53 protein-coding genes and 1 pseudogene are annotated in these 56,451 nt (G+C 75.9%); 34 read left to right on the top strand and 20 right to left on the bottom strand.

Annotated elements, in window-relative coordinates; translation table 11 throughout:
• Nucleotides 1–648: 648 nt before the first annotated feature.
• Together BD833_RS23390 and BD833_RS23385 are read right to left on the bottom strand one after the other, a co-directional pair.
• Nucleotides 649–1,188 carry an HNH endonuclease signature motif containing protein gene (locus BD833_RS23390; protein ID WP_341770587.1) on the bottom strand — a complete coding sequence of 180 codons (540 nt, stop codon included), beginning with the start codon at nucleotides 1,186–1,188 and terminating at the stop codon, nucleotides 649–651.
• Nucleotides 1,143–1,886 (bottom strand): annotated as a pseudogene (locus tag BD833_RS23385) (DUF222 domain-containing protein); the annotation flags it as partial. The pseudogene BD833_RS23385 and the gene BD833_RS23390, both read right to left, overlap by 46 nt.
• Nucleotides 1,887–2,080: 194 nt before the next feature.
• Between BD833_RS23385 and BD833_RS07390 the strand changes: the two are divergent.
• Nucleotides 2,081–2,464 (top strand): hypothetical protein, encoded by a 384-nt coding sequence (locus BD833_RS07390; RefSeq protein ID WP_166532499.1) that lies wholly within the window; start codon nucleotides 2,081–2,083, stop codon nucleotides 2,462–2,464.
• Between the two features lie 46 nt (nucleotides 2,465–2,510).
• Here the strand turns inward: BD833_RS07390 and BD833_RS07385 are convergent, their stop codons facing one another.
• Complete coding sequence (locus tag BD833_RS07385; protein ID WP_166532498.1) at nucleotides 2,511–3,326, bottom strand: lipase family alpha/beta hydrolase; 816 nt, start codon at nucleotides 3,324–3,326, stop codon at nucleotides 2,511–2,513.
• Nucleotides 3,327–3,370: 44 nt separating this feature from the next.
• Between BD833_RS07385 and BD833_RS07380 the strand changes: the two genes are divergently transcribed.
• Together BD833_RS07380 and BD833_RS07375 are read left to right on the top strand one after the other, a co-directional pair.
• Nucleotides 3,371–4,069, top strand: coding sequence for a CDP-alcohol phosphatidyltransferase family protein (locus BD833_RS07380; RefSeq protein ID WP_166532497.1), 699 nt, complete (start codon nucleotides 3,371–3,373; stop codon nucleotides 4,067–4,069).
• A 114-nt stretch (nucleotides 4,070–4,183) separates the two neighbouring features.
• A complete protein-coding gene (locus BD833_RS07375; protein ID WP_166532496.1) occupies nucleotides 4,184–5,161 on the top strand; it encodes a carbohydrate kinase family protein in 978 nt (325 codons plus the stop codon).
• Between the two features lie 112 nt (nucleotides 5,162–5,273).
• On the opposite strand, the gene BD833_RS07370 is transcribed toward BD833_RS07375, so the two are convergent.
• From BD833_RS07370 to BD833_RS07345, 6 genes are read right to left on the bottom strand one after another with little or no spacing between them, the layout of a single operon-like run.
• A complete protein-coding gene (locus BD833_RS07370; protein ID WP_243737512.1) occupies nucleotides 5,274–5,933 on the bottom strand; it encodes a flavin reductase family protein in 660 nt (219 codons plus the stop codon).
• A complete protein-coding gene (locus BD833_RS07365; protein WP_166532495.1) occupies nucleotides 5,930–7,072 on the bottom strand; it encodes a glycosyltransferase family 2 protein in 1,143 nt (380 codons plus the stop codon). The genes BD833_RS07370 and BD833_RS07365 overlap by 4 nt, the downstream gene beginning before the upstream one ends.
• A complete protein-coding gene (locus BD833_RS07360; RefSeq protein WP_166532494.1) occupies nucleotides 7,069–7,887 on the bottom strand; it encodes a carotenoid biosynthesis protein in 819 nt (272 codons plus the stop codon). Before BD833_RS07360 ends, BD833_RS07365 begins: the two co-directional genes overlap by 4 nt.
• Entirely contained in the window at nucleotides 7,884–9,551 is a 1,668-nt protein-coding gene (locus BD833_RS07355) for a phytoene desaturase family protein (RefSeq protein ID WP_208092411.1), read from the bottom strand. Before BD833_RS07355 ends, BD833_RS07360 begins: the two co-directional genes overlap by 4 nt.
• Nucleotides 9,548–10,156, bottom strand: coding sequence for a GNAT family N-acetyltransferase (locus BD833_RS07350; protein ID WP_208092410.1), 609 nt, complete (start codon nucleotides 10,154–10,156; stop codon nucleotides 9,548–9,550). The genes BD833_RS07355 and BD833_RS07350 overlap by 4 nt, the downstream gene beginning before the upstream one ends.
• The gene (locus BD833_RS07345) at nucleotides 10,153–10,662 is read right to left on the bottom strand and encodes a YbaK/EbsC family protein (RefSeq protein ID WP_166532493.1); all 510 of its coding nucleotides are present in this window, start codon (nucleotides 10,660–10,662) and stop codon (nucleotides 10,153–10,155) included. Before BD833_RS07345 ends, BD833_RS07350 begins: the two co-directional genes overlap by 4 nt.
• Before the next feature lie 240 nt (nucleotides 10,663–10,902).
• On the opposite strand from BD833_RS07345, the gene BD833_RS07340 reads away from it, so the two are divergent.
• From BD833_RS07340 to BD833_RS07330, 3 genes are read left to right on the top strand one after another with little or no spacing between them, the layout of a single operon-like run.
• The gene (locus tag BD833_RS07340) at nucleotides 10,903–11,226 is read left to right on the top strand and encodes a DUF6504 family protein (RefSeq protein WP_166532492.1); all 324 of its coding nucleotides are present in this window, start codon (nucleotides 10,903–10,905) and stop codon (nucleotides 11,224–11,226) included.
• The gene (locus BD833_RS07335; RefSeq protein WP_166532491.1) at nucleotides 11,226–11,726 is read left to right on the top strand and encodes an SAV_6107 family HEPN domain-containing protein; all 501 of its coding nucleotides are present in this window, start codon (nucleotides 11,226–11,228) and stop codon (nucleotides 11,724–11,726) included. The genes BD833_RS07340 and BD833_RS07335 overlap by 1 nt, the downstream gene beginning before the upstream one ends.
• Nucleotides 11,723–15,517 carry a DNA polymerase III subunit alpha gene (locus BD833_RS07330; protein ID WP_166532490.1) on the top strand — a complete coding sequence of 1,265 codons (3,795 nt, stop codon included), beginning with the start codon at nucleotides 11,723–11,725 and terminating at the stop codon, nucleotides 15,515–15,517. Before BD833_RS07335 ends, BD833_RS07330 begins: the two co-directional genes overlap by 4 nt.
• Before the next feature lie 62 nt (nucleotides 15,518–15,579).
• Here the strand turns inward: BD833_RS07330 and BD833_RS07325 are convergent, their stop codons facing one another.
• Nucleotides 15,580–15,765 (bottom strand): hypothetical protein, encoded by a 186-nt coding sequence (locus BD833_RS07325; protein WP_166532489.1) that lies wholly within the window; start codon nucleotides 15,763–15,765, stop codon nucleotides 15,580–15,582.
• A gap of 285 nt (nucleotides 15,766–16,050) precedes the next feature.
• Between BD833_RS07325 and BD833_RS07320 the strand changes: the two genes are divergently transcribed.
• From BD833_RS07320 to BD833_RS07310, 3 genes are all read left to right on the top strand, one after another.
• Complete coding sequence (locus BD833_RS07320) at nucleotides 16,051–16,530, top strand: VOC family protein (RefSeq protein WP_166532488.1); 480 nt, start codon at nucleotides 16,051–16,053, stop codon at nucleotides 16,528–16,530.
• A 91-nt stretch (nucleotides 16,531–16,621) separates the two neighbouring features.
• Complete coding sequence (locus BD833_RS07315) at nucleotides 16,622–17,356, top strand: methyltransferase domain-containing protein (RefSeq protein WP_166532487.1); 735 nt, start codon at nucleotides 16,622–16,624, stop codon at nucleotides 17,354–17,356.
• Entirely contained in the window at nucleotides 17,353–18,543 is a 1,191-nt protein-coding gene (locus tag BD833_RS07310; protein ID WP_166532486.1) for an alkaline phosphatase family protein, read from the top strand. The genes BD833_RS07315 and BD833_RS07310 overlap by 4 nt, the downstream gene beginning before the upstream one ends.
• Nucleotides 18,544–18,561: 18 nt before the next feature.
• Here BD833_RS07310 and BD833_RS07305 read toward each other — a convergent pair whose 3' ends face one another.
• Nucleotides 18,562–19,518: a helix-turn-helix domain-containing protein gene (locus tag BD833_RS07305; protein ID WP_166532485.1), complete on the bottom strand. Its 957-nt coding sequence runs from the start codon at nucleotides 19,516–19,518 to the stop codon at nucleotides 18,562–18,564.
• A gap of 219 nt (nucleotides 19,519–19,737) precedes the next feature.
• Here BD833_RS07305 and BD833_RS22650 point away from each other — a divergent pair, with 219 nt between their 5' ends.
• The 4 genes from BD833_RS22650 to BD833_RS07285 are packed head-to-tail and all read left to right on the top strand — an operon-like array spanning nucleotide 19,738 to nucleotide 21,652.
• Nucleotides 19,738–19,878, top strand: a complete 141-nt coding sequence (locus BD833_RS22650) for a hypothetical protein (protein WP_208092409.1) — start codon at nucleotides 19,738–19,740, stop codon at nucleotides 19,876–19,878.
• Nucleotides 19,844–19,987: an alpha/beta fold hydrolase gene (locus BD833_RS07295; protein WP_208092408.1), complete on the top strand. Its 144-nt coding sequence runs from the start codon at nucleotides 19,844–19,846 to the stop codon at nucleotides 19,985–19,987. The genes BD833_RS22650 and BD833_RS07295 overlap by 35 nt, the downstream gene beginning before the upstream one ends.
• Nucleotides 19,988–19,997: 10 nt before the next feature.
• Nucleotides 19,998–20,864: an alpha/beta hydrolase gene (locus BD833_RS07290; protein ID WP_166532484.1), complete on the top strand. Its 867-nt coding sequence runs from the start codon at nucleotides 19,998–20,000 to the stop codon at nucleotides 20,862–20,864.
• Nucleotides 20,861–21,652 (top strand): MBL fold metallo-hydrolase, encoded by a 792-nt coding sequence (locus tag BD833_RS07285; RefSeq protein WP_166532483.1) that lies wholly within the window; start codon nucleotides 20,861–20,863, stop codon nucleotides 21,650–21,652. The genes BD833_RS07290 and BD833_RS07285 overlap by 4 nt, the downstream gene beginning before the upstream one ends.
• Before the next feature lie 47 nt (nucleotides 21,653–21,699).
• On the opposite strand, the gene BD833_RS23200 is transcribed toward BD833_RS07285, so the two are convergent.
• The 3 genes from BD833_RS23200 to BD833_RS07270 are packed head-to-tail and all read right to left on the bottom strand — an operon-like array spanning nucleotide 21,700 to nucleotide 24,258.
• Nucleotides 21,700–22,680, bottom strand: a complete 981-nt coding sequence (locus BD833_RS23200) for a sucrase ferredoxin (RefSeq protein WP_279536004.1) — start codon at nucleotides 22,678–22,680, stop codon at nucleotides 21,700–21,702.
• A gap of 4 nt (nucleotides 22,681–22,684) precedes the next feature.
• The gene (locus tag BD833_RS07275; protein WP_166532482.1) at nucleotides 22,685–23,959 is read right to left on the bottom strand and encodes a cupin domain-containing protein; all 1,275 of its coding nucleotides are present in this window, start codon (nucleotides 23,957–23,959) and stop codon (nucleotides 22,685–22,687) included.
• 2 nt (nucleotides 23,960–23,961) lie between these two features.
• Nucleotides 23,962–24,258 carry a BatC protein gene (locus tag BD833_RS07270; RefSeq protein WP_166532481.1) on the bottom strand — a complete coding sequence of 99 codons (297 nt, stop codon included), beginning with the start codon at nucleotides 24,256–24,258 and terminating at the stop codon, nucleotides 23,962–23,964.
• A 253-nt stretch (nucleotides 24,259–24,511) separates the two neighbouring features.
• On the opposite strand from BD833_RS07270, the gene BD833_RS07265 reads away from it, so the two are divergent.
• The 3 genes from BD833_RS07265 to BD833_RS07255 all read left to right on the top strand — a co-directional run bounded on the left by BD833_RS07265 (nucleotide 24,512) and on the right by BD833_RS07255 (nucleotide 27,119).
• Entirely contained in the window at nucleotides 24,512–25,243 is a 732-nt protein-coding gene (locus BD833_RS07265; protein ID WP_166532480.1) for a permease, read from the top strand.
• Between the two features lie 97 nt (nucleotides 25,244–25,340).
• Nucleotides 25,341–26,543: a DNA polymerase IV gene (dinB, locus tag BD833_RS07260; RefSeq protein ID WP_243737510.1), complete on the top strand. Its 1,203-nt coding sequence runs from the start codon at nucleotides 25,341–25,343 to the stop codon at nucleotides 26,541–26,543.
• Between the two features lie 165 nt (nucleotides 26,544–26,708).
• Nucleotides 26,709–27,119: a DUF3040 domain-containing protein gene (locus BD833_RS07255; protein ID WP_166532479.1), complete on the top strand. Its 411-nt coding sequence runs from the start codon at nucleotides 26,709–26,711 to the stop codon at nucleotides 27,117–27,119.
• A 365-nt stretch (nucleotides 27,120–27,484) separates the two neighbouring features.
• Here BD833_RS07255 and BD833_RS07250 read toward each other — a convergent pair whose 3' ends face one another.
• Genes BD833_RS07250 through BD833_RS07240 form a run of 3 tightly spaced genes read right to left on the bottom strand, consistent with a single transcriptional unit; the run spans nucleotide 27,485 to nucleotide 32,154 of the window.
• Nucleotides 27,485–29,824 carry a transglutaminase TgpA family protein gene (locus BD833_RS07250; protein WP_166532478.1) on the bottom strand — a complete coding sequence of 780 codons (2,340 nt, stop codon included), beginning with the start codon at nucleotides 29,822–29,824 and terminating at the stop codon, nucleotides 27,485–27,487.
• Entirely contained in the window at nucleotides 29,821–31,167 is a 1,347-nt protein-coding gene (locus tag BD833_RS07245; RefSeq protein WP_166532477.1) for a DUF58 domain-containing protein, read from the bottom strand. The genes BD833_RS07250 and BD833_RS07245 overlap by 4 nt, the downstream gene beginning before the upstream one ends.
• A 3-nt stretch (nucleotides 31,168–31,170) precedes the next feature.
• Complete coding sequence (locus BD833_RS07240; RefSeq protein ID WP_166532476.1) at nucleotides 31,171–32,154, bottom strand: AAA family ATPase; 984 nt, start codon at nucleotides 32,152–32,154, stop codon at nucleotides 31,171–31,173.
• 227 nt (nucleotides 32,155–32,381) lie between these two features.
• Between BD833_RS07240 and mraZ the strand changes: the two genes are divergently transcribed.
• The 18 genes from mraZ (at nucleotide 32,382) to wag31 (ending at nucleotide 52,446) form a co-directional block, all read left to right on the top strand.
• Nucleotides 32,382–32,816 carry a division/cell wall cluster transcriptional repressor MraZ gene (gene mraZ / locus BD833_RS07235; protein WP_166532475.1) on the top strand — a complete coding sequence of 145 codons (435 nt, stop codon included), beginning with the start codon at nucleotides 32,382–32,384 and terminating at the stop codon, nucleotides 32,814–32,816.
• A gap of 455 nt (nucleotides 32,817–33,271) precedes the next feature.
• Complete coding sequence (rsmH, locus tag BD833_RS07230) at nucleotides 33,272–34,261, top strand: 16S rRNA (cytosine(1402)-N(4))-methyltransferase RsmH (protein WP_166532474.1); 990 nt, start codon at nucleotides 33,272–33,274, stop codon at nucleotides 34,259–34,261.
• Entirely contained in the window at nucleotides 34,258–34,881 is a 624-nt protein-coding gene (gene ftsL / locus BD833_RS07225) for a cell division protein FtsL (protein WP_166532473.1), read from the top strand. The genes rsmH and ftsL overlap by 4 nt, the downstream gene beginning before the upstream one ends.
• An 87-nt stretch (nucleotides 34,882–34,968) precedes the next feature.
• Nucleotides 34,969–36,738 (top strand): peptidoglycan D,D-transpeptidase FtsI family protein, encoded by a 1,770-nt coding sequence (locus BD833_RS07220; protein WP_243737509.1) that lies wholly within the window; start codon nucleotides 34,969–34,971, stop codon nucleotides 36,736–36,738.
• Between the two features lie 103 nt (nucleotides 36,739–36,841).
• The gene (locus BD833_RS07215) at nucleotides 36,842–38,392 is read left to right on the top strand and encodes a UDP-N-acetylmuramoyl-L-alanyl-D-glutamate--2,6-diaminopimelate ligase (protein WP_166532471.1); all 1,551 of its coding nucleotides are present in this window, start codon (nucleotides 36,842–36,844) and stop codon (nucleotides 38,390–38,392) included.
• Nucleotides 38,389–39,792, top strand: a complete 1,404-nt coding sequence (locus tag BD833_RS07210) for a UDP-N-acetylmuramoyl-tripeptide--D-alanyl-D-alanine ligase (RefSeq protein ID WP_166532470.1) — start codon at nucleotides 38,389–38,391, stop codon at nucleotides 39,790–39,792. The genes BD833_RS07215 and BD833_RS07210 overlap by 4 nt, the downstream gene beginning before the upstream one ends.
• Nucleotides 39,789–40,865, top strand: a complete 1,077-nt coding sequence (gene mraY / locus BD833_RS07205; protein WP_166532469.1) for a phospho-N-acetylmuramoyl-pentapeptide-transferase — start codon at nucleotides 39,789–39,791, stop codon at nucleotides 40,863–40,865. Before BD833_RS07210 ends, mraY begins: the two co-directional genes overlap by 4 nt.
• Nucleotides 40,862–42,304: a UDP-N-acetylmuramoyl-L-alanine--D-glutamate ligase gene (gene murD / locus BD833_RS07200; protein ID WP_166532468.1), complete on the top strand. Its 1,443-nt coding sequence runs from the start codon at nucleotides 40,862–40,864 to the stop codon at nucleotides 42,302–42,304. The genes mraY and murD overlap by 4 nt, the downstream gene beginning before the upstream one ends.
• The gene (gene ftsW / locus BD833_RS07195) at nucleotides 42,301–43,827 is read left to right on the top strand and encodes a putative lipid II flippase FtsW (protein WP_243737508.1); all 1,527 of its coding nucleotides are present in this window, start codon (nucleotides 42,301–42,303) and stop codon (nucleotides 43,825–43,827) included. The genes murD and ftsW overlap by 4 nt, the downstream gene beginning before the upstream one ends.
• Nucleotides 43,824–44,921 carry an undecaprenyldiphospho-muramoylpentapeptide beta-N-acetylglucosaminyltransferase gene (gene murG, locus BD833_RS07190; protein ID WP_166532467.1) on the top strand — a complete coding sequence of 366 codons (1,098 nt, stop codon included), beginning with the start codon at nucleotides 43,824–43,826 and terminating at the stop codon, nucleotides 44,919–44,921. Before ftsW ends, murG begins: the two co-directional genes overlap by 4 nt.
• A gap of 10 nt (nucleotides 44,922–44,931) precedes the next feature.
• Entirely contained in the window at nucleotides 44,932–46,416 is a 1,485-nt protein-coding gene (gene murC / locus BD833_RS07185; protein WP_166532466.1) for a UDP-N-acetylmuramate--L-alanine ligase, read from the top strand.
• Entirely contained in the window at nucleotides 46,413–47,216 is an 804-nt protein-coding gene (locus BD833_RS07180; RefSeq protein ID WP_166532465.1) for a cell division protein FtsQ/DivIB, read from the top strand. Before murC ends, BD833_RS07180 begins: the two co-directional genes overlap by 4 nt.
• 413 nt (nucleotides 47,217–47,629) lie before the next feature.
• Nucleotides 47,630–48,934 (top strand): cell division protein FtsZ, encoded by a 1,305-nt coding sequence (gene ftsZ / locus BD833_RS07175; RefSeq protein ID WP_166532464.1) that lies wholly within the window; start codon nucleotides 47,630–47,632, stop codon nucleotides 48,932–48,934.
• A gap of 25 nt (nucleotides 48,935–48,959) precedes the next feature.
• On the top strand, nucleotides 48,960–49,703 hold the full coding sequence (gene pgeF, locus BD833_RS07170) for a peptidoglycan editing factor PgeF (protein ID WP_208092407.1): 744 nt from the start codon (nucleotides 48,960–48,962) through the stop codon (nucleotides 49,701–49,703).
• 40 nt (nucleotides 49,704–49,743) lie between these two features.
• Nucleotides 49,744–50,478, top strand: a complete 735-nt coding sequence (locus BD833_RS07165) for a YggS family pyridoxal phosphate-dependent enzyme (RefSeq protein WP_166532463.1) — start codon at nucleotides 49,744–49,746, stop codon at nucleotides 50,476–50,478.
• 91 nt (nucleotides 50,479–50,569) lie between these two features.
• Complete coding sequence (locus tag BD833_RS23195) at nucleotides 50,570–51,283, top strand: cell division protein SepF (protein ID WP_166532462.1); 714 nt, start codon at nucleotides 50,570–50,572, stop codon at nucleotides 51,281–51,283.
• Between the two features lie 49 nt (nucleotides 51,284–51,332).
• A complete protein-coding gene (locus tag BD833_RS07155; RefSeq protein ID WP_166532461.1) occupies nucleotides 51,333–51,620 on the top strand; it encodes a YggT family protein in 288 nt (95 codons plus the stop codon).
• Nucleotides 51,621–51,720: 100 nt separating this feature from the next.
• Nucleotides 51,721–52,446: a DivIVA-like cell division protein Wag31 gene (gene wag31, locus BD833_RS07150; RefSeq protein ID WP_166532460.1), complete on the top strand. Its 726-nt coding sequence runs from the start codon at nucleotides 51,721–51,723 to the stop codon at nucleotides 52,444–52,446.
• Nucleotides 52,447–52,564: 118 nt separating this feature from the next.
• Here the strand turns inward: wag31 and BD833_RS07145 are convergent, their stop codons facing one another.
• From BD833_RS07145 to BD833_RS07135, 3 genes are all read right to left on the bottom strand, one after another.
• The gene (locus BD833_RS07145) at nucleotides 52,565–53,485 is read right to left on the bottom strand and encodes a carbohydrate ABC transporter permease (protein ID WP_166532459.1); all 921 of its coding nucleotides are present in this window, start codon (nucleotides 53,483–53,485) and stop codon (nucleotides 52,565–52,567) included.
• Entirely contained in the window at nucleotides 53,482–54,471 is a 990-nt protein-coding gene (locus BD833_RS07140; protein ID WP_166532458.1) for a carbohydrate ABC transporter permease, read from the bottom strand. The genes BD833_RS07145 and BD833_RS07140 overlap by 4 nt, the downstream gene beginning before the upstream one ends.
• Nucleotides 54,472–54,596: 125 nt before the next feature.
• Nucleotides 54,597–55,976 (bottom strand): ABC transporter substrate-binding protein, encoded by a 1,380-nt coding sequence (locus tag BD833_RS07135; protein ID WP_166532457.1) that lies wholly within the window; start codon nucleotides 55,974–55,976, stop codon nucleotides 54,597–54,599.
• Nucleotides 55,977–56,451 lie beyond the last annotated feature (475 nt).

The raw sequence follows: 56,451 nt of genomic DNA, 5'->3' as shown, positions 1-56,451 counted from the left end.
GGACGGGCGTCGAGGGCGTCGTCGATGCGGCTCAGCAGCCGGGCCGCCCGCCACAGGGTGCGGGCGGCGCCCTTGGCGCCCCGGCGCTCCTCGCGGGGGCCGAGCGCGCCCTGCACGTAGGTCCCCTTCTCGCGGGTCATCAGCGGCTCGACGGCGGCCGCGGGAAGATTCCGGTCGAGCAGCACCCGGGCGAGCAGGGACACCCGCTCGGCCGGCGCCTCCACGCCGTGCTCGCCGGCGACGCCGAGCACCACGAGCGACTGCGCCGCGGTGCCCACCGTGTTCTGCAGCGGCAGCAGGTCGGCGAGCTTGCCGGCGAGCCGGGGGACGGCCGACACCCCGGCCGCCACCCGGGAGACCTGCTCGGCCCACCACTCGTCGCGCTCGCGCCGCGGCAGTTCCGGTGGCCGGCCCAGGCGGGTGGCCAGCGGCGTGAGCAGCCGGTCGACCCGGCGCAGGACGTCGACCACGAGGGCGTCGCTCAGGGGAGGGGCCATGGGCGGGGCGTACCCGCCGTCGCGGTCGGGTCATGCGGAGATGCACGGACGAGGCATGCCGACCGACGCGCACGGGCAGTCCAGCCCGGCGACAGCAGGTCGACCGGCTCCTGTTGACATGACGGGTGCCGGCGCCGACGGCGCGGTCCGGTCAGCCCGCGTGGGAGCAGGCGGGCTGCTCGGCTATGCGTGGCAGGACGAGGATCTCGGTGCCGTCGGGCCGGTAGGTGTGCCACCGGCCGGCGGTATCTCGTTCGATGGTGAAGCCGTGGTGGACCTTGGTGTGGTGCCGTTCGCAGAGCAGGCCCGCGTTGTCCAGGGAGGTCTGGCCGCCGTCGGCCCAGTGCAGGACGTGGTGGACGTCGCACCAGTGGGTGGGGGCGTCACAACCCGCGAACACGCAGCCGCCGTCCCGTGCCTCGACGGCCCGCCGCAGGCGGGCGGGCACGACGCGGTGGGTGCGGCCGAGGTCCAGGGGCTGGCCGTCGGGGCCGATGACGATGCGGGTGACGTTGCCGTCACAGGCCAGCCAGCGGGCGCGGGCGGCGGAGATCGTCGCCCCGAACCCGAGGCGGGCGGCGCCGGGCCGGTGGCGGGGTCGACCAGGTCGTCGAGGTCGACGCGCACGACCACGTGCGGCTTCACCGTCCGCAGCGTCGGCAGGTTCCCGGCGGCGAGGGCGTTGTCGCACAGCTGCACCAGCGCATCCGCGGACTGCTGCGCCCGGGTGCGCATGTCCCCGGCGGGGCGGGAGGCCTGCACGATCGACTCCACCGCCGCCTGCAGCTTCTCCCCACCCACGGCGTCGAGCTCGCCGCGGAAGGACAGCGACCCGTCGGCGTGCCTGGCGAACGTCAGCGACCGGCCCTCGGTCGGGTCGGGCTCGGTGCCGTCGGGGTCGAGGCGGGCCAGGTAGTGCTCGACCACCTGCCGCAGCTCCGCGTGCGGCCGAGCCGCGGCGACCTCGGCCAGGGCGGCGTCCACCCCGGCCACATCCACGCCCTGCTCCTCGGCGGCGGCGAGGCTGGCCGGCGCCGCGACCGGCGCGATCGCCTCCGCGCTCAGCGCACCCGCTGCCGCCGCCGCCGGCAGCTCGGCCAGCGCCCGACCCGAGCGCACCACCCTCGCCGCCGCACCCGGTGAGAACCGGGCGTGCCCGCGCAGCCAGGAGGCCATCGTCTTCTGCCCGTCGTGCTCCGCGGCGCCGGTCACCTCGCACTCCCGCACCACCCGCGCGACCTCCGCGGACAGCCGGTTCGACGCCACCAGCAGCCCACCCAGCTGCTCCAGCAGCTCCGGCCCGAACTTCCCACTCAGGTCCTCGTCGGCCAGCTCGTCCAGCGCAGCCGACAAGCGGCTCACCGCCCCGCACCCACCAGTCGAACGCATGTACGAAGGATACCGCCGATCATCGACGGCCGCAGCACGAATCCCCAGGTCAGCACGCCGTCCACAGATCCATGGATGGTCGTGACCGCCCTCCACCGGTCGGGCCACCACGCCGCGGAGGGGCAGCTGTTCCGAGGTCCACGTCGCTGCGGCACGATCGTCACGAGCCCGGTGCCCGACCATAGGCTGCGCCGGTGATCACCCTGGCCGCCGTCCTGGCCTGCGTCCTGCTCGCCGCTCTCGGCATCCTGCAGCTGCTGCTGCTGACCGGCCGCCCGCTGGGGCGGTTCGCGTGGGGCGGCCAGCACGAGGTGCTGCCGCGGGGTCTGCGGGTCGGCAGCGCGGTCTCCGTCCTCCTGTACGCGTTCTTCGCCGTGGTGATCCTGCAGGCGGCCGAGGTGCTGTCCGGCCTGCCCGACGTCGTGGCCGGCGTGGGCATCTGGGTGCTCACCGGCTACTTCGCGCTCGGCGTCGTGATGAACGGGATCTCCCGTAGCCGCCCGGAGCGGCTGCTCATGACGCCGGTCGCGCTCGCGCTGGCGGGCTGCTGCCTGGTCGTCGCGCTGGGACAGGCGTAGCACCGGGACAGGCGTCGCGCCGGGACAGGCTCGCGCGAGCCGGACCTCAGCCGCCCAGCCGGGTGCAGTCGTCCGCGGTGAGCTCCACCGGCTCCCCGGCGCCGAGCTGGGCATCGACGATGCCCTGCACCACCGGGTCGCCGGGCAGCTCCTGGTGGCTGACCGCCCGCCCGGCGCACACCGACTGCACGGTCAGGTTGAGCGCGCCCTCCAGGCGGGCGGAGTCCGGCGGCGTCACGACGCGGTCCTGCGCCGACCACACCGACACCCAGTCGACCCCGTCGGGGGTCTCGTCGGCGTTGAGCCCGGTGAGCAGCTCGCTGTCCGGGAGCATCTGCCGGCAGCCATCCGGGCAGCGGTCGGGCGCGAGCCGGGCGCCCAGCTGGGCCAGGTCCGTGCCGTGGTGCGGGGCGCCCAGGGTGAGCACCCGGCGGGCGACGTCGGCGTGCCCGTCGGCGACCCAGAGCCGGGCGACCAGGCCGCCGGCGGAGTAGCCCACGACGTCGACGCTGCCGCCTCCGGTGCGGGCCAGCGCCGCCGACACCGCGGCGTCGAGCGCGGCGGCGGAGGCACGCAGGTCGCCGGTCCCGTTCCCCGGCAGCGCCACCACCGAGGCGTCCCGGCCGGTGCCTCGCAGGCGCTCCGCCAGCGGTTCCAGCAACGCCGTGTTGCCGCCGTAACCGGGGACCAGCAGCACCGGGCCGGGCGGCTCCACGGCAGCGGGAGGAGCCGCCGCCGGGCCGGCGACCGAGGCGGCCGGGCGGTCTCCGCCGACCAGCAGCCCGCCGGCCAGCGCCACCGCGCCGAGCAGCGCTCCCGCCAGCAGGATCAGCAGCACACGGCGGCGGACGGCGGTGGGCATGCACCTACTGTCCCTGGTGCTGCTGGACGTCGGGAGGAGGCGCGGTGCTCGATCGGGAGGAGTACCTGGCCGCCTGGTCGCGCTGGCACGGCGGCGCCGACACGCAGGCCCCGCTGGTCCGCGGCTGGCTGACGCTGGCGCACACCCTCGCCCGGCCGCTGGCCGTGCTGCCCCCGGTCGCCGCCACCGCCGCGGGCGTGCTGGTGGCGGCCGCCGCGGTGCCGCCGGCCGCCGCGGGGGGCGGGTGGCTGATCGTCGCCGGGCTGCTGGTGGGGCTCTCCGGCCTGCTGGACAGCCTCGACGGCGCCCTCGCCATCGGCACCGGGCGCGCCTCGCAGCGCGGCTTCGTGCTCGACTCCGTCGTCGACCGGCTGACCGAGGCGGCCTACGCCGCGGCGCTGTGGGCCGCCGGTGCGCCCGGCTGGCTGGCCGTCTCCTTCGGCGCGCTGTGCTGGCTGCCCGACTACCTGCGGGCCCGCGCCGGGCAGGCGGGCGTGCACCGCACCGGCCCGATCTCGCTGTGGGAACGGCCCACCCGGGTGGCGATGAGCGGCCTCACCCTCGGCGGGGCAGGGGTGGTCTCGGGCCTGGAGGTGGCCGGCTTCGCGGGCGGCCCCCTCGTGGTCACCGCCGGCGCGGCCGTCGGGGTCGCGCTGGGCGCCGTGGGCACCGTGCAGCTGGGGTGGTGGCTGCGCGGCGAGCTGTCCGGGCCGGGCCAGGGCACCGTTCCCGGCCCCGGCTGACCAGGCTCAGCGACGAGGTAGGGCCCTCGGGACGGCGGCATCCCGGGCCGGCCCCTAGGGTGTGCGTGCCCGATCCCCGCCGTTCCCCTCCGGTTCGTCCCCCAGGAGCCCTCCGTGCCCGTCGTCGTCACCGGCTCCATCGCCACCGACCACCTGATGACCTTCCCCGGCCGCTTCACCGAGCAGTTCGTCGACGGCCAGATGGAGAACGTCTCGCTGTCGTTCCTGGTCGACGACCTGGTGCAGCACCGCGGCGGCGCGGGAGCCAACATGGCGTACGGGCTGGGCCTGCTGGGCCTGGCGCCGGTGCTGGTGGGGTCGGTCGGCAGCGACTTCGCCGACTACGACGCCTGGCTGACCCGGCACGGGGTGGACACCCGCAGCGTGCGCTGGTCGGAGCTCAAGCACACCGCCCGCTTCGTGTGCACGACCGACCAGTCGAACAACCAGATCGCGTCGTTCTACTCGGGCGCCATGGCCGAGGCGTCGCAGATCGAGCTCGCGCCGGTCGTCGACCGGATCGGGGCGCCGGACCTGGTCGTCGTCGGCCCGAACGACCCCACGGCGATGGTGCGCCACACCCAGGAGTGCCGGGACCTCGGCTACCCCTTCGCCGCCGACCCCAGCCAGCAGCTGGCCTGGGCCGACGGCGAGATGATCCGCGACCTGGTCACCGGCGCGGAGCTGCTGTTCACCAACGAGTACGAGGCGGCGCTGCTGCTGCAGAAGACCGGCTGGACCGCCGACGAGGTGCTGGCGCGGGTCGGCACCTGGGTCACCACCCGCGCCGCCGAGGGGATCCTGGTGCGGCGGGCCGGCGAGGAGCCGCTGTCGGTGATCGCGGTACCCGAGACCAAGCCGGTCGAGCCCACCGGCGGCGGTGACGCCCTGCGGGCCGGGTTCATCGCCGGCCGCACCTGGGGTCTGGGGCTCGAGCGGTCGACGCAGCTGGGCTCGGCGGTCGCCACCGCCGCCGTCGAGGTGATCGGCACCCAGGAGTACGACCTGCCGCGGGCCAGCTTCCTGGAGCGCTTCGCCGAGGCCTTCGGCGCGGACGCGGCCGACGAGGTCGCCGCGCACCTGCCGGGCTAGAACACCGTCGTCCTCGCCGACGACACCGCGGCCAGGTGCCGGCCCCCTGCAGCGCTGAGCCGTTCCGTCCTCGCTGCGCGGACCCGTGCGGGGCCCGCTCGCGACGGCCCGTCTAACTGCCTCTGATCCGCTCGCCGATCGAGGGGTCGGCCGCCCACCGGTCGTAGGGGATCCGGGCGATCTCGCGCACCTCGCCGATCGTCGTCCACTCGTTCCCGCCGAGCCGGGCCAGCGGGCGCAGCTCCTCGATCCGCGGCCGGCCGTCCCGCACCGCCGCGCTCCAGGCGCTGACGTGCACGACCCGGCCGAGGACCACCGTGCTGTCGCCCAGGCGCAGCGTCGAGTGCAGCTCGCACTCGATGCTCACCGGAGACTCCGCCACCCGGAGCGCCGACACCTTCTCCGCCGGCTCCAGCCGCACCCCGGCGTGCTCGGCCTCGCTGGTGTCCGGCGGGAACTCGGTCGCGGTGGCGTTGACCTGCTCGAACAGCGCCTCCGGGGTGAGGTTCACGGTGAACTCGCCGGTCGCCTCCACGTTGCGCAGCGAGTCCTTCCGGCCCACCGAGGTGAACTGCACGATCGGCGGGTCGACGCAGGCGACCGTGTAGAAGGAGTGCGGCGCCAGGTTGTGCACCCCCTCGGCCGAGCGGCTGCACACCCACGCGATCGGTCGGGGCACGACGACGGAGTTCAGCACGCGGTAGAACGCCGCGGCGGACATCCCGGCCGGGTCGAACGAGGTGCGGGGGCGCTGCTGCTCGGCGGAGGTCACCCGGTCATCGTCGCCGATGCGTGCGCGGACCTCGCCTCGACGGGGCGGCCCCGCCACCGCAGCGAGCCGCGCCGGTGGCCCCGGACCGAGTGCAGCACGAGGGCATCCAGGGCGAGCACCGACACCGGGTGCGCCAGCGCGTCGGGCCAGGTGCGGCTGCCGCTCACCACGCCGGCCGCGACCCGCCCCGCCACCCCCGCCGCGTAGCCGACCAGCCCGGCCCGCGAGCCGGCGACCGCCGCCACCGCGGGGACGACGTAGACGGCGGTGAGCGCGGCGGCCGCGACCACGGCGCCGGCCGGCCGGCCGCCGACGGAGGCCCAGAGCGACTTGGCGTAGCCCTCGCGGACCTCGGGCCAGCCCGCGTACATCCGGCAGGCGGCGAGCCGGGCGCCCTCGATCGGCGCCCCGCGGCCGCCCGCTCGCTTGACCGACCGCAGCAGCGCGATGTCCTCGAGCACCTCACCGCGGACCGAGCCGTGCCCGCCGGCGCGCTCGTACGCCCCGCGGCGCACCACCAGGAACTGGCCGTTGGCGGCGGCGAGCGAGGGGTGGCGGGAGCGCTCGGCCAGCCGCAGCGGCAGCGTCGTCGTCCAGAGCCAGGGGGCCAGCGGCTGCACCAGCCGCTCGGCCGGGCCCTCGGCGAGCGGCCGGGGCCAGGGGGAGACCAGGTCCAGCCCGTGCGCGTCGAGCACGGCGACGGCGCCGGCGATCGCGTCGGGGAACAGCCGCACGTCGGCATCGACGAAGACCAGCACGTCATCGGCGCCGGCCGCGGCGGTCGCGGCCCCCTCGGCGCAGGCGTGCGGCTTGCCGAGCCAGCCCGGCGGGGGAGCGGGGGCGCTCACCAGCCGGACCCGCCGGTCGTGCACCGCCCGGACGACGTCGGCGGTGCCGTCGGTGGAGCCGTCGTCGACCACCACGATCCGCAGCCGGTCGACCCCCCGCTGGTCGAGCAGCGCGGCCAGGCAGCCGGCCACCTGGTCGGCCTCGTCGCGCACCGGCACCACGACGGTGACCGGGCGGCGGACCGGTGGCGGGTCCGCCGGGGGACGGCGCAGCAGCACGGCGTTGACCGCCGCGTGCGCGGCGCCGGCGACCGAGAGACCGGCCAGCGCGCGGAGCAGGCGCCCGCTCACCGGCGGCCCGCGCGCCGGTGCTGCACGGCGAGCACGAGCAGCACGGCCGCGCCCAGCCCGGCGCCCCAGGCCGCCGACCCCGGCAGGCCCAGCCAGCCGGCGTGCGCGAGCGCGCCACCGAGGGTCATCCACGCCAGCGCGAACAGCGGCGCGGCGGGGCCCACCCGCGGGGAGCCGACGGCCCGGGTGCGCGCCACCAGCAGGTCGAGCAGGGTCATGAGCACCAGCCCGGCCAGCAGCCAGCCGGCGAGGTTGGTCAGCGGCACGGTGTCGATGCCGGGCAGGCCCGGGCTCGGGTCGGCCCACGTCCAGTAGCCCGCCTGCACCAGCTGCGGGTCGAGGACGACGTCCCACGCCGCGAACACCGCCGCCGCCCACGCGATGCGCGCCGGCCGCCGGAGGCCGGCGCGGACCGGCCGGGCCAGCAGCCCGCCGAGCAGCCAGCTGGGCCAGGCCATCATCAGCCAGGCCAGGGGGACGAGGAACGGGACCCCGAGCAGCGTCGGCCCGAGCACGTCGCTGTAGGTGTAGCTGCCGTACGGGAAGCCGGTCGCCACCCCGACGGACTCGAACGCGATCGCGACCAGCGCGACCAGGAGGAGCACGCCCGCCCCGGTCCGGGCGCCCCGGCTGAGCCCGGCGTGGACCACCGACAGCGCCGAGCCCAGCAGCACGATCGTCCAGGAGACGACGTCGCGGCCGGACCCGGAGCTCAGCGGGTAGGCGATGGCCGCGGCCACCAGGGCGCCGGCCAGCGCGACGGGAACCGCCCGCCGCCCGGTCGGCAGCGTCAGCGACGGAGCTGCGGCGGTCATGCGCCCGCTCCCCGCCGGCGGCGGCGCAGGGCGCGGCCGGCCGCCGCCCGGAGGCGCGGCAGCGCGCGCCGGTCGGCGAGGAGGGTGCGCGCCGCGGACCGCCCGGAGTTGCCCGACACCCCGCCGCCGGGGTGGGTGGAGGCGCCGGCGAGGTAGAGGCCTGGCAGCCCCGGCACCCGGTAGCCCGACAGCCCCGGCGCCGGGCGGAAGGCGAACATGCTGGCCAGGCCCATCTCCACGTGCATGACGTTGCCACGGGGCAGGGACAGCTCCCGCTCGAGCGCCAGCGGCGTCTGCACGTACGTCTCCCGCACCGAGTCGGCGAACCCGGGGGCGTAGCGGTCGACCGCGGCCACCAGGCGGCGGGCCTCGGCGTCGGCGAGGTCGTCCCAGTTCCCGCCGTCGGCCAGGGCGTAGGGATACCACTGGCCCCAGATGGTGACCACGTGCTGCCCGGGCGGCGCGAGCGTGTCGTCGCTCGCCGAGAAGGACATGGCCAGCGGCACCGGCTCGCGGGGCACCCGGCCCGCGCCCCAGTCGCCGTGCGCGGCGGCCAGCTGGGCGCGGTCGGTGCAGAGCAGCTGCAGCCCCTGCAGGGCGTCGGCGGGCGAGACGCCGGGGTAGGACGGCGGCGCGTCGGTGAGCGCGCGCACGACCAGGCCGAAGCCGTTGCCGATCGGCGGTGCGGCGTCGGCGAGGACGGGCGGCGCGGCGTCCCCGGCGAGCGCGCGGGTGACCCCGATGTGGCAGGCGGCCACGACCGCCGGCGCCCGGACCGTCCGGCCCGACCGGGTCTCGACGCCGACGACCCGGCCCTCCTCGACTAGCAGCCGCGCGGCACCGTCGCCGAGCACCACCCGGCCGCCGTCGGCCTCCAGCCGCCGGCGCAGCGCCTGGGTCAGGCCGCCGGAGCCGCCGACCGGGTGCCCCGGGGGGACGTCGTGCAGCAGCGCGACCCAGCCGACCATGGCGGCCGTGCCCGGTTCGGACATCGGTGGCCCGGACTGGGCGCCGAACCAGGCCAGCGCCGCCTTGAGCCGCTCGCTGGTGAACCAGCGGTCCAGCAGCGCGTCGCCCGAGCCGAGGAAGTCGACGGCCAGCTCGCCGCCTGGGGTGCGGGGGCGGCCCTCGGCGGGCGCGCCGAGCGGCCAGAACGACCGGACCAGGCCACCGGCGGACGGCGCCCGGCCGAACGACGCGACGACCGCCCGGCTGCGCGGCGCCCACACCCCGACGAACCGGCGGTAGGCCGCGGCGTCCCCGGCTCCGCACGCCGCCTCGATCGAGGCGCAGGTGGCGTCCAGGTCGACGGAGAAGACCAGCGGCCGGCCGTCGGGGCCCGGGTCGCCGGGGCGCGGGGCGGGGGCGAAGCCCCAGGGGTCGCAGTCGATGTAGCGCAGGCCGGAGGCGGCCAGGTCGAGCTCCTCGACGATGCCGCTGTGGCGGACGATCACGTGCGCGCTCGAGCCGCGGTCCACCCGGACCCCGGGCCAGCGCTCGACGGTGGAGACCGCGCCGCCGAGCACCTCGTCGGACTCGACCACCTCCACCCTCAGCCCTTCCCGGGCGAGGTAGCAGGCGGCGACGAGGCCGTTGTGGCCGGAGCCGACGACGACCACGTCGACCACGTCGACCGGTCCGGGCGGGGCGGCGGGTGCGGTCACGCCCGGGAGTTCGTCGGCGAGGCGGCCGGTGGATGCAGCGGCAGCTGGGCACCGAGGATGGCGAAGGGCCGGGAGTCGCCGGGGAAGTGGTAGCCGCGGGCCAGGTCGACGAACCCGTCGGCCCGGTACAGCCGGAAGGCCTTGGTGTCGGCGTCGGGCGTGGACAGCAGGGCCACCGGGTGCGGCAGCCCCTCGACGAGCGCGTGCAGCAGCTGCCGGCCGAGGCCCTGGCTCTGCGCGTCGGGGTGGACGTGCAGCTCGCAGACCTCGAAGGCGCCGGGGAGCCACTTCTTCGCCGTCCGCCGGTCCAGCGCCGCGCGCACCTGGTCGTGCCACCACTGCCCGGGGGCGACGAGGTAGCCGTAGCCGAAGCCGACCAGGCGCTCAGCTGTCTCGCCCCCGCCCACCCCGGTCTGCGCGAAGGCGCCCACCGCGCGGAAGCCGGGCCGCTCGGTGTGCTGGATGGCGTAGCCGTAGCGGCCGGCGACGATGCCGGAGTCGTAGCCCATCGCCAGGCCGTAGACGGTGAGCACCTCGTGCATGTGCTCGCGCATCCACGGCGGCGGCAGCTCGAGGATCCGGGTGGTGGAGCGGGTGCCCGTCATCGGCCGACCGCCGTCCCGGGACCGGTCTCGGCCGCGACCTCGGCCGGGGTGCCCTCGGTGAGCCGGAGCAGCTCGTCGTAGCTGGTGGGGAAGACCGTGTGCGGGTGCCCGGCGGCCGCCCACACCTCGTCGTAGCGGGCCAGCTCGACGTCGACCAGGGTGCCGATCGGCTCCGGGTGGCCGATCGGAGCGACCCCGCCGATGGGCTGACCGGTGTGCCGCCGCACGAAGTCGGCGTCGGCCCGGGTGAGCGCCGGGACGCCGAGCAGCTCGGCGACCCGGACCTCGTCGACCCGGTGGCCGCCGCTGGTCAGGACCAGCAGCGGCGCGCCGCCGACGTCGAACACCAGGCTGTTGGCGATGGCGCCGACCGGGACGCCGAGCTGGTCGGCGGCCGCCGGGGCGGTGCGCGCGCTGTCGGGCAGGTGGCGCACCTCGCCGGCAGCACCGGCCGCGCGGAGCAGCCGCGCGACCTCGGTGACCCGGGGGTGGTCGGGCGAGGGCATGGGTCGATCCTCCCATCGCCCGGGGGCCGGCGCGCCCGGCGTGTGCCCGGACCCGGGTCGAGGTGGTGCGGGGGCCGCGCGACACGGGTCCGGAGCGGCTTGACGGGGCCGGCCGGCTCCGGTCTACTGGACGCCGTTCGAACAGGCGTTCGAACCGCGTCCGTCCCGCTCTCCCGGCTCTTCCCCGCCGGTGGGTGACGGGACGGGCGTGCGCGTGGGGCGAGGCGTGGGGAGCGTGTCATGAGCCGGGTGCTGGGTGAGGTCGTCGGTCGGGCCGGCGAAGAGGTGCAGGTCGAGCGCGGCCCGCTGGGGCCCGTGCAGTTCTGGCGCGGCCAGTCCCGGTACGTGGTGGGGGAGCTGCTCGACTCCTGGATCGAGACCACGCCGTGGTGGCTGCGCGACGCCGACGGGGGAGGTGCCTCGGCCGACCTGGTGGCGCCGCGGGAGGTCTGGCGGGTCGAGGCGGTCCGGGCCGGGCGGTCCCGGATGAGCTTCGCCGGGGTCTACGACCTGTCGTGGGACGCGTCCGGCAACCACTGGTGGCTCGTGCGGGTGCACGACTGATGGGCGCCGCACGAGCCGTGCCGGCCGACCAGCTGCCGCTGCCCCCGGCGCTGCCCGCGGCCGCCGCGACGCTGCTGGGTCAGGCGCACCGCGGGCTGGCCGCGGCCGCCGCTGTTGCCGATCACCGCGAGCGGTACGCCACCGCCCACCTCGCCGCCCTGCGCGCCGCCGCCGCGGTCCTGGCCGCCCGCACCCGGCCGGAGGGTGGTCGTCGCCGGCCGCGCAGCGCCTGGGTGCTGCTCGGGCAGGTCGCACCCGAGCTGGGCGAGTGGGCGACCTTCTTCGCCGCGGGCGCGGGCAAGCGCGCCGCCGCCGAGGCCGGGCTGTCCCGCGCGGTCACCGAACGGGAGGCCGACGACCTCGTCCGCGACGTCCGCGCCTTCCTGGGCGTGGTCGAGACCGTGCTCGGCAGCACGCCGCTGCCCGAGTCGCCCCGGTACCCGAGGCCGCACGTGGTGGGTGGGCCGGCACGATCCCGGTCCGCCGGGTCCCGGACGTGAGTGACCCCTTCGTCCACCTGCACGTCGCCTCCGGCTACTCCATGCGGTACGGGGCCAACCACCCCGCCGACCTGGTGGCCCGCGCCGCCGAGCACGGCATGCCGGCGCTGGCCCTGACCGACCGGGACGGGCTCTACGGCGCGGTGAAGTTCGCGCTGGCCTGCCGAACGGCGGGGGTGCGGCCGATCTTCGGGGTCGACCTGGCGGTGGCCCCGTCGCTGGGCACCAGCGTGCCCCCGGCGCTCGCGCACGTGCTGGGGGAGGACCCCGCGGCGGCCCGGCCCCCGCGGTCGCGGGCCGCGGCGTCCCCTCGCCGGGCCCCGGCCCGCGGTGGGGCGAGCGTCGACCCCCGCCTGCCCCGGATCACCTTCCTGGCCCGGGACGGCGCCGGCTGGCGGTCGCTGTGCCGGCTCACCAGCGCCACCCACCTGCGCGGCACCCGCGGCGAGCCGGTGAGCTCGCTGGCCCTCGCCGCCGAGCACGCCCGCGGGCTGACCCCGCTGCTGGGGCCGGACTCCCCGGTGGGCCGCGCGCTGCTGGCCGGGCGGGCCGACCTGGCCGCCGACCAGCTGGACGCCTGGCGGGCGGTCTTCGGCCCGGGGCTGGCGCTGGAGGTCGTGCACCACCGCGGCCAGGGCGACCGCTCCCGGGCGCAGGCCGTGCTGCGGTTCGCCGCCGAGCAGCAGGTGCCGGTGGTGTTGAGCAACGCCGTCCGGTACGTCGACGCCCTGGACGCACCGACCGCCGACGTGCTCGACGCGGCCCGGCGGCTGGTCCCGCTCGGCGCCCGGCACGTCGACCGCACCACGGCCGAGGGCTACCTGAAGTCGGGCAAGGAGATGGCCGAGGTCGCCGAGGACCTGGTGGGTCCCGACCGGGACGCAGCAGCGCGGCTGCTTGAGCGCACCGCGCGGCTGGCCGAGCAGTGCGCCGTCGACCCCGCCGGCGACCTCGGGATCGGCAGCGTCCGCTACCCGGAGCTGGACGTCGTCACCACGCCGGCCGAGCGTGGGATGGGGCCGGCCCAGGTGCTGCGCGCCCGCTGCGAGGCCGGGCTGGGCCGGCGCGGCATGGCGCCCACGGCGCGGGTGCGCCAGCGGCTGGACGAGGAGCTGGCGGTGATCGACTCCCTCGGCTACCCCTCCTACTTCCTCACCGTCGCCGACGTGGTCGACCTCATCAAGAGCTTGAGGGTCCGCGCGGCGGCGCGGGGCTCGGGCGCCGGCAGCCTGGTCACCTACCTGCTCGGCATCTCCGACGTCGACCCGCTGCGCTACGGGTTGCTGATGGAGCGGTTCCTCTCGCCGCTGCGCCATCAGCTGCCCGACATCGACATCGACGTGGAGTCCGCGCGGCGGATGGAGGTCTACGACGCGGTCATCGACCGCTTCGGCGCCGACCGGGTCAGCTGCATCTCGATGATGGACACCTACCGGGTGCGGCACGCGATCCGCGACGTCGGCGCCGCGCTGGGCCTGCCGCAGGCGGAGGTCGACGCCGTCGCCAAGGCCTTTCCGCACATCCGGGCCAACCAGGTGCACGCCGCGCTGCGCGACCTGCCCGAGCTGCGGGCCAGCCGGCTGGGGTCGAAGCGGTCCGGTGGCTCGGGTGATCTGGACCTGTTGTTCGACCTCGTCTCCCGGCTCGACGGGCTGCCCCGGCACATCGCGCTGCACCCCTGCGGGGTGCTGCTGTCCGACGCCACGCTGCTGGACCGCACGCCGGTGGAGAGCAGCTACCTGGGCTACCCGATGAGCCAGTTCGACAAGGACGACGTCGAGGAGCTGGGCCTGCTCAAGCTCGACCTGCTCGGCATCCGGATGCAGTCGGCGATCGCGCACGCCCTCGACGAGATCGAGCGGGTCGACGAGGAGACGGTGGACATCGACGCCGTCCCGCGCGACGACCCGACGACCTTCGAGCTGATCCGCAGCACCCGGACCCTGGGGATGTTCCAGATCGAGTCACCGGGGCAGCGGGAACTGGTCGGCAAGTTCGGGCCGCAGACCTTCGAGGACATCGTCATCGACATCTCGCTGTTCCGGCCCGGCCCGGTGAAGAGCGACATGGTCACCCCGTTCCTCATGGCCCGGAACGGCTGGCGGGAGGCGCAGTACCCGCACCCCGACCTGGAGTTCGCGCTCGCCGAGACCGCCGGGGTCGTGGTCTTCCACGAGCAGGTGCTGCAGGTCGTGTCCCGGATGGCCGGCTGCACCCTGGCCGAGGCCGACGAGGTGCGCCGGGCGCTGGGGGAGAAGGACGCCCACCCCGAGGTGCGTGCCTGGTTCGTCCCGCGCGCGCTGCAGGCCGGCTACCCGGTGGAGGTCGCCGAGCAGGTGTGGGAGGTGCTCGTCGCCTTCGGGTCCTTCGGCTTCTGCAAGGCGCACGCGGCGGCGTTCGCGCTGCCGACGTACCAGTCGGCCTGGCTGAAGACCCACCACCCGGCGGCCTTCCTCGCCGGGGTGCTCACCCACGACCCGGGCATGTACCCGAAGCGGCTGATCCTCGACGACGCCCGCAACTTCGGGATCCGGGTGCTCGGGCTCGACGTCAACGCGTCGGTCGGGAGCTACCGCGTCGAGCGGCTGGACCGGGACGATGCGGCCGACCCTGAGGATGAGGTGGAGGGTGAGGGTCAGGAGCAGGGCGGGTGGCGGCGCCCGGAGTGGATGCCGGCGGCGATGCCGGACCCCACCCGGTACGGCATCCGGCTGTCCCTGGCCGACGTGAAGGGCATCTCCGACGACGAGGTGGCGCGGGTCGTCACCGGGCAGCCGTACCGGTCACTGACGGATTTCTGGTCCCGGGCGTCGGTGTCCCGGCCGGTGGTCGAGCGGCTGGTGCTGGCGGGCGGGTTCGACTCGCTCTACGGCTTCGGGATGCGGGACCGCGAGGCCGGCCGGCCGACGCGCCGCCGCCGCCAGGTGACCCGGCGGGACCTGCTGCTGCAGATCAGCGAGCTGGACCGGTGGAGCCGCAGCGGGGCGCGGGCCGCCTCGGACGGGCAGCTGAGCCTGGACCTCATGGGGCTGGGGCTACCCGAGGAGGAGCCCGGGGGCGATCCGGCGGAGCAGGACGGGGTGGCCGCGCCCAGCCCTGCTGCGAGCAGCGGGCTGCCCGAGTTCACCGACGCGGAACTGGTGCGCGCGGAGCTGGAGGTGCTGGGGCTGGACGCCAGCCGGCACGTCGTCGACTTCTACCGGCCGTTCCTGTCCGCGATCGGCGCGGTGCCGGCCGGGGAGCTGCTCGGCTGCCGCAGCGGCGCGGAGGTCCTGGTGGCCGGGGTGAAGGTGGCCACCCAGACCCCGCCGATCCGGTCCGGCCGCCGGGTGGTGTTCGTGACCCTGGACGACGGCACCGGGTGCACCGACTCGACGTTCTTCGAGGACGCCCAGGGCCCCTACGCCGCGACGGTCTTCCACTCGTGGCTGCTGGTGATCCGCGGGGTGCTGCGCCGCACCGGGCCGCGGGGGATGTCCCTGCGGGCCACCGGGGCCTGGGAGCTGCCGGCGCTGCACGAGGCGTGGGAGGCCGGGGGGCTGGAGGCGGTCGCCGAGCTGATGGCGGCACCGGGGGAGTACACCGAGCAGGCGATCACCGGGGCCGCGGCCTCGCGCGGGTCCCGGCCGGTGGTGGTCAAGCCGGTGCTGGTGCACCCCACCGGGTTCCGGATGTCGCCCTACGCCGACATCAAGCCGGCCGGGGACGACGCGTCGACCGCAGCCCGCCGCGCGGCGTCTGCGCCGCCGCGCAAGCTCTGGCACTCCAGCCCAGGCAGCTCGGGGCACTGAACGAGGGCCCCGCCGCCCCCACCACGTGCCGCGGGAGCACCGGCAGCGGGGGCGCGTGCGGCTCAGCCCTCGTTGTCGGTGGCGTCGTCGACCTCCTCCTCGAGGTCGGTGATGCCCTCCTCGACGTTCTGCTCGACGCCGTCGTCGACGACGTCGTCGCCGCAGGCCGCGGTGGTCACGGAGGCGGCGGCGATGGCGAACGCGGCAGCGGTGGTGCGGATCAGGCGGGGGCGGACGGAGCGGGCCATGGGATCTCCTCGATCGTCGCGGTGCTGGATCGTCGCGGTGCTGGATCGTCGCGGTGCTGGATCGTCGCGGTGCTGGATCGTCGCGGTGCTGGATCGTCGCGGTGCTGGATCGTCTCGGTGCTGGATCGTCTCGGTGCTGGATCGTCTCGGTGCTGGATCGTCACGGTGCTGGCACCGAGACCAGTGCCCGAGCCCGGCGGGCCGGTAAACGACCGATGAGTTCACCGGCCCGGGGCGGTCCACTCCTCGACACCGGCGCCCGGCCGGTGCGCGAAGGAGCCCGCGATGCCCCAGCAGATCCCGTGCCTCTGGTTCGACCGTCAGGCCGAGGAGGCCGCCGCCCACTACACCACGATCTTCCCGAACAGCTCCATCGGCCAGGTCACCCGCTACGGCCCCGGCCAGCCCATGCCGGAGGGAACCGCGATGACGGTGAGCTTCACCCTGGACGGCCAGGAGTACGTGGCGCTCAACGGCGGGCCGCAGTTCCCGCACAGCGAGGCCATCTCCTTCCAGATCATGTGCGCCGACCAGGAGGAGGCCGACCACTACTGGACCCGCCTCACCGAGGGCGGCGAGGAAAGCATGTGCGGCTGGCTCAAGGACCGGTTCGGCGTCTCATGGCAGGTCATCCCGGTGGAGCTCCCGGCCCTGCTGGGCGACCCCGATCCGGGCCGCGCCCAGCGCGCGGCCGAGGCGATGTTCCAGATGCGCCGCATCGACGTGGCGGCCGTCCGGCGCGCTGCCGACAGCGTTCCCGCCTGACGAACGGCCCTTCTGCGCCCCACCGCCCGCACGGTCCGGGCGGGACCCTGCAGGAGGGCCGCGGCCTGCGGCCGCCACTAGGCTCCGGGGGGTGCCGACCGAATCTGCCTCGCCGAGCGCGGAGCAGCTGCCCGCCCGGACCGCTGCCGTCTGGGCGGCCCTGGACCCCCTGGTGGACACCGGCGTGGCGCTGCGGGTGCTCGACGTGGGCGGCGGCAGCGGCATGTTCGCCGTTCCGCTGGCCCGCCTGGGGCACACCCTCACCGTGGTCGACCCGAGCGCCGACGCCCTGGCCACGCTGCACCGCCGGGCGCAGACGGCGGGGGTGGGCGAGCGGGTCCGCGGCGTCCAGGGCGACGGAGACCTGCTGCACGAGGTCCTCGCCGACGACGGCGGCTACGACCTCGCGCTCTGCCACTCCGTCCTCGAGGTCGTCGACGACCCGGCCGTCACCCTCCGGGAGATCGCCGGCGCCCTGCGCCCCGGCGGGCAGGTGAGCCTCGCCGTCGCCAACCGGGCGGGGGGCGTCCTCGCCCGCGCGCTGGCCGGGCAGCCCGCCGACGCGCTGGCCGTGCTCGGCGACCGGGGCCCGGCCCCAGGCCGGCCGGCCCGCCGCCGGTTCACGCCGGAGGCGCTGCTCGCCCTCGTCGAGGGCGCCGGGCTGACCCCCGGGGCCTGGCGCGGCGTCTCGGTCGTCGCCGACCTGCTGGAGACCGCCTCCGGCGCCGATCCGGCCGACGTCCGGCAGCTGGAGCTGGCGCTGGCCGAGGTCTCGCCCTACCGCGAGGTCGCCGCCGGCCTGCACCTGCTCGCCACCCGCCCGTGACATCGGCGGACGGCGCCGGCGGGCTCCCCGCCGACCTGCACCGCCCTGCCTACGGCACCGCGACCCTCGCCGACGTCCTGCCGGGGGTCGCGGCGGCGCTCGGCACCGCGGTGCCCCGCGGCGACCTGCCGGCCGACCCCCTCGATCTGACGGCCGCGCTGCACGGCGCCCGGCGGGTGGCCGTCCTCCTGGTCGACGGTCTGGGCGCGGACCTGGTCCGCGCGCACGCCGACCTCGCCCCCACCCTGGCCGCGATGACCAGCCCGGCCGGCGACCTCGCCGCCCCCTGCCCCAGCACGACGCCGGTCAGCCTCACCACGCTGGGCACCGGCCTCCCGCCGGGCAGCCACGGTGTCCTCGGCTTCGTCACTGAGGTGCCCGGGGAGGGTCGCACCCTCAACCACACGCAGTGGGCCGACGACCCCGATCCGGCCGCCTGGGTGGCGCAGCCGACCGTCTTCCAGCGGGCCGCCGCCGACGGGGTCGCGGTCACCGCGGTGGGCCCCTGGGCCTACGCCGGCTCGGGGCTGACCGTCGCCGCCTACCGGGGCGCGGAGTACACCGGGGCGGTCGGGCCCGGCGATCTCACCGCCCTCGTGCGGGCCGCGCTCGACGCCGGGCCCCGGGCGCTGGTCTACGGGTACATGGCCGAGCTCGACCTCACCGGGCACGTCCGCGGCGTCGACTCACCCAGCTGGCGCGCCCAGCTCGCCCTGGTCGACCGGGTCGTCGCCCAGCTGGTCGACGGCCTGCCCGACGACGCCGCGCTCCTGGTCACCGCCGACCACGGGATGCTCGACGTCCCGGCGCACACCCGCCTCGACCTCGACGACGAGCCCGATCTCGCCGACGGCGTCCGGCTGCTCGCCGGTGAGCCCCGCGCCCGGTACGTGCACACCGAGCCCGGCGCCGAGGCCGACGTCCTGGACCGCTGGCGCGGCGTGCTCGGCAACCGGGCGTGGGTGGTCGGCCGGGACGAGGCCGTCGCCAGCGGGATCTTCGGCCGGGTGGACGACGCCCTCGCGGCGCGGATCGGGGACGTCGTGGCACTGGCCCGAGGCAGCTGGGCGCTGATCACCCCCCGCCTGGAGCCGGGCCCCAGCCGGCTGGCCGCATACCACGGCTCGCTCACCGCGACCGAGCTGGCGATCCCGCTGCTGGCTGCCCGGGGGCGTGCCCTCACCTGACCGCCGCGCCCGGGCCCGTCACGGGGTCGGGCCGGACCGCTCCCGCCACTCCCGCGGCGTGAGCCCGTACTCCTGCCGGAAGCGGCGGCTGAAGTGGCTCGGGTCGGCGAAGCCACAGCTCCGGGCGACGGCGGCCACGGAGCGGTACCGCCCCGTCGGGGAGACGAGCCGGGCGCGCGCCAGCTCCAGGCGTTCGACGATGAGCCACTGCTCCAGGTGGAGCCCGGCCGCAGCGAAGACCTTGTACAGCTGCCGCACGGAGACGTTGTGCACCGCGGCCAGGCGCGGCGCCGTCAGGTCGGGCTCGGTCAGGTGGGCCCGGGCGTAGGCCAGCACCCGCGTCAGGAGGGTCTCCTCGCGGACGGCCGCGGCATGTCGGTCGTCGCCGGCCGCGGAGACGAGCAGCGCACGCACCAGCTCGATCGTCGCCGTCCCGAGCGAGGTCGCGCCCGGGTCCGCCGACAGTCGTCCGGCGTCCCGGGACAGCCGCACCAGGTGATCGCGGACCAGGTCGTGCAACGGGCTGCCGCGCAGCCGGGGAGCGGCTGCGCGCACGACGTCGGGCGGTAACGCCAACCGGTCGTAGGCGATCTGGAAGGCGCGGGAGCCGCCGGTGTCGGCCCACGAGAACTCGTAGGGCGCCGTCAGGTCGCTGAGCATCAGTTGCCCGGCCGGCACGAGCGACTGCGTCTCGAGCTGGCCGAACCGGCCGACGCCGCTGGCCTGCACCGCGAGCGCGACCACTTCTGGGCCGGCCATGCGCAGGTGCCGGGGCGTGCGCACGAGCCGGAAGCCGGAGGCGTCGGTGGTGAACAGGTTCGCGTCCCCGAAGTGCCACAGGTGCATGCGCGAGTGCACCCGGTCGGCCGGGGCGAGGTGCTCGATGCGGCAGGGAACCGACGCCTGGTCGAACGCCGCGCGGAACGCGTCCACCCGGTGCTCGGGGGCGACGGTGGCGGTGTCCAGCAGCTGCATCGTCGTCTCCCGGCGGACGGGTCGTGGACCGGCGGCGCCCCCGGCGTCGGGTGCGCCCAGCGTGGCAGAGCGGCAGGGCCACGGGAACCGTCCGGGGCGTGAACAGGTCGTGCAGCGACGAGCCAGAGGTGTGCACGGACAGCCGATGCGCCGGGCCGCAGCGGTGCCAGGTTCTGCGCATCGGGCGACCCAGCAACTGATCCAGCCCAAGGGGAGCGCATGGCCTCGATCACCACCACCGACGCCACCGACATCTTCGACGAGGACTGGGGCGCCGGTCAGCCGGTCGTCCTCAGCCACGGGCGCACGGAGGCGACGACCGGTCGTGCCGTTCGCGAACTCGGCACCGAAGACCGCTGAGCTGCTGAAGGACGCCGAGCTCACGGTCTACCCGGGCGCGCCGCACGGCCTCTTCGGAGCGCACGAACAGGAGTTCAACACCGACCTGCTCGCCTTCGCGCGGGCGTGAGAGGAACGACATGACCGAGATCCCCACCCCGCGACCGGCCGGCGGACCGGCTCCCGGCGGGCCGGACACCATCGTCCTGGTGCACGGCTTCTGGGTGACGCCCCGCAGCTGGGAGCACTGGAAGACCCACTACGAGGCCAAGGGCTACCGCGTTCTGGCACCGGGGTACCCAGGCTTCGAGGTCGAGGTGGAGGCGCTCAACGCCGACCCGACCGTCATCGCGGAGCTGACCCTCGAGACGATCACGACGCACCTGGAGGCCGTCGTCCGGGAGTTGGAGAAGCCGCCGATCCTCATCGGTCACTCCGCCGGGGGCGCCCTGGTGCAGCTGCTGCTGGACCGCGGCCACGGTGCGGTCGGCGTCGTGCTGAACTCTGCTCCCACCGAGGGCGTCCGCGTGCTGCCCCTGTCGCAGCTCCGGTCCACGTTCGTGGCGTTCAGGAACCCGGCGAACCGGCACCGCGCCGTGGGCCTGTCACCCGAGCAGTGGCACTACGCCTTCACCAACACGTTCAGCGACGAGGAGTCGCGGGCGCTGTACGAGCGGTACCACGTCCCGGCGTCCGGCCGGATTCTCTGGGACTCGGTGCTCGCCAACTTCATGCCGGGGCCCCAGGACGCCGCCGTGGACTACGAGAACCCGGACCGGCCACCGCTGCTGTTCATCTCCGGCAGCGAGGACCACATCATGCCGCCGAGCGTGCAGCGGTCCAACGCCAGGCACTACGACGCCGCGCTCGTCACCGAGGTCGAGGAGTACCCCGGCTACGCGCACCTGCTCCCGGCCCAGGAGGGCTGGCAGGCCATCGCCGACCACGCCCTGGAGTGGGCGGTGGCGCACACCCTGCCGCAGCCCCAGGCGGCCGGCCGGCAGTGAAGGGAGTCCGCCTCACCCACGTCGGCGGGCCGACCGTGCTCGTCGAGGTCGGGGGGTGGCGGCTGCTGGTCGACCCGACGTTCGACGCCCCCGGCCGGAGGTACGCCTTCGGCTGGGGGACGTCGTCCCGCAAGGTCGCCGGGCCGGCGCTCGCGGCCGCGGACGTGCTCCCGGTCGACGTCGTCCTGCTCAGCCACGACCACCACGCCGACAACCTCGACGACGCCGGCCGGGCGCTGCTGCCCTCGGCCGGCCTGGTGGTGACCACCGTGGCGGGCGCGCGGCGCCTCGGCGGGACCGTCCGCGGACTGCGGGCCTGGGACCGCACGGAACTCGTCGCACCGGGGCGGCCTCCCATCGAGGTGACCGCCACGCCGGCGCGGCACGGACCACCGCTGAGCCGGCCGGTCGCCGGCCACGTCGTCGGCTTCGCGCTGCGGTGGGCCGGTCAGGAGGCCGGCGTCCTCTGGATCTCCGGGGACACGGTGCTCTTCGACGGCGTCCGGCAGATGGCCGACCGGCTGGACGTGGACACCGCGCTCCTGCACCTGGGCGGCGTCCGGTTCCCGGTGACCGGCCCGGTGCGCTACTCGATGACCGCGCGCCAGGCGATCGAGCTGTGCCGCCTGACCGGTCTGCGGACGGCCGTCCCGGTGCACTACGAGGGCTGGTCGCACTTCCGGGAGGGGCGGGCCGCCGTCGAGGAGGAGCTCGCCCGGGCGCCGGCCGACGTGCGCGGCCGGTTCCGCTGGCTGCCCATCGGCGAGCGGGTCGAGCTGGCGGCCTGACCGGGAGCGGCTGCCGCTCCACCGGGCGCGCGGCACGGGCCGGTGGGTCAGCCGGGAACCGGTCCCGGCCGGGTGGTCAGCGCCAGGTGGTGCCAGGTGCGGACCCGGCCGGCCGTGGTGGCCTGGCAGGTCAGGTGCACGGTCTCCGGTGACGGGCGGCTCTCGACGGTCACGACGACGACCGCCCCCGCCGGCCCGGCGAGGGTCACCTCCCACCGCTCCGCCCCGGCGCTCTCCGACGGCAGCGGGGTCACCCCGAGCGGCGGGAGGTCGTCCACGCCGAGCAGGCCCAGGTCCTCCCGGGCGTAGTGCTGGGCCGCCTGGGCCGGCGCGGCGACCCCGGCCCGGCCGCGCAGCCAGGGCAGCGCGACCTGGCGGCGGTCGTGCGCGGCGACGACCAGCCCCCCGTCGCCGGGCACCTGCCCGTAGTAGAAGCCGTGCGGCAGCACGAGCAGGTTGGCGGCGAAGCGGTCGCCGCCGAGGTGGCTGCACTCCCAGACGTCGGCCGGCCCGGGGGAGGGGAGGGCGCGGGCCAGCGGCCGGCCGCGCAGCGCGCAGCAGGCGTCGTGCCCGCCGTGGGTGCAGACCAGGTAGGTCCACCCGGGTGCCGCCGTGCCGACCGACCCGTCCCACGGCGCGGTCAGCAGGTCGGCGTCGGCCGACCGCACCGACCACCACAGCCCCTCCCGCCCGGGCCGGCTGTCGGCGTAGGCCCAGCGGCGCCCGGAGTCGGCCAGCCGGTCCCCGGGCCGGCGGACCAGGAGTACCCGCACGCCCTCCCGCTGCGCCCGCTGGGCCAGCAGCGGCGCCACCTCCGCGTCGAACCGGGACTGCTGCAGTGCCTGGCGTCCCCACGGGCCCGGCTGCTCGATCAGCAACCACCGGGACAGCGGTGCGGCGGTGGCGACGCCGGAGTCGGCCCGTTCCCGGGCCTGCACCGAGCAGCGGGAGGCGTCGAGGCGGCCCGGCGGCCGGGCGGGGACGTCGGTGCGGCAGAAGTCGTCGGCCGGGGGGATGGCTGCGGTCACCCCTCTACCGGGGCGGGGTCGCGTCGGGGACCGTGGCCACGGACTCGGTGACCAGCCGGCGCGCGAGGGTGATCCGCTCGGCCGGCTCGAGCCCGGGGAGGTCCCCGACCTTGAGCTCGCCGACGGCCAGCAACTCCTCGAGCGCCATCGACTCGCCGGCCGGGAAGGACAGCGACCGCCGTCCGGCGATGAGCGTGACCGCGCCGTCCCCGGTGTTCCGCAGCGAGCAACGCAGTCGCCGCCGCAGCCGCAGCACCGTGTCCTCGCTCAACGCTGCCGCGGCCGCCGACTGGGCGAGCGGCGCCACCGGCTCCGGTCGCACCTGCGCCCAGGTGCGCGCGCGCAGGCGGTCGGCGACCTCGGTCGGGTCGACCCGGTCCAGCCACTCCTGCAGACCGGCGATCACGCCGGCGACGTCGTCACGGATCGAGTCGGGGCGGACCAGGTCCAGGCCGAGGGGCAGGGAGGCGCGCAGCTCGGGGTCCTCGGCAGCAAGTGTCCGGACCAGGTCGAGTGCCGACTCCGCGGCCGCCCAGCGGGTCACCGCCTGGATGCCGACGGTCAGGTGCGCGCTGATCTCCCCGAGCGCCTTCGCCGAGTGCAGGTAGCCGCGCGGGAGGTAGAGGGCGTCACCGGGGCGCAGCACCGCGTCGATGACCGGCTCGCCCTCCGCGGCGGCGGCCACCTCGTCCGCCCGGTCGGTCCAGACCTGGGTGCGCAGCGGGTCGCGAAGCACGGGCTCGTGGATCGTCCAGTGCTTCTCACCGGCCACCTGGAGCACGAAGACGTCGTGCACGTCGTAGTGCGGGCTGAAGCCCTGCGAGGACGGCGGGGTGATGTAGGCGTTGACCTGCGTGGGGTGCCCGAGGTCGGCGGCCAGCTGGTCGGCGAACTCGATCAGCGGCGGCCAGAGCCGGTGCAGCCCCTGGAGGACGACGGTGCTCCCGTCGGCGAACAGCCGCAGCACCGCGTCGGAGGAGACCTGGTCGGCGATCTCCGCGCCCGCCCCTCCGGAGGTGGTGAAGCGCTTCGGGTCGACGACGGCGCCGTCCTTGGCGATCCGCAGGAAGGGCGTGCGCAGCCCGCGACGGGAGAGCAGCTCGTCGACCGCGGGGAGATCCAGCAGGTCGGTGAAGGAGTTGCCGGTGTCCTCGGCCCGGGTCAGCAGCGGGCGCCGCGCCCAGTGCTCGGCGGCGAACACCTCCGGCGGCAGGGCGGTGCAGCGCCGCAGGGCCGGACGGAGCTGCTGCTCCGTCCGGCCCTCCGGGGTCCGGTCCACGGTCAGGCCGAGCCGTCCGCGCCGCCGTCGGCCCCACCGTCGGCACCCTTGTCGGCACCCTTGTCGGCACCGCCGTCCGCACCACCGTCGGCACCACCGTCCGCACCGCCGTCGCCCACGCCGGGCGTGCCACCGCCGGAGCCGGCGTCCATCGGGCCCTCCTGGCCGTTGTCGGCACCGGTCGCACCGCCGCCGACGCCACCGTCGGCGCCGCGGTCGGCGCCACCGTCGGCACCACCGTCAGCACCACCGTCCGCGCCGCCGTCACCCGCCCTGGTCATGTCCTCGTCGAGCGCCACTGGCTCCTCCGATCCGATCGACCGGGCCGCCGGCCGGCGACCCTGCGAGGGCTGCTGTACCTCGCCCGCTCCCGCGCCACACATGCCTGGTGACCTCGGGATTCAGCAGCCCGGCCCCGGTCGCCGGCGCCGGGCCGGCGCGGCACGGGTGTGTCTCGATCCTGTTACGGCTCGGCCGGGCCGTGGTGGACCCCGGACGGCGCGGGCACCCCTCAGCCGATCGGATGAGACGACGCACGTAAAGGAGATGGATGTGACCGAAGGTCGTGCACGTAGCGAAGGCGGATTCCGGGACGACGCGGTCCGCGACGAGTCGGTGACTACCCGGGTCGAACCGGCCGAAGGTGCCGGCCGCGTCGAGCCGGCCGAGGGGGCCACCCGGGTGGCGGCGGCCGCGCCGGTCTTCCGCAACGAGGAGCGCGTCGAGCGCCCGACGCAGGTGTCCGTCGCCCCGACGCGGCGGGACCGGGTGCGGTGGGGCCCGGTGTGGGCAGGTCTCGTGGTGGCGATGCCCACGTTCCTGCTGCTGCAGCTGGCCACCCTCGCGCTGGGCCTGTGGGACGTCGGCTCGGCGGACGGCAACAGCGCCGACCTGTGGAGCAGCATCAACGGGCTGATCGCGCTGTTCCTGGGTGGGCTGACCGCGGCCGCCACCGCGGTGTGGCGCGGGGTCAGCGACGGCCTGCTGCACGGCATCCTGGTGTGGGCGCTGACGATCGTGTCGCTGCTGATCCTCACGCTGTTCGGCGGTGGCGCCCTCCTCGGCTCGCTGGCCGGGGTGGTCACCGACGTGGCCGGCATCCAGCAGGCCGACCTGCCCGAGGTCGCCGCCGGGCAGATCGCCGACGTGACGCGTGACGCCGCCAGCTGGGCGGTGCTGGGCCTGGGGCTCTCCATCGCGGCTGCGGCCCTCGGTGGCGTCGTCGGCGCCAAGATGTGGCCGAGCAAGCACGACGCCGAGGCCGAGCGGGTCTCCGTCCGCTGAGCCCGGCGCGCCGGGCGGAGCGGATCGCTCCGCCCGGCGCAGACCCGCTATCGTCCTCTTCTGGTCGAACACGTGTTCGATCGGAGGAGGTGGCGGGGTGGGTCCGGCGGAGGGGTGCACCGTCCTGCACGTCGACATGGACGCCTTCTTCGCCAGCGTCGAGGTGCGCCGCCGCCCGGAGCTGGCCGGCACGCCGGTGATCGTCGGCGGTGCGGGCAACCGCGGGGTGGTCACCTCGGCCACCTACGAGGCGCGCCGCTACGGCGTGCACGCCGCCATGCCCACCGCGCGGGCCCTGCGGCTCTGCCCGACCGCCACCGTGCTGCCGGGGGACATGGCGCTCTACGGCGAGGTGTCCCGGTCGGTCATGGCGCTGTTCCGGTCGATCACCCCGCTGGTCGAGCCGTTGAGCCTGGACGAGGCGTTCCTCGACGTGGCCGGCGCCGGCCGCAGGCTGGGCGATGCCGTCGAGATCGGCGAGTACCTCCGGGCGCGGGTCTTCGACGAGCAGGGCATCACCTGCTCCGTCGGCGTGGCCGGCACCAAGTTCGTGGCGAAGCTGGCCTCCACCCGGGCCAAGCCCGACGGGCTGCTGGTGGTCCGGCCGCCGGAGGTCATGGGCTTCCTGCACCCGCTGCCGGTGGGGGCGGTGTGGGGCGTGGGCCCGAAGACCGAGGAGACCCTGCTGCGCCTGGGGCTGCGCACCGTCGGCGACCTCGCGCACGTGCCGGCCCGGACCCTGCAGCGCGCGCTGGGGGCGGCCGCGGGCTCCTCCCTGCACGAGCTCGCCTGGGGCCGCGACCCCCGCCGCGTCGTCCCCGACGAGCCGGAGCGCTCCACCGGCGCGGAGGAGACCTTCGCCAGCGACGTCGACGACCCCGCCGTGATCCACCGGGAGCTGCTGCGCCTGGCCGAGCGGACGGCCGGGCGGCTGCGCTCGATCGGCTGTCTGGCCCGCACGGTGACCATCAAGGTGCGGTTCGCCGACTTCGCGACGATCACCCGCAGCCGCACCCTCGGCGCGCCCACCGACGTGGGGCAGGAGCTCTACGACACCGCGCGGGCGCTCTACGACGCCCTGGGGCTCCAGCGGGCCCGCATCCGGCTGGTCGGGGTCCGCGCCGAGCGGCTCGTCCCGGCCGATGCGGCGCCCCGGCAGCTGGAGCTCGGCGCCCGCGAGCACGGCCGCCGGGAGGCCGAGCTCGCCGCCGACCGCGCCGCCCGCCGGTTCGGGGCCGGCGCCGTCCGTCCGGCGACGCTGCTGCACCGGTCGGGCGGGTCGCGGCAGGCGGGCCGCTGACCTGCCCCGACGGGCCGGGACGTCCACCCGCAGGAGTGATCGGAGGACTCGCCCGGCGGGTCGCCACGCCCTCGCCTTTCGCGGCTGGCGCGGGGCTCGTATTCTCGGGCGTACCGTCGGTGGGAGCCCCCCGTCGGAACTGGCTCCGCCCACCTGGAGGTCGACGTGCCGCTCTCCGAGCACGAGCAGCGTCTGCTGGAGCAGATCGAGCGCGCCCTCGTCGATGACGATCCCAAGTTCGCTTCCTCGGTCCGCACCGGCGATCGCCGTCAGAAGGCCCGCCGCAAGCTGCAGCTCGGTGGCCTGCTGGTCCTGGTCGGCCTCGCCGTCCTGGTCGGCGGCGCCGTCGCCGAGTCCGTGCCGCTCGGCGTGCTGGGATTCCTCGTCGCCTTCGGCGGCGCCGCGCTGGGTGTGCTGCACTACCGCAGCGCCACCGGCGCGGTGGTCGAGCCGGCCGGCGGCCCCACCGGATCCCGCGGTTCGTCCGCGGCCGGGCGCGGGAACCGCTCGCGGCAGGGTCGGCCGCCGATGAAGAACCGTCTCGAGGAGCGCTTCCGCCGCCGCTACGACCAGTAGCCCGGCGGCGCCGCCACCCGCCCGCCGCGGCAACAGCATCGCGCCGCGGCAACAGCATCGCGCTGCGGCACGGCATCGCGCTGCGGCACGGCATCGCGCTGCGGCACGGCATCGCGCTGCGGCACGGCATCGCGCCGTACATCTCCTGCACCGCTTCCCGGCCGTCGTCCGCATGGACGGCGGCCGGGAACGTGCTGCGGCGGGCCCTGCTGCCGGCCCGGCCCCCGGACCGGCGCCGCCGCTCGCGGTGGCGGGGGTAGCCGCCCACCGGGACCGCCGGCCCAGGGGAGCGGCCCAGGGGAGCGGCCCACAGGAGCCGGGCCGTCGAGCTCGGGCCATCGGAGTCGGACCCGGGCCCGTACCGCTCAGCCGGCCGTCGTCCGCCCAGGACGGCGGCCGCGGACGTGCTGCGGCAGGCGGGCCAGCGCCGGCCCGGCCTCCTGGACCAACGAGGCGGGCCACAGCAGCGCACGCAGCCGCACCGGCCACGGCCGGGCGGTGGTGAGCCCCCGCCGGGCGGTGCGCAGCGCTCTGCGCAGCGACGGATCGGCGTCGCCGCCGCCCGGCCGGCCGTAGGTGGCCGCCTCCTCCGCCCGGGCCAGCTCGCGCACCGCCGTCGTCGCGGCCTGCGCGGCCGTCGCCGACCGGCCGCGGGCCACGGCGACCGCGAGCGCGTCGGCCACCCGGCGGGGCGTCCAGGACGGGTGCAGGTGCACGCCGAGGTCCACCGCCGTGGCGATCAGCTCGTCCCACAGCCCACCGGGGTCCCCGGCGGCCGTGCGGCGGCGGCGCTGCGCGCTCCGCAGCCCGGCCGGGGAAGCGAGCACCAGCACGGTGCAGGCCAGCAGGCCGGCGGTGATCAGCAGCGGCCGCGCCGACGCCTCCGCCGGCGCCTGGACCCCGGCCTCCAGCTCACCCTCCGGCACGTTGTCCGGCCGGGTGGCGCCCGCCTGCGGTGCCGCCGTCGGGGCCGGCGCCGCCGGAGCGGCGGCCTCGCTGTCGTCGTCGACCGAGGGGCGGGGCGACCAGGGGAGGGCCACCTGCCGCTCGGCCGCGATCGGGGTGGGGTCGAAGGGCACCCAGCCCACGCCCTGGAAGAAGACCTCGACCCACGCGTGCGCGTCGGAGCTCGTGATCAGCCGGGTGCCGTCCGGCTGGGTCTCGCCGGGGGTGTAGCCCAGCGCCACCCGGGCCGGCATCCCCGCCTGGCGGACCAGCACCGCCATGGCGCCGGCGTACTGCTCGCAGTAGCCGCGCTTGTAACGGAGGAAGTCGACCAGGTCGTCGCCGCTGGTGCCCGGGGCGGTGGAGAGGCTGTAGGTGAACCCGTTGGCGCGGTCGGACAGGTACGCCTGGATCCGGCGCACCCGCTCGTAGGGCGTCGGGGCGCCGTCGGTGAGCCGGGCGGTCAGCTCGGCGACGGTCGGGTCCAGCTCGGGGAGCCGGCCGAACCGCAGCTGGAGCAGGTCCTCGCGGGGCAGCGGCTCGACGCGGGACAGCTCCTCCGCCGACGGCCGGGCCTCGGCGGCGATCACCCGGTAGGCCAGCCCTCCGCTGGTCGCGCCGCGGCCGAACACCGTGCCGGTTCCCGCGTCGAAGCGCCAGTCGTCCTCGTCGCCGTCCACCCGCACCGACAGCGGCGCGGAGGGCACGGGCAGGAAGCGGTCGTCGTGCTGCAGCACCTCGACCTCGGCGGTCACCGGCCGGGTCGATCCGCCGTCCGGCAGCGGCCCCAGGGCCGACCCGCCGGCCACGGAGACCTCGCCGTCGAGGTTGCCCAGCGACCAGCCGTTCTCCGGGTCGTACTCGTCCAGCGACACGGCGCGCAGGTAGCCCGGGTCGGCCACCGACGTGTCCACCGCCAGCAGGTCGATCGGCTCGGGGAGGGTGAGCTGGCCGCGGAGCGAGGCCGCCGGGTCGAGCGCGGTACCGGTGGCGCCGCCGGTACCGCCGCCCAGGCCGGTGGTGAAGGAGCCCTCCGGGAGGACCGGCACGACGGCGCCGAGGGCGACCCCGCCCACGAGCGCGACCAGACCGATCCGGACGGCTCCACCCGTCCCGCCCGGGACCGGGTGCCCGGCGGGGGTGTCCAGCGCCCGCCGCTGATCGGCCCACAGCAGCAGCGCGAAACCGGTCGCGGGAGCGGCCAGCGCGACCAGCCCCACGCCCCCGGTCACGGTGCCCACCGGGACGCAGAACAGCACGAGGAGCCCCACCCCGGCCACGGTCGCCTGCCGGCCGGCGACGGCCACCAGGTCCACGACGACGGCGACGAGGCCGACGAACAGCGTGGTGAGCGCGAGCAGGCCGGTGAGCGGGAGCGCCGGGGTGGCCTGCTCGCGGATCTCCGCCCCGCCGGAGGCGAAGACCCCGGCCAGCCGGCCGATGCTCTCCGGCGTCGGGACGACCCCCGCGAACGCGCCGTCCGAGGCGAAGGTGGCGGTGAGCACGCAGGCCACCAGGAACAGCTGCCCGACCGGCACCAGGACGACGCCGGCCGCGGCGAGCGGGTGGGGCACGGCCGTGCGCGCCGCCAGCCGCGCGCCGGCCGCGCGCATCAGCAGCCCCCCGGCCAGGACGGCGGCGATCACGGCCACGACGGGCGGGAGCCACGCGCCGGTGGTGAAGACGGGGGCGAGCGCGCCGGCGCCGAGCAGCGTGGCCAGGGCCGCCACCACCGGGGTGCGGACGTCGGTGGCGCTCACGCCGGTGCCCCCAGGCGGATCCCGCCCAGCCGGGACCAGACGTCGGCGACGTCCTGGCCGGCCTCGGCCGTGGTCACCCGCCAGCCTGCGCCGGCGAGCATCGCCGCCGCCTGCTCCCGCTGGCCGCGGAGCGCCTCCGCGGCCGGGCCGGCGCGGCGGGCCCGAGCCGGCGCCGCGTCGGCCCAGCCGGTGATGTCCAGGAGGACGGCGACGTCGGCCACCGGGCCCCCGCGCTGCTGCACCAGGTCGGCCACGTCGTCGGGCCCCACCGCGCCGAGCAGGCAGATCAGCGGGCCGTTCCCGGCCACCCGGCAGGCCGCGGCCACGGTGGCGGACAGGTCGGACGCCCGGGAGGCGCCCACGGTGGCCAGCCGGTCGAGGAGCTCGTCGGCGCCCAGCCCCCGCCGCCCGGGGGCCGGGGGCAGCTCGCCGGCGGCGGTGACCACCCGCAGGTCGGCACCCTGCTCGGCGAGGGCCACCCCGACGCTCGCCGCCGCCTCGACCAGCCACTCCAGGCTGTCCGCGGGCGGCCACCGGTCACCGGGCGGGCCGGGCACCTGGGGGACGCCCTCGCGCTCCGGTGCCACCAGGTGGGCGCGCGCCCGGGTGTCCAGCAGCAGCGTGCCCTGCGCCCGCCACGGGCGTTCCTCGAGCCGGACCATCAGCTCGCCGGTGCGGGCGGTCGCCCGCCAGTGGACCTTGCGCAGGTCGTCGCCCTGCCGGTACTCCCGGACGGTCACGTCGTCGTCCCCGGAGACCGCGATCGCCCGGCGCGCCCCCTCGCCGCCCCGGCCGCGGCCGCCGCCGGGGCCACCGGGGCCCAGGGGGCGCACCCGGGGGACCACCGTGAGGGGTGCTGTGTCGCCGCCGGCAGTGGTCCGCTCCACCAGGCCGAACGGGTCGACCACGCGCAGCTGCAGCGGCCCCACCTGGTAGCGGCCGCGGTACCGGCCGGTGACCTGGTACCGGGCCTTGGTGGCGGCGCCGGCGGCCAGGCCGGACACCGTGAACCGGTGCGCGCGCCCCAGCGCGCCGGGCAGCTGCTCGCTGAGCAGCCACACCCCGGCCCGGCGGGTGTCGGTGTTCTGCAGCTCGAGGACGACCTCGGCCGACCCGCCGCGCGCGACCCGGGCCGGCGTGACGGTGCGCCGGGTGCTGACCCGGGAACGGCGCCGGGCCACGCTCAGCGCGGCCAGCAGGGGCAGGGCCAGGACGAAGCCGGCCAGCTGCACCAGTGCCCGTTCGCCGAGCACCGCGCCGGTGAGGCCGAGGGCCAGCCCGCCGCCGACCAGGCAGCGGCCGCGGGAGGTGAGGCCCGCCAGTGCCCGCCGGGGTGCCGCCACGGGTCAGCGACCGCGGAGGACGGGTACCGAGGCCAGCAGGGAGGTGACGACCTGCTCGGTGCTCCGCCGGCCGACGGCCGCCTCGCTGCTGAGCAGCAGGCGGTGCGCCAGCACCGGGACGGCGAGGGCCTGGACGTCGTCGGGGAGCACGTGGTCCCGGCCGTCGAGGGCGGCCGAGGCCCGTGCGGCGCGCAGCAGCTGGAGCCCGGCGCGCGGGGAGGCGCCCAGGCGCAGCTCGGGGGAGCGGCGGGTGGCTTCGACGATCGCCACGACGTAGCGGCGCACCGCCTCCGAGACGTGCAGCCGCCCCACGGCGTCGACCAGCGAGCGCACCATGGCCGCGGAGGCGACCGGGCGCAGCGCCGTCAGCGGGTCGGCGGTCGCCCGGTCGTCCAGCATCGCCAACTCGGCGGCAGGGTCGGGGTAGCCCATGGAGACGCGGGCGGTGAACCGGTCGCGCTGCGCCTCGGGGAGCGGGTAGGTGCCCTCCATCTCCAGCGGGTTCTGGGTGGCCATCACCACGAACGGGCGGGCCAGCTCGTAGCTCACGCCGTCCACGGTGACCTGCCGCTCCTCCATGCACTCCAGGAGGGCCGACTGCGTCTTGGGGGAGGCGCGGTTGATCTCGTCGGCCACGACCACGTTGGCGAACACCGCGCCGGGCTTGAACTCGAACTCCCGGCTCTCCTGGTCGTACACGGCCACGCCGGTCACGTCGCTGGGGAGCAGGTCGGGGGTGAACTGGATCCGCCGGACGGTGGCGTCGATGGAGCCGGCCAGCGCCTTGGCCAAGGTGGTCTTCCCGACCCCCGGCACGTCCTCGATGAGCAGGTGGCCCTCGGCGAGCAGCACCACCAGGGCCAGGCGGACGACGCCGTCCTTGCCCTGGACGACCCGGCCCATGCTCGCCGCGATCCGTGCGCCTTCCGCGGCGACGTCGACCGACGCGTCGGCCGTCCCGTCGGCGGCCCGTGTCGCCTCCGTCACCACACCACCGTACGTGCCGCGCGGCCCGAGGCGGGCAGTTGCCGATCGCGCAGGGCGGACGGGGGTCTGCGGGCCCCGGGGGAGGGGGCGGTGGGCGAGTGGGTCCGACACGGCCCGAGGTGGTGTCGAGTGGGGGCCAGTGGGTTACTGTGTCGACCGGTGGGGAGGCAGGGCTCCGTCCGGGGGACCTGCAGAGCCATAGGAGGACCGATGCGGGGGGTGATCCGGTGTTCGTCGGCAGCTACCAGTTGCGGCTCGACGAGAAGGGCCGGCTCGCGCTGCCCGTCCGGTTCCGCGAGCAGGTGGCCGACGGCATGGTGATCAAGAAGGGGCAGGACCGCTGCATCTACGGGCTCACCATGGCCCGGGTCGCCGAGCAGAGCGCCGCGATGGCCGCCATGGCCCCCTCCGACACCGCCGCGGCGCGCATGCGCGCCCGCATGAGCTTCGGGTCGATGGTCGAGCTGGAGCCGGACAAGACCGGCCGCATCACCCTCCCCGCCGGGCTGCGCGAGTACGCCCACCTGGACCGCGACGTGGTCGTGGTCGGCGTGGACACCCGCTTCGAGATCTGGGATTCCGCCACCTGGGACGCCTACGTGGCCGAGCAGGAGGCCGCCTTCGCCGACATGGAGAGCGAGGGGATGCCGACGTTGTCGTGATCCCGGGATGCCCCACCCGCCCCCACCGGCCTCCGTGCCGCACCGACCGAGCCGCCTTCCCCGCGGCTCGACCGGCCCGGGCCCCAGTCGCCTTCCCCGCGGCTCGGTCCCACAGCGGAGCGCCGCGAGGACCAGCAGGTGTCGCCGGTTCGCTCCGGCGGGGTGACCCTCCCGGCCCCGCGGGGCGCCACCTGACGCTCTTCCCCGACGCCAGGCGGCCCCCCGCGGGGCCGGACACCACCCCGGACCGACGTCCCGCGCCCCACTCCGCTCCACCGGCCCCACCCCGCCCCACCGGTGCGCCCCGGCCCGCATCCGGCGGACGCGCCGCCCCACCGTCCCCCTGCGCCCCACCCGCCCGATCCGCACGCCCGCGGCAGCCGCGTCCCCCCGACGCCGAGCGCCGCGCGGCACCATCGCGGAACCACTCCGGACCGTTCGAGAGGCAGCAGACGATGAGCAGCACGGGTCCTGCCGCCGCGCCGGGCCCCTCCCCGCTGCACGTGCCGGTGCTCCTGGACCGGGTCACCGAGCTCCTCGGACCCGCCTGCGCCGCCGACGGCGCCGTCCTGGTCGACGCCACGCTCGGGCTGGCCGGCCACACCCTGGCGCTGCTCGCGGCGAACCCCGGGCTGCGGGTGGTCGGGCTGGACCGCGACCCGCAGGCGCGCGCCGAGGCCACCCGCCGCATCGAGGCCGCCGGGCACGCCGACCGCGTCACCGTCGTCCCCGCGGTGTTCGACGAGCTCTCCGACGTGCTGGCCCGGCTGGGGATCGACGAGGTGCAGGGCGTCCTGTTCGACCTCGGGGTCTCCTCCCTGCAGCTGGACCGCCCCGATCGCGGGTTCAGCTACTCCACCGACGCCCCGCTGGACATGCGCATGGACCCCGGCGCCCCTCGGACGGCGGCCGACGTCGTCAACACCTACCCGCCCCGTGACCTGGCCCGCGTGCTGCGGGTCTACGGCGAGGAGCGGTTCGCCTCCCGCATCGCCGCGGCGATCGACCGCGAGCGGACGCGGGAGCCGTTCACCGGCACCGCCCGCCTGGCCGAGCTGGTGCGGGAATCCATCCCCGCGGCCACCCGCCGCACGGGCGGGCACCCGGCCAAGCGCACCTTCCAGGCGCTGCGGATCGAGGTCAACGACGAGCTCGGCGCGCTGGAGCGCGCCCTCCCCGACGCGATCGACGCCCTCGCCGTGGGCGGCCGGATCGCGGTCATCACCTTCCACTCCTTGGAGGACCGGATCGTGAAGCAGACACTCGCCGCGGGAGCCCTCGACCGGACGCCCCCGGACCTGCCGGTGCCGCTGCCCGAGCACAGCCCGGTGCTGCGGCTGCTCACCCGCGGCGGCGAGGCCGCCGCGGGCGACGAGCTGGCCACCAACCCGCGGGCCGCCTCGGCCCGGGTGCGGGCCGCCGAGCGCATCCGGCGGGCGGCATGACCCGGGCCGCCGCGCGGGCCACCGCACCGCGCACCGCCAGCACGCCCCGGAGCAGCACGGCACCGCACACCTCCGCGCGCACCTCGGTGACCGGCAGCCGCGGCACCGGCCGCAGCGGGCCGCGCCCCGACCTGCGGCTGGTGCCCACCGGCAGCGCCGCCCGGCCGCGGACCCAGGCCCGCAGCGCGCTGCGGTCGCGCAAGGCGCCGTTCGTCATCCTGGTGGTGGCCCTGCTCGGGCTCACCACCCTCGGGCTCCTCGTGCTCAACACCGCCATCGCCGTGGACTCGCTCAAGGCCAGCTCGCTGCGGGCCGACAACGCCGCCCGCGCGCAGGAGGTGCAGCGGCTCGAGCAGCTCGTCGTGGCCGGCAGCACGCCCGCCGAGGTCGCCCGGGCGGCCGTCGCGGCCGGCCTGGTGCCCGCCGGCGTGGCCGGCTACCTGGTCCTGGGCCCCGAGGGGACGACGACGATGCGCGGCAACCCCGAGCCCGCGCCGGCCCCCGAGCCCCCGCTCGCGGCAGAGTCGACCGCGCCGGGTTCCACCGCGCCGGCGCCCACCGCGCCGGAGCCCACCGCGCCGGAGCCCGCTCCCGCGGGCGCCGCCGACGGCGGGAACTGAGCCGTGCCGAGCAGCGTCCGCGGCCCCGGCGCCGGTTCCCGGGCCGCGCGCCCGACCGGTTCCGGCCGGGGTGGGAGCAGCCCGTTCGTGTCCCGCCGCGCCCCGGGCACCCGCCGCAGCGGCGGCGCCGGCCTGTCGGTGGAGCAGCGCAGCCGGCGGAACCGGGCCGGTCTGATCGTCCTCGTCACGCTGCTGGTGCTGGTGGTCGGCCGGCTGGTCGTGCTGCAGGGCATCGACGGCGCCGCCTACGCCAGCGCGGCCGAGCAGGACCGGCTGCGCAACTACACGATCGCGGCGCTGCGCGGCTCGGTGCTGGACCGGGACGGGAGCCCGTTCGCCTACACCGTCGACGCCTCCCGCGTGGTCGCCGACCCCACCGTGGTCGGCGACCCGGCGCGCACGGCGCTGGCGCTGACCACGCTGCTCGACGTCCCGGTGCCCGAGCTGACGGAGAAGCTGTCCGCGGACGGCCGGTACGTCGTCCTGGCCGAGCAGGTCCCGCCGGAGACGGCGGACGCCGTCGAGGAGCTCGGGCTGGCCGGCGTGCTCCTCCAGGACAACCCCGAGCGGCTCTACCCGTCGGGGACGGTGGGCGGCCAGGTGGTCGGCTTCGTCGGCAGCGAGGGCACCGGCCTGGCCGGCATCGAGCACACCTTCGAGGAGCAGCTGTCGGGCACCCCCGGCCGGCGCACCGTGGAGGTGGGCAGCGGCGGCCACCCGATCCCCTCGGGCATCGACGAGTCCAGCCCGGCCACCGACGGGTCCGACGTCACGCTCACCCTCGACCAGGACCTGCAGTTCGTGACCGAGCAGCGGCTGGGCGAGGCGTGCGCCGACGGCGCCACCACCCGCGCCTCGGCGGTGGTCCTCGAGGTGGCGACCGGCCGGGTCGCGGCCATGGGGTCCTGCCCGGGCTACGACCCCGGCGCCTACTCCGAGACCGACCCCGACCTGCTCGGCAACCCGGTGGTGTCCGACGTCTTCGAGCCCGGGTCGGTCATGAAGGCGGTGACGCTGGCCGCGGCCGTCGAGGAGGGCCACGCGACGCCGGAGCGCGTCATGTCGGTCAACGGGCACATCGAGGCCGGTGACGTCGTGGTCACCGACGCGCACGACCACGCCCCGGTCGACTGGACGGTGACCGGCATCCTGGCCAAGTCCAGCAACGTCGGCACGATCATGCTGGCCCGCGAGGTCGGGGACGCGACGCTGGAGAAGTACCTGCGGGCCTTCGGCGTGGGGGAGAAGACCGGCATCGAGCTCCCCGGTGAGAGCCGCGGCATCCTCGAGGGGGCGGCCGACTGGTCGCCCAGCCGCGCGGCCAACGTGCCCATCGGCCAGGGCGTCTCGGTGACCACGCTGCAGATGGCGTCGGTCTACCAGGCGATCGCCAACGACGGGATGCGCGTCGAGCCGCGCATCGTCGAGTCGGTCACCGACCCCTCGGGCCGGGTCGCGGCCGCGCCCGAGCCGGCCCGCACCCGCGTGATCAGCGAGGCGACCGCCGACGCGATGGCGTACATGCTGGAAGCCGTCGTCGGCCCGGGCGGCACCGCGCCGCTGGCCCAGGTCGAGGGCTTCCGCGTGGCGGGGAAGACCGGCACCGCGCAGCGGGCCAACCCGGAGTGCAACTGCTACGCCGGTGGCGGGTACGTGACCACGTTCGTCGGGTTCGCGCCCGCGGACGACCCGCAGTACGTCGTCGCGGTCGACCTCGAGCGCCCCACCAGCTCCGCCGAGGGCGGCCAGGTGGCGGCCCCCGTCTTCGCCGACATCATGCGCAGCGCGCTCACGGCCGACGGCGTGGTGCCCTCCGGAACCCCCCGCCCGGAGTTCCGGCTGACCGGCACCCCCTGAGCCCCGGGCCCCGGCCGGCGGACCGTCCCCTCCGGGCGGCGCGGCGGGGGCGTCCCGTGCACGTGCGCTGGTCGGGGGGTCCCCGCCGGTAGATTGGAGCCCCGTGACCCCGACCGATCCCGGGGCGGCCCCGCGGGCCGCCGGGAACCGACCGCTTCCCCTCGCCGCGCTGACCGATCTGATCGGCACGCCGGAGGGTGGCGGCGCCGACGTCGCGGTCTCCGGCGTCACCCTCGCCTCCGGCGACGTCGCCCCCGGCCACCTCTACGCCGCCCTGCCCGGCGCGCGCACGCACGGCGCCCGGTACGCCGCCGATGCCGCCGCCCGCGGCGCCGTGGCCCTGCTCACCGACCCCACCGGGCGGGAGCAGGCGGCAGCCGCCGGGCTGCCGGTCTGCGTGGTCGACGACCCCCGCCAGGTGCTCGGTGCCGTCGCCGACCGGGTCTACGGCGAGCCCAGCGCGCGGATGGCCGTCCTGGGCATCACCGGCACGAACGGCAAGACCACCACCAGCTACCTGGTCGAGGCCGGGCTGGCCGCCGCGGGCCGCGCCACCGGCCTGATCGGCACGGTCGAGACCCGCACCCGCACGGCCGACGGGGCCGCCACCGCGCTGCCGAGCGTCCGCACCACGCCCGAGGCCCCCGCCCTCCACGCCCTGCTCGCCGGCATGGCCGCGGACGGGGTCTCCGCGGTGGTCATGGAGGTGTCCAGCCACGCGCTGGTGATGGGCCGGGTCGGCGGCGTCCGCTTCGCCGCCGCCGGCTTCACCAACCTGGGCCGCGACCACCTGGACTTCCACACCGACATGGAGGACTACTTCCGGGCCAAGGCGCTGCTGTTCGACGGCCGCGCCGGCGTGGAGGTGGTCGACGTCGACGACGCCTACGGGCGCCGTCTGGTCGACCGGCCCGGCCGTCCGCGGCCGGTGACGGTCGCCGGCAGCGAGGGCGCGACGGCGGACTGGACCGCCTCGGACGTCGCTCCGGCGCCCGGTGGCGGCTCCACCTTCACCCTGCACGGGCCCGGCGGCCGCAGCTGGCCGGCGCGGCTCCGGCTGCCCGGCCGGTTCAACGTCGCCAACGCGGTGCTCGCGGTGGCGCTGCTGGACGGCGTCGGCGTCGCCGTCGAGGACGCGCTCACCGGCCTGGCCGCCACCGTGGTCCCCGGCCGCATGGAGCCGGTGGACGCCGGGCAGCCGTTCGTGGCCGTGGTCGACTACGCCCACACCCCAGACGCCGTGCGCACCGCGCTGACCGCGCTCCGCGCGGCGACCACGGGCCGGCTGATCACCGTCCTCGGCTGCGGGGGCGACCGGGACCCGGGCAAGCGCCCGGAGATGGGCCGGGCGGCGGCCGAGGGCAGCGACGTCCTGGTGGTCACCGACGACAACCCCCGCTCCGAGGAGCCGGCCGCGATCCGCGCCGCGATGCTCGCCGGGGCCGCGGAGGTGGCCGAGGACCGGCGCGCCGAGGTGCTCGAGGTCGGGAACCGGCGGGCGGCCCTGGCCGCGGCCGTGCGGCTGGCCCGCGCGGGGGACACGCTGCTGGTGGCCGGCAAGGGCCACGAGACGGGGCAGGAGATCGCGGGCACGGTGCACCCCTTCGACGACCGCACCGCGCTGCGCGAGGTCCTGGGCGGAGGGGCGCCGTGATCGAGCTGTCGCCGACCGAGGTGGCCGAGCTGGCCGGGGGCCGCCTGGTGGGTCCGCCGGACGGCGGGGTCGCCGGCAGGGTCACCGGGAAGGTCACGCTGGACTCGCGCGCGGTGGCCGCGGGGGACCTCTTCGTCGCCGTGGCGGGGGAGCGGGCCGACGGGCACGACTTCCTCGGTGCCGCGGCCGCGGCCGGTGCGGTCGCCGCGCTGGCCGCCCGTCCCGATCCGGCGCTGCCGTGCGTCGTCGTCGACGACCCGGTGGAGGCGCTGGGCCGGCTGGCCGCGGGCGTGCACGAGCGGCTCGCGCGGGCCGGGCTGCTGACCCTGGGCATCACCGGCTCGTCGGGCAAGACCTCGACCAAGGACCTCCTGGGCCAGGTGCTGGCGGTCGGCGGGCCGACGGTCAGCCCGCCGGGCTCGTACAACAACGACATCGGCCTGCCGCTGACCGTGCTCTCCGCCGACGAGGGCACCCGCTTCCTGGTGCTGGAGATGGGCGCGCGCGGTCCCGGCCACATCGCCCGGCTGTGCCGGGTCGCCCGCCCGCAGGTGGGCGTCGTCCTCAACGTGGGCTCGGCCCACCTCGGCGAGTTCGGCAGCGCCGAGGTGATCGCGCAGGCCAAGGGCGAGCTGGTGGAGGCGCTGCCGGCCGACGGGGCCGCCGTGCTCAACGCCGACGACGCCCGGGTGCTCGGCATGGCGGAGCGGACGAGGGCCCGCGTGGTCACCACCGGTCGCGCGCCGGCTGCCGACGTCCGGGCCGTCGACGTCGCGCTCGACGACGCCGCCCGCGCCGGGTTCACGCTGGTGGCCGGCGGCGAGCGCCACCCGGTCGCGCTGCGCGTGGTCGGCGAGCACCAGGTGGCCAACGCCCTCTCGGCGGCCGGCGCCGCACTGGCCGCGGGGCTGACGCCCGCGGAGGTGGCCGGTGCGCTGTCGGCCGCGGCGCCGCGCAGCCGCTGGCGCATGGAGGTGGACCGCCGGGCCGACGGCGTGACGGTCGTCAACGACGCGTACAACGCCAACCCCGAGTCGATGCGCGCGGCGCTCGCGGCGCTCGCCGGCCTCGCGGGGGAGCGCCGCATCGCCGTCCTCGGCGGCATGGCCGAGCTCGGGCCCGACGCGGCCGCCGAGCACGAGCGGCTGGGCCGCGACGCGGTCGCCGCCGGGGCCGACCTGGTCGTGGCGGTCGGTGCCGATGCGGTAGGCATTGCGGAGGGCGCGACCGCCGCGGGGCGGCGCGCAGGAGAGGAGTCGGTGCACGTGCCGGACCGGGGCGCCGCCCTCGCGTGGCTGTCGGAGGTGCTGCGGCCCGGGGACGTCGTCCTCGTCAAGGCCAGCCGCGCCTACGGCCTCGAGCTGCTCGCCGCCGACCTGCTGGGCGGTGCCGCGCAGTGAGGAGCGTCCTCATCGCGGCCGCGGTCGGCCTGGTCATCTCCATCCTGCTGACCCCGATCGCGATCCGGGCCTTCCGCCGCCAGGGCATGGGCCAGGAGATCCGGGACGACGGCCCCGAGAGCCACCTGTCCAAGAAGGGCACGCCCACCATGGGCGGGACGGTGATCGTCGGCGCGACGGTGCTCGGCTACGTCGCCGCCCACCTGGCGTTCCTCGGCGAGTCCGGCTGGGGGTTCAGCGCGACCGGGCTGCTGCTGCTCTTCCTCATGGTGGGCATGGGCACGGTCGGCTTCCTCGACGACTACCTGAAGATCCGCCACCGGCGGAGCCTCGGCCTCAACAAGACCGCCAAGCTGGTCGGCCAGCTCGTCGTCGGCGTCACCTTCGCCGTGCTGGCGCTCAACTTCCCCAGCGACGGGGTGACGCCGGCCTCCACGGTGGTGTCCTACGTGCGCGACATCGCACCACTGGCGCTGGGCCCCGTCGCCTTCGTCATCCTCGCCTACCTGTTCATCGCCGGGTTCTCCAACGCCGTCAACCTCACCGACGGCCTGGACGGGCTGGCCGCGGGGTCCTCGGCGATGGTGCTGGCCTCCTACATCGTCATCTCGTTCTGGCAGTTCACCCACCACTGCGCCACCGAGCTGATCGAGGGCTGCTACACCGTCCGCGACCCGCTGGACGTCACGCTCGTCGCCGCCGCCGGGATGGGCGCGTGCCTGGGCTTCCTGTGGTGGAACACCAGCCCGGCGCGCATCTTCATGGGCGACACCGGCTCGCTGGCCCTCGGTGGGCTGCTGTCGGGGCTGGCCATCGTCACCCGCACCGAACTGCTGCTGGTCGTCCTGGGCGGGTTGTTCGTCGCGGTCACCCTGTCGGTGATCATCCAGGTCGCCTTCTTCCGCGCGACCCGGCGGCGGGTCTTCCGCATGGCGCCCCTGCACCACCACTTCGAGCTGGCCGGCTGGACCGAGAACACCGTCATCGTGCGGTTCTGGCTGGTCACCGGCATGGCGGTGGCGTTCGGGCTCGGGCTGTTCTACGCCGACTGGCTGAGCTTCGTGGGCCTGTGAGCACTCCTTCCGACGCCGTCGTCGGCCGCACCGCCCTCGTCGCCGGGCTCGGCGTCTCCGGGGCGGCCGCGGCCCGGGTGCTGCTGGCCTCCGGGGCGCACGTGCTGCTCACCGACGCCGCGCAGCCGCCCGTGGTCACCGAGCTCACCGACGCCGGCGGCACCTGGCTGGGCGCCGTCGAGGAGCTGCCCGACGGCGTCGACCTGGTGGTCACCTCGCCGGGCTGGCGGCCCGACTCGCCGCTGCTGGCCGACGCCGCCGCCCGCGGGATCGAGGTGGTCGGGGAGCCGGAGCTCGCCTGGCGGCTGCGCATCCCCGGCCCCGACGGGACCCCGGCCCCGTGGCTGGCGGTGACCGGGACCAACGGGAAGACCACCACGGTGACCATGCTGGAGGCGGTCCTGGTGGCCGCCGGCCGCCGGGCGGTCGCGGCCGGCAACGTGGGCCGGCCGCTGGTCGAGGTGGTCACCGCCCGGGACGCCGACGGCGCGCCGGCCTACGACGTCCTCGCGGTGGAGCTGTCCAGCTTCCAGCTGCACTGGTCCTCCTCGCTCGCCCCCGCGGCGGCGGCCGTGCTCAACGTCGCCGACGACCACACCGACTGGCACGGCTCGTTCGCCGCCTACCGCGACGCCAAGGCGCGCATCCTCGAGCGGGCGCCGGTCGCCGTCGCCGACGCCGGCGACCCGGTGGCCGCCGCCCTGGTGGTGGCCCACCCGCGGCCGGTGACCGTCACCCTCGGCGAGCCGGCCCCCGGCCAGCTCGGCGTCCGGGCCGGCGCGCTGGTCGACCGCGCCTTCGCCGCCGACCCGGCGGGGGAGCACCTGATGGCGCGCGAGGAGCTGCAGCTGCCCGGGCCGCACAACACCGTCAACGCCCTGGTGGCCGCCGCGCTGGCCCGGGCGGTGGGCGTCGACGCCGCCGCCGTGCGCCGGGGCCTGGCGGGCTTCCGCGGGGGCGCGCACCGCAACGAGCTGGTCGCCACCGTCGACGGCGTGGACTTCGTGAACGACAGCAAGGCGACCAACCCGCACGCGGCCGGCGCCTCCCTGGCCGGCTACCCGCGGGTGGTCTGGATCGCCGGCGGTCTGCTGAAGGGCGCCGACGTGGACCCGCTGGTCGCCGCCGTCGCGCCCCGGCTCGCCGGTGCGGTCCTCCTTGGCCGCGACCGGGCGGACGTGGCGCGTTCCCTGGCGCGACACGCGCCGTCGGTGCCCGTCGTGGAGGTCCCGAGCGGCGACGATGACGGGATGGCCGGGACGGGTGTGACTGCTGAGGCGACGATGGCGCAGGTCGTCGCCGCCGCGGCCGGGCTGGCCCGGCCGGGGGACACGGTGCTGCTCGCGCCGGCGGCCGCCTCCATGGACGTCTTCCGGGACTACGGCCACCGCGGGCGCGCGTTCGCCGACGCGGTGCGCGGGCTCGGGACCCGGGCGTGACCGCGACCGAGCGACCGCTGCGCCCGGCCCGCCCGGCGCGCGACCGCCCGGCCGGCGCCGCCCGTCGTCCGCGCCGCCGGCGTTGGGCCGGGCCGGCGTGGCTCGACGGGCCGATGACCAGCTGCCACCTCGTGCTCGGTTCCGCCGGGCTGCTCCTGCTCATCGGCCTGACCATGGTCTTCTCCGCCTCCGCCATCGAGGCGGCGCTGGACGACGAGCCGGCCTGGGCGCCCGGCGTGAAGCAGCTGGTGCTGGCCTGCATCGGCCTGGGCGCGATGGTGGTCGCCATGCGGCTGCCGGTCGGGCTGATCCGCCGCTGGGCCCCGGTCGCCCTCCTCGTCGTCGTCGGGCTGCTGCTGATCGTGCTCATCCCGGGGATCGGTCAGGAGCGCAACGGCGCCCGGCAGTGGATCCCGCTGGGGGTCACGGACTTCCAGCCCTCCGAGCTCGGCAAGCTGGTGTTCGCCCTGTGGGGCGCGCACGTCCTGGCGCTGCGCGAGCGCTACCTGACCACCCAGTCGCTGCTGGTCCCGGTGCTGCCGGTGTTCGGGGTGCTGTCGCTGCTGCTGATCGCCGAGCCGGACTTCGGCGGCGTCGTCAGCCTGGGGCTGGTGCTGGTCGGGCTGCTCTGGGCCGGTGGCATGCCGATGCGCTGGTTCGGCGCCTTCGCCGGCGTCGCGGCGGTGCTGGTCGCCCTCATGGTCTGGGTGGCGCCGTACCGGATGGAGCGGATCACCGCCTTCCTCGACCCGTTCGCCGACCCGACCGACACCGGGTTCCAGGCCATCCGCGGCATGTACGCGCTGGCCACCGGCGGGCTGTGGGGCGTGGGCCTGGGCAACAGCAAGATGAAGTGGAACATCCTGCCCGAGGCGGAGTCCGACTACATCTTCGCCATCATCGGCGAGGAGCTCGGGTTCCTGGGCTGCCTGGTGGTGGTCACCCTCTACGGCGTGCTCGCCTACACCGGCTTCCGGATCGCCCTGCGCTCGGCCGACCGGTTCGTCCAGCTGGCGTGCGTGGCCATCACCGTGTGGCTGATCGGCCAGGCGACCATGAACATGGGGTACGTGGTGGGCCTGCTCCCGGTGACCGGCGTGACCCTCCCGCTCATCTCGGCGGGGGGGACCTCGCTGATCCTCACCCTCTTCATCGTCGGGCTGCTGGCCCGCTTCGCCCTGTCCGAGCCCGCCGCCGTCGAGCACCTGCGCACCGCCGAGCGCAGCCGCCTGGCGCGCCTGCTGCTGCCGGCGCCGACCACGGCCGTGGACCAGGTGCGGCCCCGTCGCGTCCCCGGGGACGCCGCTCCGGTTCGGCCCGCGGTGGGGAGCGCGCGCACCGTGCTGCACGCCCGGGGGACGTCGCCGCGGCGGACGCCGCCCCGCACCGAGAACCCGACCCGGTCGGCCGCGCCGGCGCGCCCGCGACCGGCCGGCGGCATCCCCGCGGCAGGCCGTTCCCAGCCCGGCGCGGCACCGCGGCAGCGCCCGGTCGGCACCGGCCGGTCGCGGGGCGGGCGATGACCGGCGTCCGGTCGGTCGTGCTCGCCGGCGGCGGCACCGGCGGGCACATCGAGCCGATGCTCGCGCTGGCCGACGCCCTCCGGCGACGCGACCCCGAGCTGCGGATCACCTGCCTGGGCACCGCCCGCGGCATGGAGACCCGGCTGGTGCCGGCGCGCGGCTACGACCTGCGGCTGATCCCGCCGGTGCCGCTGCCGCGCAAGCCCACGCCGGAGCTGCTCCGCGTCCCCGGCCGGGTCCGCCGGTCGGTGGCCGAGACCCGGGCGCTGCTCGACGAGCTCGCCGCCGACGTGGTCGTCGGCTTCGGCGGCTACGTGGCCCTCCCGGCGTACCTGGCCGCCCGCCGCGCGGGGGTGCCGGTCGTCGTCCACGAGCAGAACGCCCTGCCGGGGCTGGCCAACCGGATCGGGGCCCGCATCGCGGCCCGGGTCGCGGTCACCGCGCCGGGCACGCCGCTGCACCGTGGGGAGCACGTCGGCATGCCGCTGCGCCGGGCCATCTCCTCCCTCGACCGGGCCGGCCGCCGCGCCGAGGCGCGGGCGGAGTTCGGGCTGGACGCCGACCGGCCGACGCTGCTGGTCTCCGGCGGGTCGCAGGGCGCGGCATCGCTCAACCGGGCCGCGGCCGCCTCCGCCGACGCCCTCACCGCCGCCGGCGTCCAGGTGCTGCACGCCCGGGGCCCCAAGAACACCGACGTCGTCGTGCCCCCGCGCCCGGCCGGCAGCGCGCCCTACGTCGTCGTCGACTACCTGGAGCGGATGGACCTGGCCTACGCCGCCGCCGACCTGGCGCTGTGCCGGTCCGGGGCGGTCACCGTCGCCGAGCTGTCGGCGGTCGGTCTGCCGGCGGCCTTCGTCCCGCTGCCGATCGGCAACGGCGAGCAGCGGCGCAACGCCCAGCCGGTCCTCGACGCCGGCGGCGGGCTGCTCGTCGAGGACGGCGACCTCGGCCCGGCCTGGATCACCGACCACCTGCTGCCGCTGCTCACCGACCCGGCCGCGCTGGCCGACCTGGCGCGGCACGCCGCCGCCGCCGGAGTGCCGGACGCCGACGAGCGGCTGGCCGACATCGTCTGCGAGGTAGCGGAGAAGTGAGCGCCGGATCATGAGCGCAGAGGACGTCGCGGCCTGGAACGGGCCGGTGCCGACGCTGCCCGAGCTGGGCGCGGTCCACTTCATCGGCATCGGCGGCGCCGGCATGAGCGGCATCGCCCGCATCCTGCTGGCCCGCGGGGTGCTGGTCAGCGGCAGCGACCGGCGGGACAGCCCCACGCTGCTTGCGCTGCGCGCCCTCGGCGCCCGGGTCGAGGTGGGGCACGAGGCGGCGCACCTCGGCGACGCCGACACCGTCGTGGTGTCCACCGCGATCCGGCCGGACAACCCCGAGCTGGTCGCGGCCCGGGAGCGGGAGCTGCGGGTGCTGCCCCGCGCCGTCGCGCTGGCCGCGGTGATGGCCGGACGGCGCAGCGTCGCCGTGGCGGGCACGCACGGCAAGACCTCCACGACCTCGATGCTCACCGTCGCGGTGCAGGCCTGCGGTGTCGACGCCTCGTTCGCCATCGGCGGGAACCTCAACGAGTCGGGCAGCAACGCGCACGCGGGGACCGGCGACGTCTTCGTGGCCGAGGCCGACGAGAGCGACCGGTCCTTCCTCCTGCTCTCGCCCTACGCCGGCATCGTGACCAACGTCGAGGCCGACCACCTGGACAACTACGGCGACCTCGCGGCCGTCGAGGCGGCGTTCGACCGCTTCCTGGAGACCGTCCACCCCGACGGCTTCGTCGTCCTCTGCGCCGACGATCCCGGGGCGGCGCGGCTGCGCACCCGGCCCGGCCCCGCCCGGGTGCGCACCTACGGCACCGCCGAGGACGCCGACCTGCGCCTGGTCGACCTGCGGGTGGGCCGCGAGGAGACCAGCTACACGGCCGTGCTGGACGGCGCGGAGCTGGCCTCCGTCCGCATCCTCGTCCCTGGCGAGCACATGGCCCGCAACAGCGCGGCGGCCCTCCTGGCCGGTCTCGAGCTGGGGCTGCCCGCGAGCGGCCTGGTGGAGGGGCTCGGCCGGTTCGGCGGCGTCCACCGCCGCTTCGAGCTCAAGGGCGTCGCAGCCGGCGTCCGGGTGTACGACGACTACGCCCACCATCCGACCGAGGTGGCGGCCCAGCTGCGCGCCGCCCGCGCGGTGGCGGGGGAGGGGCGGCTGGTCGTGGCCTTCCAGCCGCACCTCTACAGCCGCACCCGGGAGTTCGCCGACGGTTTCGGCGCGGCGCTGGGGCTGGCCGACGAGGTCGTGGTCATGGACGTCTACGGCGCGCGCGAGGACCCCGTCCCCGGGGTGACCGGCGCGATGGTGGCCGACGCGGTGCCGCTGCCGGCCGACCGGGTGCGGTTCGAGCCGTCCTGGTCGGCGACGGGTCCGGCGCTGGCGGCGCGGGCGCGCCCCGGTGACCTGGTGATGACCATGGGCGCCGGCGACGTCTCCATGGTCGGGCCCGAGGTGCTCGACGCGCTGCGCTCCGGGGAGGCCGCCGGGCAGCGGCCGGCCGGGGGAGCCGGGGGGAAGGACGACGTGCCGGACGCCGGCCGGTGAGCCGCAGTGGCAGCACCACCCGGGACCGCACGCGCACGCGCGGGCGCCGGCCTGCCGAGCGGCGCGGTGCCCGCGTCGCGCCCCTGCCGTCCCGGCGGCCGGCCCGGCGCAGCGCCGGGCAGCGCCGGCTGCTCGCCCTCGCCGCGCTGCTGACGGTGGTCGCGGCGGTGGCCTGGCTGCTGTGGCTCGCCCCGTTCCTCGCCGTCCGCACGGTGCAGGTCGACGGGGTCACCACGCTGTCGGCCGACCAGGTGCGGGAGACCGCCCAGGTGCCCGACGGGGAGCCCCTGCTGCGGGTGGACCTCGGCGCGATCGAGGAGCGGGTCGCGCGGCTGCCCCAGGTGCGCGACGTCCAGGCCGCCCGGGGCTGGCCCGACCGGATCGTCGTGACCGTGGCCGAGCGGGTGCCCGTCGCGGTCGTGGGGGAGCCCGGGAACCGGTCGCTGGTCGACGCGGAGGGCGTCCTGTTCGACACGGTGACCGGGGAGCCGCCCCGCGGGGTCGTCCCGCTGGACGTGGCCGACCCCGGCCCGCAGGACCCGGCGACCCTGGCCGGGCTGGCGGCCGTCCGCGCGCTGCCCACCGGGTTGCGGGAGGACGTCGACGGCGTCGCCGTCCCGGACCCCGACGCCATCGAGCTGACGATGGCCGACGGCACCGTGGTGCGCTGGGGCGGCCCCGAGGAGTCCGACGTCAAGGGCCCGGTCGTCGTCTCGCTGCTGGAGCGGATCGCCGCCGGCGAGCTCGAGCCGGCCGCGCTGATCGACGTCAGCGCGCCCGACGCCGTCCTCCTGCGCTGACCCGCCCGCCCCGCCCGCCGCCCGGCGGTGCGGTCGAGCAGGAGCTGTCGAGCCGTGGTGGTGGCGCACCGTCGTCACGTGCCTGCGCACCGGCGCGGACGAGCACGTCGGCCGACACGCCGGTCGGTGCGACACGCCCGACACGCAGATTGTTCGGCGATGTTTCTCGTCTCCTGCACCGGACGGCCGTAGATCACAGGATGAGACGTTCTCGGCGCGAGTCGTCACGATCAGTGGTGTTGATGTGACCAAAGCGTCGTCAGAGTCTCGTGCGATCCGCGTCCGCCGACACGCCGACCCCCGGACGGTGCTTGTAGCGCCTCTCCGCCCGCACCTAACTTCACCTCTGTCGACCGAGTTGACATAACTGTAAGGCTGAACTTGAGGATGAGGGTCCAGTTGGGGAGCGCCGCATGACACCTCCGCACAACTATCTAGCGGTCATCAAGGTCGTCGGCATCGGCGGCGGCGGGGTGAACGCGGTCAATCGCATGATCGAAGTCGGCCTCAAGGGGGTCGAGTTCATCGCGATCAACACCGATGCCCAGGCGCTGCTGATGAGCGACGCCGACGTCAAGCTCGACGTCGGCCGCGAGCTCACCCGCGGGCTGGGCGCCGGAGCCCAGCCCGACGTGGGCCGCCAGGCCGCCGAGGACCACCGCGAGGAGATCGAGGAGGTGCTCAAGGGCGCCGACATGGTCTTCGTGACCGCGGGCGAGGGCGGTGGCACCGGCACCGGTGGCGCCCCCGTCGTCGCCTCGATCGCGCGGAAGCTCGGCGCGCTGACCATCGGCGTCGTCACCCGCCCGTTCGCCTTCGAGGGCAAGCGGCGCGCGGTGCAGGCCGAGTCGGGCATCGAGGAGCTGCGCAACGAGTGCGACACGCTGATCGTGATCCCGAACGACCGGCTGCTGCAGCTGGGCGACCGGAACGTCAGCGTCATGGATGCCTTCCGCACGGCCGACCAGGTCCTGCTGTCGGGTGTCCAGGGCATCACCGACCTGATCACCACGCCGGGCCTGATCAACCTGGACTTCGCCGACGTCAAGTCGGTCATGTCCGGGGCCGGCTCCGCCCTGATGGGCATCGGCAGCGCGCGCGGTGACAACCGGGCGCTGCTCGCCGCCGAGCAGGCGATCGCCAGCCCCCTGCTGGAGGCGTCGATGGAGGGCGCCCACGGCGTGCTCCTGTCGATCTCCGGTGGGTCGGACCTGGGGCTGTTCGAGATCAACGAGGCCGCCTCGCTGGTCTCCGACGCCGCGCACGCCGACGCGAACATCATCTTCGGGGCGGTGATCGACGACGCCCTCGGCGACGAGGTGCGGGTCACCGTCATCGCGGCCGGGTTCGACGGTGGCCGGCCGAGCTCCCGCAAGGAGACGGCCGGCGCGGGGATGGGGACGACGTCCGGGCACCTGTCGACCGGCGGAGCCTCGCCGTTCGCCTCGAACCGGCGCCCGGTCGCCGCGCCGCCGGTGGCCGCGGCGCCCCCGGTCGCCGCCGCACCGCCGGCCACGCCGCCGGCCGCACCGCCGGTGACGGGGGAGCGGCTCGCCCCGTCGGCACCGGGTGCGGCAGGGAACCGGCCGGCACCGGGCGGCGGCATCACCGTCCCGCCGCTGCCGCCGATCCCCGGACCGGCGGCCAACGGGCGCCGGCCGCTGTCGAACGAGGACTTCGAGGAAGAGCTGGACATCCCCGAGTTCCTGAAGGGCTGACGCGGGGGCCGTAAGGTCGGCCCCGATGAGCAGCAACCCGGCCGCCTCGCCGGCGGTGCGACCCCGCAGGGTCGTCACCGACCGGCGGGGCGGCCGTTCCCGTTCCCCGTACGACTCCTTCAACCTGGGCGACCACGTCGGGGACGACCCGGCCGACGTCGCCGCCAACCGCGCCCGCGTCGCCCGCGAGCTGGGGGTCGACGCGGATCGGCTGGTCTGGATGGACCAGGTGCACGGCACGGGCGTCGCCGTCGTCGACCGGCCGCAGCCGGGTCCGCTCGCGGACACCGACGCCCTGGTCACCGCGACCCCGGGGCTGGTGCTGGCCGTGCTGGCCGCCGACTGCGTACCGGTGCTGCTCGCCGACTCCGAGACCGGCGTCGTGGCCGCGGTGCACGCCGGCCGGGAAGGCGTCCGGAAGGGCGTCCTCCCGGCCGCGCTCTCCGCGATGGCGAGCCTCGGCGCCCGCGCGCGGCACGTGAGCGCGCTCCTCGGGCCCGCGGTCTGCGGGGCCTGCTACGAGGTGCCCGAGCAGATGCAGGCCGACGTGGCCCGGGTGGCGCCCGAGGCGGCGGTGCGGACCAGGACCGGCACGCCGGGGCTGGACCTGCGGGCCGGCATCGAGCAGCTCCTGCGCCGGGCCGGCATCCCCGAGGTGGTGCAGGACCCGCGCTGCACCGTCGAGGACGGCACGCTCTTCTCCCACCGCCGCGACGGCGTCACCGGGCGCCAGGCCGGCCTCGTCTGGCTCGACCAGCAGCACGGCTAGCGCCGGCTCGCCCGGGCGCGGCGGCTGCGAGGATGGCCCCATGTCGCGGCTGGAGGAGAACCTGCGGGCCGTCCGGGCCCGCATCGACGCGGCGGCCCGCGCTGCCGGGCGGGACCCGGCGGAGGTCGCCCTCCTCGCGGTGAGCAAGACCTGGCCGGCCGCCGACGTGCGGGCCCTGGCCGCCCTCGGGCAGCGCGACTTCGGCGAGAACCGGGTGCAGGAGCTGCTCGGCAAGGCCGGCGAGCTCGCCGAGGTCGAGCTCCGCTGGCACTTCGTCGGCCAGCTGCAGCGGAACAAGGCCGCGGCGGTCGCCCGGACCGGTGCGGTCGTGCAGTCGGTCGACCGCGCCCCGCTGGTCGCCACGCTGGACCGGGCGGGGCAGGAGGCCGGGCGCCCGGTCGGGGTGCTCGTCCAGGTCGATCTCGGCGGCCCCGAGGGCACGATCGGCGCCCGCGGCGGCGCGTCGCCCGCCGAGGTCCCGGCCCTGGCCGACGCCGTGGCCGGGGCGGCGGGGCTGCGGCTGCGTGGCCTCATGGCGGTGGCCCCGCGGGACGAGGAGCCGGGCCCGGCCTTCGCCCGGCTGGCCGCCGTGGCCGAGCGGGTCCGGGCCGACCACCCGGAGGCGGTCGAGATCTCGGCCGGCATGAGCGGGGACCTCGAGGCCGCCGTCGCGGCCGGCGCCACGCTGGTGCGTGTCGGAACCGCGCTGTTCGGCGCGCGGCCCCTACCCTGCGGTGAGTTCGAGGAACACCAGCCACGTGAGTCACAGCAGTAACACGAGCCGCAGGATCCCCGGCCCGCCGGGGACGATGTGACGACGATCGTGCAGACGCGACGCTGAGGACACCAGCAGAGGGGGAGGTCCGATGGCTGGAGCCATGCGGAGGATGGGGATCTACCTGGGGCTCGTCGAGGACGACGACACCCGGGGCTACGGCCGGTACGACTCCCGCCCGTCCGACGAGCTGGAGCACGACCGCCGCTACGGCGGCTACGCCGAGGACCGCTACGAGGACGACTACGCCGACCGTTCCTACGACGACGACTTCGCCGGCGGGTACGCCGACGCGGAGCCCGTCGCCGCCGAGCTGTCCACCGCCCGCGACCCCGAGCCCCTGTCGGTGCGCCGGGTCCAGGCCCGTCCGCTCGGGCTGGCCCCGACCGGTGCGGGGTCCAGCAGCATCGCCGCCCGCCTGGGCGGCATGAACAGCGGCCCGGTCGGCGCTGCGGGCCTCGCGGTCCGCGAGCCGGTCGTCGCCCCCGAGCCGGAGCCGGAGCCCGTGTCTGCACCCGTCGCCAAGACCTACCGGATCACCACGCTGCACCCGCGGACGTACAACGAGGCGCGCACCATCGGTGAGCGCTTCCGCGACGGCATGCCGGTGATCATGAACCTCACCGAGATGGACGACGCCGACGCCAAGCGCCTCGTCGACTTCGCTGCGGGCCTGAGCTTCGGCCTGCGCGGTAGTATCGAGCGCGTCACGGCGAAGGTCTTCCTGCTGAGCCCGCAGGATGTCGCCGTGACCCCCGAGGACAAGGCGAAGATCCGCGAGGGCGGGTTCTCCGAGAAGTCCTGAGGGGCACAGTGGAGTCGGCACCGGCGGGTGCCCTGAACGAGCGGGGCCCGTGTCTCTTTTCTGGCAGATCGTCTCCTCGGTGCTGCTCGTCTTCCTCGTCCTGCTCTTCGCGCGGTTCGTCGTCGACTGGGTGATGGTGCTGGCGCGCAGCTGGCGCCCGTCGGGCCTGGTCGCGGCCGGGCTCGAGGTCGTGTACTCGACCACCGACCCGCCGCTCAAGGCCCTGCGCAAGGTCATCCCACCGCTGAACCTGGGGTCCATTCGACTCGACCTCGGGTTTATGGTGCTGCTGATCGCCGTGGTGATCCTCCGGAGCATCACGCTCAGACTCGCATGACCACTGAATCCCCCGGGGCCGGGAACTCCGGGCGGGCGCGCGCCGCCGCAGCCCGTCCGGAGTCGTCCTGTTCCCGCCGTCCGACCCGAGGTGACCTGCGATGCCCCTGACGCCTGCCGACGTGCACAACGTCGTCTTCAAGAAGCCGCCGATCGGCAAGCGGGGCTACGACGAGGACGAGGTCGACGCCTTCCTCGATGTGGTCGAGGCCGAGCTGGCCCGCCTGATCGAGGAGAACAACGAGCTGCGCGCCACCGCCGGCCGTGCGGTGGCCCGCACCGAGGAGCGGCCCGAGGCCGCCGCACCCGCCGCGCCGGTGGCCGCGCCCCCGCCGCCCCCGGTGCAGCAGCCGCGGGAGGACGACAGCGCCCGCGCCTCGCGGATGCTGGCGCTGGCCACCGAGACCGCCGACCGCTACGTCAACGAGGCGAAGACCCAGGCCGAGCAGATGCTCAGCGGCGCGAAGACCAACAGCGAGCGCCTCATGACCGAGGCCCGCACCAAGAGCGAGCAGATGGTCGCCGAGGCCAAGCACCGGGCCGACTCGATGATGGGCGACGCCCGTACCCGCGCCGAGACGGTGGAGCGCGAGGCCCGGGCCAAGGCCGCGGCGCTGGACCAGGACGCCGAACGGCGCCACGTCGAGGTGATGGGCTCGCTGGAGGAGAAGCGCAGCAGCCTGGAGCGCAAGATCGAGGAGCTGCGCACGTTCGAGCGGGAGTACCGCACCCGGCTGCGGTCCTACCTCGAGTCGCACCTGCGCGACCTGGACAACCGCGGCTCCGCCGAGCCGGCGGCGGCGGGCCGGCAGAACCAGCACGCCTGACCCGTAGCGCACACGAGAGGGGCCCCGGACCGATCGGTCCGGGGCCCCTCTCGTCGCTCTGGCCCCCTCCCGGGCACCGCCCCGAGCGTGCGAGGGGTGGCGAGGAGGGGGTCCTTCCTCAGCCCTTCACGCTGCCGGCCAGCAGGCCGCGGACGAAGAAGCGCTGCAGGGCGACGAACACGATCAACGGGACCACCATGGCGACGAAGGCGCCGGCCGCCAGCAGGTACCAGTCGGAGCCGCGGCTACCGACCATGTCGGCCAGGCGGACGGTCAGCGGAACGGTGTCAGGGCTGCTGGCGAAGGTGAGCGAGACCAGCAGGTCGTTCCACACCCACAGGAACTGGAACACCCCGAAGGCGGCGATCGCCGGGGTCAGCAGCGGGAGCAGCACCTGGAAGAAGATCTTCACGTGCCCGGCGCCGTCCATGCGCGCCGCCTCCACCAGCGAGGGCGGGATCTCCCTCATGAAGTTGTGCAGCAGGAAGATCGCCAGCGGCAGCGCGAACATCGAGTGCGAGAGCCAGACCGTCCAGAACGAGCCGGCCAGTCCGCTGTCGACGTACAGGCTCAGCAGCGGGATCAGGGTGACCTGGAGCGGCACGATCTGCAGGGCGAAGACCGCGACGAACAGGACGCTGCGGCCCTTGAACGGGATCCAGGCGAAGGCGTAGGCGGCCAGCAGCGCCAGCGTGATCGGGATGACGACGGAGGGCAGCGTGATGACCAGGCTGTTGACGAAGAGGGTGGCGAAGTCGGTCCCCCCGCCGTAGAGCACCTGGTTGTAGTTGTCGACGGTGAACTGGGGGTCGGTGAACATCGACCACCAGCCCGAGCGTCGGATGTCGAGCTCGGGGCGGAAGGACGTCAGGAGCAACCCGAACGTCGGCACGGTCCACAGGACGGCGATGACGATCGCAGCCACCGACGCGGTGCGGGAGGTGAGCCGCTTCTGGGCCCGCTCGGCGCGGGAGTGCACCCGGCCGCGGGTGTCCGCCTCCCCGGGGACGGGCGCCATGACCGGGGTCGTGGTCGTCATCGGATCTCCTCGGACAGGCGCAGCTGGCGCACGTTGTAGGCGATGATCGGCACCACCAGGACGAACAGGAGGACCGCCAGCGCGGCGCCGAGCCCGAAGTTGAACTGGCGGAACGCCTGCGTGTAGAACTCGTTGGCCACGACGCTCGTGCCGAAGTTCCCGCCGGTCATCGTGCGGACCACGTCGAAGACCTTCAGGGTCACGATGGCGATCGTGGTGAGCACCACGACGAGGGCCGGCCGGATGCTCGGCACGGTGACGTAGCGGAACATCTGGAAGCCGCCGACGCCGTCGAGCCGGGCGGCCTCCACGACGTCGTCGGGGATGGCCTTGATCGCGGCGGAGAGGACGGTCATCGCGAAGCCGGCCTGGATCCAGATCATCACGACGATCAGGTAGAGCGTGTTTGCCGGCGCGGTCAGCAGGAACTGCTGGGGTTCGATCCCGACCAGGACCAGCAACTGGTTGAGCAGGCCGATCTGGTTCACGCCAGGCTGATCGGGGCGGAACTCGTAGACGAACCTCCAGATCACGCCCGCGCCGACCATGGAGATCGCCATGGGCAGGAACACCAGCGCCTTGGCCAGCGACTCGAACCGGGTGCGGTCGACGAGGTAGGCGTAGACGAGGCCGAGGGCGGTGGTGACCAGCGGGACGAGGACCACCCACAGCGCCGTGTTGAGCAGCACCCGCTGGAAGCCGTCGTCGGTGAAGATCCGGGCGTAGTTGTCCAGGCCGATGAACTCGTCACCGGTCTTGTCGTAGAACGATCCGCGGATGGTCGACAGGGCCGGGTAGACCAGACCGACCACCAGCAGCAGCAGCGTCGGGCCCAGGAAGCCGGCCACCACGACCCAGGTCGGGACCCGCTTGGGCCGGTCGACGGCGAACAGGATGCCGCCCATGACGACGGCGAACAGCAGGATGGCGATCGCCATGAGGGCGAACTTGTGCCCCGCGGTGTTCGCTTCCAGTAACCACTCCACCGGTGGCGACCTCTCCCTCGACGGGGGAAGCCGGGGGGCGGCAGCGTCGCTGCCGCCCCCCGGCGTCCGGGGTGGGTGAGCGCCCGGTCAGCCGTGCGGCCGGCTGGGCTCTCGGGTGTCGGACGTCAGGACGCGGGCCACGCGTTCTCGACGTCGGTGAGGACGGCCTCGCTGGCCTTGTCGTTCGCGATCCAGCTGGTCAGCTCCGTCCAGAGCCGCCCGGCGCCGATCTCGCCCGGCATCAGGTCCGACCCGTCGAACCGGAAGACCGCCTCCGGGTCCTGGAACAGCTCGGCCGACAGCTGGTCGATCGGCGACTCCAGGTTGTCGACGTCCAGCCCGGTGTTGGCGCTGACCCAGCCGGGGCCGGACACCTGCGCCTTGATGTTGGCCCACTCCGGCGAGGACAGGTACGTCTGGAACGCCTGGGTGGCCGGGTCGTCGTTGAACGCCGCGGTGAACTCGCCACCGCCGAGCACCGGCGGGGTGCCCTCGCTGCCGATGGGCGGGAGCGGGAAGGCGAAGACGTCGCCGTCCTCTCCGATCTCGGTGCCCTCGGGCCAGTTGGCCTGGTAGAAGGACGCCTGGCGGTGCATCCAGCAGCTGCCGTCGAGGATGGGGAGCGCCGCGTCGTCGAAGGCGGTGGAGGCGACGGACTGCACGTCACCGAGGCCGCCGTTGACGAAGTCGGGGTTCTTCAGGATCTCGCCGACGGTGTTGAGCGCCTCGACGATCCGCGGGTCGTTGAACGGGATCTCGTGGTTGACCCACTGGTCGTAGACCTCGGGGCCGGCCTGGCGCAGGACGACGTCCTCCAGCCAGTCGGTGGCCGGCCAGCCGGTGGCGTCACCGGAGCCGATGCCCGCGCACCACGGCTTGGCGCCGGTGGCGGCGATCTCCTCGGAGAGGGCGATCATCTCGTCCCACGTCTGCGGGATCTCGTAGCCGGCCTCCTCGAAGGCCGCGGGGGAGTACCAGACGAAGGACTTGGCGTTGGCGCCCAGCGGCGCGGCGTAGAACTCGCCGTCGACGGTCCCGTACTCCTTCCAGCTCTCGTCCCAGTACTCCTCGACGTTCGCCTCGGTCTGGTCCGGTGCCGGGACGACGTCGCCGGAGGCGACGAGGTTCGCCAGCAGACCGGGCTGCGGGATGAAGGCGATGTCGGGGGCGTTGCCCGACTGGGTGCGGACGACGAGCTGCGCCTCGAACTCGCGCGAGCCCTCGTACTGCACGTCGACGCCGGTGCACTCCTCGAACGGCACGTAGGAGTCGATGTGCGGCTGGTCCTCGGGGTCGACGATCGAGGTGTAGACGGTGACCGTCTCGCCCTCCAGGTCGCCGAACTCCTCGTAGGGAGCGCAGTCGATTTCCGAGTCGGCGGCCGCCTCGGCGCCGCCGCCGCCACCGCCGTCGATCTCGTCGGCACCGCAGCCGGCGAGCACCAGGGCGACGCCCAGGCCCCCGGCCAGGACCGCCGATCGGCGTCCTCTCGCACGCATGGTCATGTCGTTCCTCCAGAGTTCTGCGGCTGCTCTGCCGCGCTGCGTGGCCCTGTGCTCGGCACCCGGTTCCCAGGTGGCGGCCGCCACGTCCGTCCGGGGACCTTAGCGGCGCTGGAAGGCCTCCAGCCGGAACAGTGCCGTAACCGTTATGAAGCCCCCGAGCGGTCTTTCGCCCGTCCGGGGGCACTGTGACGCGGAGCATATGGGAGCGCTCTCACAATGTCTCCCCCTCGGTGCGCGCCGGTCGTCCGGAGGGGGGTGCCCGGCCGTGACACGGTCGGGGAGTCCGGTGGGACCGTGGTGGTCACCGGGTCACCCGCCGTGCCAGAGTGACCCACCACTCATCGAGGAAGGGACCCATGGCCGCCATCACCTTCGATCACGCGACGCTCGTCTACCCGGGGGCGGACCGCCCGTCGGTCGACGGGCTCGATCTGGAGATCGCCGACGGCGAGTTCCTCGTGCTGGTCGGCCCCTC

Source organism: Blastococcus xanthinilyticus, assembly GCF_008124835.1.
In the GTDB taxonomy this organism is placed as follows: Bacteria; Actinomycetota; Actinomycetes; order Mycobacteriales; family Geodermatophilaceae; genus Blastococcus; species Blastococcus xanthinilyticus.
This window is presented reverse-complemented; position numbering and strand designations above follow the sequence as displayed.

What these genes read in the sequence shown, in the direction of transcription:
- BD833_RS07360 (WP_166532494.1), bottom strand. Translation starts at nt 7,887, where the DNA reads ATGACCGCCGCAGCTCCGTCGCTGACGCTGCCGACCGGGCGGCGGGCG.
- BD833_RS07145 (WP_166532459.1), bottom strand. Translation starts at nt 53,485, where the DNA reads ATGACGACCACGACCCCGGTCATGGCGCCCGTCCCCGGGGAGGCGGAC.
- rsmH (WP_166532474.1), top strand. Translation starts at nt 33,272, where the DNA reads ATGAGCAGCACGGGTCCTGCCGCCGCGCCGGGCCCCTCCCCGCTGCAC.
- pgeF (WP_208092407.1), top strand. Translation starts at nt 48,960, where the DNA reads ATGAGCAGCAACCCGGCCGCCTCGCCGGCGGTGCGACCCCGCAGGGTC.
- BD833_RS07320 (WP_166532488.1), top strand. Translation starts at nt 16,051, where the DNA reads ATGCCCCAGCAGATCCCGTGCCTCTGGTTCGACCGTCAGGCCGAGGAG.
- wag31 (WP_166532460.1), top strand. Translation starts at nt 51,721, where the DNA reads ATGCCCCTGACGCCTGCCGACGTGCACAACGTCGTCTTCAAGAAGCCG.
- BD833_RS07335 (WP_166532491.1), top strand. Translation starts at nt 11,226, where the DNA reads ATGGGCGCCGCACGAGCCGTGCCGGCCGACCAGCTGCCGCTGCCCCCG.
- BD833_RS07165 (WP_166532463.1), top strand. Translation starts at nt 49,744, where the DNA reads ATGTCGCGGCTGGAGGAGAACCTGCGGGCCGTCCGGGCCCGCATCGAC.
- murC (WP_166532466.1), top strand. Translation starts at nt 44,932, where the DNA reads ATGAGCGCAGAGGACGTCGCGGCCTGGAACGGGCCGGTGCCGACGCTG.
- BD833_RS07135 (WP_166532457.1), bottom strand. Translation starts at nt 55,976, where the DNA reads ATGACCATGCGTGCGAGAGGACGCCGATCGGCGGTCCTGGCCGGGGGC.
- ftsL (WP_166532473.1), top strand. Translation starts at nt 34,258, where the DNA reads ATGACCCGGGCCGCCGCGCGGGCCACCGCACCGCGCACCGCCAGCACG.
- BD833_RS07325 (WP_166532489.1), bottom strand. Translation starts at nt 15,765, where the DNA reads ATGGCCCGCTCCGTCCGCCCCCGCCTGATCCGCACCACCGCTGCCGCG.
- BD833_RS23195 (WP_166532462.1), top strand. Translation starts at nt 50,570, where the DNA reads ATGGCTGGAGCCATGCGGAGGATGGGGATCTACCTGGGGCTCGTCGAG.
- BD833_RS07350 (WP_208092410.1), bottom strand. Translation starts at nt 10,156, where the DNA reads ATGACGGGCACCCGCTCCACCACCCGGATCCTCGAGCTGCCGCCGCCG.
- BD833_RS07345 (WP_166532493.1), bottom strand. Translation starts at nt 10,662, where the DNA reads ATGCCCTCGCCCGACCACCCCCGGGTCACCGAGGTCGCGCGGCTGCTC.
- BD833_RS07305 (WP_166532485.1), bottom strand. Translation starts at nt 19,518, where the DNA reads ATGCAGCTGCTGGACACCGCCACCGTCGCCCCCGAGCACCGGGTGGAC.
- BD833_RS07340 (WP_166532492.1), top strand. Translation starts at nt 10,903, where the DNA reads ATGAGCCGGGTGCTGGGTGAGGTCGTCGGTCGGGCCGGCGAAGAGGTG.
- ftsZ (WP_166532464.1), top strand. Translation starts at nt 47,630, where the DNA reads ATGACACCTCCGCACAACTATCTAGCGGTCATCAAGGTCGTCGGCATC.
- BD833_RS22650 (WP_208092409.1), top strand. Translation starts at nt 19,738, where the DNA reads ATGGCCTCGATCACCACCACCGACGCCACCGACATCTTCGACGAGGAC.
- BD833_RS07385 (WP_166532498.1), bottom strand. Translation starts at nt 3,326, where the DNA reads ATGCCCACCGCCGTCCGCCGCCGTGTGCTGCTGATCCTGCTGGCGGGA.
- murG (WP_166532467.1), top strand. Translation starts at nt 43,824, where the DNA reads ATGACCGGCGTCCGGTCGGTCGTGCTCGCCGGCGGCGGCACCGGCGGG.
- BD833_RS07290 (WP_166532484.1), top strand. Translation starts at nt 19,998, where the DNA reads ATGACCGAGATCCCCACCCCGCGACCGGCCGGCGGACCGGCTCCCGGC.